The 55,549-nt window shown below is 68.4% G+C and carries 55 protein-coding genes and 3 pseudogenes (2 of these 58 cut by a window edge); 32 read left to right on the top strand and 26 right to left on the bottom strand.

Annotated elements, in window-relative coordinates:
* Together PV762_RS27030 and PV762_RS27025 are read right to left on the bottom strand one after the other, a co-directional pair.
* A protein-coding gene (locus PV762_RS27030) for a glycoside hydrolase family 19 protein (protein ID WP_421038092.1) crosses the window boundary here: on the bottom strand, positions 1-95 show its 5' end (the start). Its footprint begins 886 nt before the window's first position; only the first 95 of its 981 coding nucleotides appear in the window; it begins with the start codon at positions 93-95; the stop codon falls past the left edge of the window.
* A 538-nt stretch (positions 96-633) separates the two neighbouring features.
* Positions 634-999, bottom strand: a pseudogene (locus PV762_RS27025) (transposase); the annotation flags it as partial.
* A 451-nt stretch (positions 1,000-1,450) separates the two neighbouring features.
* On the opposite strand from PV762_RS27025, the gene PV762_RS27020 reads away from it, so the two are divergent.
* A complete protein-coding gene (locus PV762_RS27020; protein ID WP_421038091.1) occupies positions 1,451-2,131 on the top strand; it encodes a hypothetical protein in 681 nt (226 codons plus the stop codon).
* 154 nt (positions 2,132-2,285) lie between these two features.
* On the opposite strand, the pseudogene PV762_RS27015 reads toward PV762_RS27020, so the two are convergent.
* A pseudogene (locus tag PV762_RS27015) lies at positions 2,286-2,678 on the bottom strand (integrase core domain-containing protein); the annotation flags it as partial.
* Positions 2,679-2,860: 182 nt separating this feature from the next.
* Between PV762_RS27015 and PV762_RS27010 the strand changes: the two are divergent.
* Complete coding sequence (locus PV762_RS27010) at positions 2,861-4,216, top strand: TolB family protein (protein WP_421038090.1); 1,356 nt, start codon at positions 2,861-2,863, stop codon at positions 4,214-4,216.
* A gap of 346 nt (positions 4,217-4,562) precedes the next feature.
* On the opposite strand, the gene PV762_RS27005 is transcribed toward PV762_RS27010, so the two are convergent.
* A complete protein-coding gene (locus PV762_RS27005; RefSeq protein ID WP_421038089.1) occupies positions 4,563-4,790 on the bottom strand; it encodes a hypothetical protein in 228 nt (75 codons plus the stop codon).
* A 153-nt stretch (positions 4,791-4,943) separates the two neighbouring features.
* Positions 4,944-5,327: a hypothetical protein gene (locus tag PV762_RS27000; RefSeq protein ID WP_421038088.1), complete on the bottom strand. Its 384-nt coding sequence runs from the start codon at positions 5,325-5,327 to the stop codon at positions 4,944-4,946.
* Positions 5,328-5,708: 381 nt separating this feature from the next.
* On the opposite strand from PV762_RS27000, the gene PV762_RS26995 reads away from it, so the two are divergent.
* Positions 5,709-6,110 (top strand): ankyrin repeat domain-containing protein, encoded by a 402-nt coding sequence (locus PV762_RS26995; RefSeq protein WP_421038087.1) that lies wholly within the window; start codon positions 5,709-5,711, stop codon positions 6,108-6,110.
* A gap of 73 nt (positions 6,111-6,183) precedes the next feature.
* Here PV762_RS26995 and PV762_RS26990 read toward each other — a convergent pair whose 3' ends face one another.
* Together PV762_RS26990 and PV762_RS26985 are read right to left on the bottom strand one after the other, a co-directional pair.
* Positions 6,184-7,554 (bottom strand): MFS transporter, encoded by a 1,371-nt coding sequence (locus tag PV762_RS26990; protein WP_421038086.1) that lies wholly within the window; start codon positions 7,552-7,554, stop codon positions 6,184-6,186.
* Positions 7,555-7,784: 230 nt separating this feature from the next.
* Positions 7,785-8,390: a hypothetical protein gene (locus PV762_RS26985; protein WP_421038085.1), complete on the bottom strand. Its 606-nt coding sequence runs from the start codon at positions 8,388-8,390 to the stop codon at positions 7,785-7,787.
* A 362-nt stretch (positions 8,391-8,752) separates the two neighbouring features.
* Between PV762_RS26985 and PV762_RS26980 the strand changes: the two genes are divergently transcribed.
* From PV762_RS26980 to PV762_RS26960, 5 genes are all read left to right on the top strand, one after another.
* A complete protein-coding gene (locus tag PV762_RS26980; RefSeq protein WP_421038084.1) occupies positions 8,753-9,268 on the top strand; it encodes a hypothetical protein in 516 nt (171 codons plus the stop codon).
* The gene (locus tag PV762_RS26975; protein WP_421038083.1) at positions 9,207-10,061 is read left to right on the top strand and encodes a serine/threonine-protein kinase; all 855 of its coding nucleotides are present in this window, start codon (positions 9,207-9,209) and stop codon (positions 10,059-10,061) included. The genes PV762_RS26980 and PV762_RS26975 overlap by 62 nt, the downstream gene beginning before the upstream one ends.
* A gap of 8 nt (positions 10,062-10,069) precedes the next feature.
* Positions 10,070-11,215 carry a hypothetical protein gene (locus tag PV762_RS26970; RefSeq protein ID WP_421038082.1) on the top strand — a complete coding sequence of 382 codons (1,146 nt, stop codon included), beginning with the start codon at positions 10,070-10,072 and terminating at the stop codon, positions 11,213-11,215.
* A gap of 82 nt (positions 11,216-11,297) precedes the next feature.
* Complete coding sequence (locus PV762_RS26965) at positions 11,298-11,588, top strand: hypothetical protein (protein WP_421038081.1); 291 nt, start codon at positions 11,298-11,300, stop codon at positions 11,586-11,588.
* Positions 11,589-11,689: 101 nt separating this feature from the next.
* Positions 11,690-12,835 (top strand): hypothetical protein, encoded by a 1,146-nt coding sequence (locus tag PV762_RS26960; protein WP_421038080.1) that lies wholly within the window; start codon positions 11,690-11,692, stop codon positions 12,833-12,835.
* A gap of 492 nt (positions 12,836-13,327) precedes the next feature.
* Here PV762_RS26960 and PV762_RS26955 read toward each other — a convergent pair whose 3' ends face one another.
* The 6 genes from PV762_RS26955 to PV762_RS26930 all read right to left on the bottom strand — a co-directional run bounded on the left by PV762_RS26955 (position 13,328) and on the right by PV762_RS26930 (position 17,612).
* On the bottom strand, positions 13,328-14,119 hold the full coding sequence (locus tag PV762_RS26955) for a hypothetical protein (RefSeq protein ID WP_421038079.1): 792 nt from the start codon (positions 14,117-14,119) through the stop codon (positions 13,328-13,330).
* A 92-nt stretch (positions 14,120-14,211) separates the two neighbouring features.
* Entirely contained in the window at positions 14,212-14,607 is a 396-nt protein-coding gene (locus PV762_RS26950) for a hypothetical protein (RefSeq protein WP_421038078.1), read from the bottom strand.
* A gap of 288 nt (positions 14,608-14,895) precedes the next feature.
* Positions 14,896-15,129 (bottom strand): hypothetical protein, encoded by a 234-nt coding sequence (locus tag PV762_RS26945; RefSeq protein WP_421038077.1) that lies wholly within the window; start codon positions 15,127-15,129, stop codon positions 14,896-14,898.
* On the bottom strand, positions 15,126-15,503 hold the full coding sequence (locus PV762_RS26940) for a hypothetical protein (RefSeq protein ID WP_088404002.1): 378 nt from the start codon (positions 15,501-15,503) through the stop codon (positions 15,126-15,128). The genes PV762_RS26945 and PV762_RS26940 overlap by 4 nt, the downstream gene beginning before the upstream one ends.
* A gap of 72 nt (positions 15,504-15,575) precedes the next feature.
* Positions 15,576-17,123: a methyl-accepting chemotaxis protein gene (locus PV762_RS26935; protein ID WP_421038076.1), complete on the bottom strand. Its 1,548-nt coding sequence runs from the start codon at positions 17,121-17,123 to the stop codon at positions 15,576-15,578.
* Between the two features lie 312 nt (positions 17,124-17,435).
* On the bottom strand, positions 17,436-17,612 hold the full coding sequence (locus PV762_RS26930; protein WP_421038075.1) for a hypothetical protein: 177 nt from the start codon (positions 17,610-17,612) through the stop codon (positions 17,436-17,438).
* A 160-nt stretch (positions 17,613-17,772) separates the two neighbouring features.
* On the opposite strand from PV762_RS26930, the gene PV762_RS26925 reads away from it, so the two are divergent.
* From PV762_RS26925 to PV762_RS26900, 6 genes are all read left to right on the top strand, one after another.
* On the top strand, positions 17,773-18,693 hold the full coding sequence (locus PV762_RS26925) for a DUF2272 domain-containing protein (RefSeq protein WP_421038074.1): 921 nt from the start codon (positions 17,773-17,775) through the stop codon (positions 18,691-18,693).
* Positions 18,690-19,271, top strand: coding sequence for a hypothetical protein (locus PV762_RS26920; protein ID WP_421038073.1), 582 nt, complete (start codon positions 18,690-18,692; stop codon positions 19,269-19,271). The genes PV762_RS26925 and PV762_RS26920 overlap by 4 nt, the downstream gene beginning before the upstream one ends.
* A 193-nt stretch (positions 19,272-19,464) precedes the next feature.
* A complete protein-coding gene (locus PV762_RS26915; protein WP_421038072.1) occupies positions 19,465-20,307 on the top strand; it encodes a sensor histidine kinase in 843 nt (280 codons plus the stop codon).
* Between the two features lie 62 nt (positions 20,308-20,369).
* A complete protein-coding gene (locus PV762_RS26910) occupies positions 20,370-21,044 on the top strand; it encodes a response regulator (protein WP_421038071.1) in 675 nt (224 codons plus the stop codon).
* The gene (locus PV762_RS26905) at positions 21,035-21,841 is read left to right on the top strand and encodes a hypothetical protein (protein ID WP_421038070.1); all 807 of its coding nucleotides are present in this window, start codon (positions 21,035-21,037) and stop codon (positions 21,839-21,841) included. The genes PV762_RS26910 and PV762_RS26905 overlap by 10 nt, the downstream gene beginning before the upstream one ends.
* Positions 21,842-21,893: 52 nt before the next feature.
* A complete protein-coding gene (locus PV762_RS26900; RefSeq protein ID WP_421038069.1) occupies positions 21,894-22,262 on the top strand; it encodes a glyoxalase superfamily protein in 369 nt (122 codons plus the stop codon).
* Between the two features lie 42 nt (positions 22,263-22,304).
* On the opposite strand, the gene PV762_RS26895 is transcribed toward PV762_RS26900, so the two are convergent.
* Positions 22,305-22,967: an N-methyl-D-aspartate receptor NMDAR2C subunit gene (locus PV762_RS26895; RefSeq protein WP_421038068.1), complete on the bottom strand. Its 663-nt coding sequence runs from the start codon at positions 22,965-22,967 to the stop codon at positions 22,305-22,307.
* A gap of 48 nt (positions 22,968-23,015) precedes the next feature.
* On the opposite strand from PV762_RS26895, the gene PV762_RS26890 reads away from it, so the two are divergent.
* On the top strand, positions 23,016-23,933 hold the full coding sequence (locus PV762_RS26890; RefSeq protein WP_421038067.1) for a pyridoxal-phosphate dependent enzyme: 918 nt from the start codon (positions 23,016-23,018) through the stop codon (positions 23,931-23,933).
* A 354-nt stretch (positions 23,934-24,287) separates the two neighbouring features.
* Here PV762_RS26890 and PV762_RS26885 read toward each other — a convergent pair whose 3' ends face one another.
* The 7 genes from PV762_RS26885 to PV762_RS26855 form a co-directional block, all read right to left on the bottom strand.
* Positions 24,288-24,509, bottom strand: a complete 222-nt coding sequence (locus PV762_RS26885) for an AbrB/MazE/SpoVT family DNA-binding domain-containing protein (RefSeq protein ID WP_421038066.1) — start codon at positions 24,507-24,509, stop codon at positions 24,288-24,290.
* Positions 24,502-24,711, bottom strand: coding sequence for an AbrB/MazE/SpoVT family DNA-binding domain-containing protein (locus tag PV762_RS26880; RefSeq protein ID WP_421038065.1), 210 nt, complete (start codon positions 24,709-24,711; stop codon positions 24,502-24,504). Before PV762_RS26880 ends, PV762_RS26885 begins: the two co-directional genes overlap by 8 nt.
* 109 nt (positions 24,712-24,820) lie before the next feature.
* Positions 24,821-27,958 (bottom strand): efflux RND transporter permease subunit, encoded by a 3,138-nt coding sequence (locus PV762_RS26875; protein ID WP_421038064.1) that lies wholly within the window; start codon positions 27,956-27,958, stop codon positions 24,821-24,823.
* 10 nt (positions 27,959-27,968) lie between these two features.
* Positions 27,969-29,417 carry an efflux RND transporter periplasmic adaptor subunit gene (locus PV762_RS26870; protein ID WP_421038063.1) on the bottom strand — a complete coding sequence of 483 codons (1,449 nt, stop codon included), beginning with the start codon at positions 29,415-29,417 and terminating at the stop codon, positions 27,969-27,971.
* 8 nt (positions 29,418-29,425) lie between these two features.
* A complete protein-coding gene (locus PV762_RS26865) occupies positions 29,426-30,721 on the bottom strand; it encodes a TolC family protein (RefSeq protein WP_421038062.1) in 1,296 nt (431 codons plus the stop codon).
* 126 nt (positions 30,722-30,847) lie between these two features.
* On the bottom strand, positions 30,848-31,291 hold the full coding sequence (locus PV762_RS26860; RefSeq protein ID WP_421038061.1) for a hypothetical protein: 444 nt from the start codon (positions 31,289-31,291) through the stop codon (positions 30,848-30,850).
* A gap of 78 nt (positions 31,292-31,369) precedes the next feature.
* Positions 31,370-32,479, bottom strand: coding sequence for a beta family protein (locus PV762_RS26855; protein WP_421038060.1), 1,110 nt, complete (start codon positions 32,477-32,479; stop codon positions 31,370-31,372).
* Positions 32,480-32,785: 306 nt separating this feature from the next.
* Between PV762_RS26855 and PV762_RS26850 the strand changes: the two genes are divergently transcribed.
* Complete coding sequence (locus PV762_RS26850; protein WP_421038059.1) at positions 32,786-33,853, top strand: alpha/beta fold hydrolase; 1,068 nt, start codon at positions 32,786-32,788, stop codon at positions 33,851-33,853.
* A 231-nt stretch (positions 33,854-34,084) separates the two neighbouring features.
* Here PV762_RS26850 and PV762_RS26845 read toward each other — a convergent pair whose 3' ends face one another.
* Positions 34,085-34,588, bottom strand: a complete 504-nt coding sequence (locus PV762_RS26845) for a DUF4148 domain-containing protein (protein WP_421038058.1) — start codon at positions 34,586-34,588, stop codon at positions 34,085-34,087.
* A gap of 111 nt (positions 34,589-34,699) precedes the next feature.
* Here PV762_RS26845 and PV762_RS26840 point away from each other — a divergent pair, with 111 nt between their 5' ends.
* Both PV762_RS26840 and PV762_RS26835 read left to right on the top strand, forming a co-directional pair.
* Positions 34,700-35,563: an ATP-binding protein gene (locus tag PV762_RS26840; protein ID WP_421038057.1), complete on the top strand. Its 864-nt coding sequence runs from the start codon at positions 34,700-34,702 to the stop codon at positions 35,561-35,563.
* Positions 35,560-36,882 (top strand): 3-oxoacyl-ACP reductase, encoded by a 1,323-nt coding sequence (locus PV762_RS26835; RefSeq protein WP_421038056.1) that lies wholly within the window; start codon positions 35,560-35,562, stop codon positions 36,880-36,882. The genes PV762_RS26840 and PV762_RS26835 overlap by 4 nt, the downstream gene beginning before the upstream one ends.
* 90 nt (positions 36,883-36,972) lie before the next feature.
* Here PV762_RS26835 and PV762_RS26830 read toward each other — a convergent pair whose 3' ends face one another.
* Positions 36,973-37,128 carry a DUF3309 family protein gene (locus PV762_RS26830; RefSeq protein ID WP_421038055.1) on the bottom strand — a complete coding sequence of 52 codons (156 nt, stop codon included), beginning with the start codon at positions 37,126-37,128 and terminating at the stop codon, positions 36,973-36,975.
* 185 nt (positions 37,129-37,313) lie between these two features.
* Here PV762_RS26830 and PV762_RS26825 point away from each other — a divergent pair, with 185 nt between their 5' ends.
* Positions 37,314-39,083: a RecQ family ATP-dependent DNA helicase gene (locus PV762_RS26825; protein ID WP_421038054.1), complete on the top strand. Its 1,770-nt coding sequence runs from the start codon at positions 37,314-37,316 to the stop codon at positions 39,081-39,083.
* Between the two features lie 243 nt (positions 39,084-39,326).
* On the opposite strand, the gene PV762_RS26820 is transcribed toward PV762_RS26825, so the two are convergent.
* Positions 39,327-40,214: a LysR family transcriptional regulator gene (locus tag PV762_RS26820; RefSeq protein WP_421038053.1), complete on the bottom strand. Its 888-nt coding sequence runs from the start codon at positions 40,212-40,214 to the stop codon at positions 39,327-39,329.
* Positions 40,215-40,354: 140 nt separating this feature from the next.
* Here PV762_RS26820 and PV762_RS26815 point away from each other — a divergent pair, with 140 nt between their 5' ends.
* From PV762_RS26815 to PV762_RS26780, 8 genes are all read left to right on the top strand, one after another.
* Entirely contained in the window at positions 40,355-41,050 is a 696-nt protein-coding gene (locus PV762_RS26815) for a substrate-binding domain-containing protein (protein ID WP_421038052.1), read from the top strand.
* Between the two features lie 111 nt (positions 41,051-41,161).
* Positions 41,162-41,845, top strand: a complete 684-nt coding sequence (gene ligK / locus PV762_RS26810; RefSeq protein WP_421038051.1) for a 4-carboxy-4-hydroxy-2-oxoadipate aldolase/oxaloacetate decarboxylase — start codon at positions 41,162-41,164, stop codon at positions 41,843-41,845.
* Positions 41,846-41,966: 121 nt separating this feature from the next.
* Positions 41,967-43,004: a Bug family tripartite tricarboxylate transporter substrate binding protein gene (locus PV762_RS26805; RefSeq protein WP_421038050.1), complete on the top strand. Its 1,038-nt coding sequence runs from the start codon at positions 41,967-41,969 to the stop codon at positions 43,002-43,004.
* 2 nt (positions 43,005-43,006) lie between these two features.
* On the top strand, positions 43,007-43,960 hold the full coding sequence (locus PV762_RS26800) for a DUF1932 domain-containing protein (RefSeq protein WP_421038049.1): 954 nt from the start codon (positions 43,007-43,009) through the stop codon (positions 43,958-43,960).
* A 19-nt stretch (positions 43,961-43,979) separates the two neighbouring features.
* Positions 43,980-44,915: an amidohydrolase family protein gene (locus PV762_RS26795; RefSeq protein WP_421038048.1), complete on the top strand. Its 936-nt coding sequence runs from the start codon at positions 43,980-43,982 to the stop codon at positions 44,913-44,915.
* A gap of 22 nt (positions 44,916-44,937) precedes the next feature.
* Positions 44,938-45,435, top strand: a complete 498-nt coding sequence (gene ligA, locus PV762_RS26790; RefSeq protein WP_421038047.1) for a protocatechuate 4,5-dioxygenase subunit alpha — start codon at positions 44,938-44,940, stop codon at positions 45,433-45,435.
* Positions 45,432-46,343 (top strand): class III extradiol dioxygenase subunit beta, encoded by a 912-nt coding sequence (locus PV762_RS26785; RefSeq protein ID WP_421038046.1) that lies wholly within the window; start codon positions 45,432-45,434, stop codon positions 46,341-46,343. Before ligA ends, PV762_RS26785 begins: the two co-directional genes overlap by 4 nt.
* A gap of 16 nt (positions 46,344-46,359) precedes the next feature.
* Positions 46,360-47,319 carry a Gfo/Idh/MocA family oxidoreductase gene (locus PV762_RS26780; RefSeq protein WP_421038045.1) on the top strand — a complete coding sequence of 320 codons (960 nt, stop codon included), beginning with the start codon at positions 46,360-46,362 and terminating at the stop codon, positions 47,317-47,319.
* 5 nt (positions 47,320-47,324) lie between these two features.
* Here the strand turns inward: PV762_RS26780 and PV762_RS26775 are convergent, their stop codons facing one another.
* Entirely contained in the window at positions 47,325-47,855 is a 531-nt protein-coding gene (locus PV762_RS26775) for a hypothetical protein (RefSeq protein WP_421038044.1), read from the bottom strand.
* Between the two features lie 188 nt (positions 47,856-48,043).
* Here PV762_RS26775 and PV762_RS26770 point away from each other — a divergent pair, with 188 nt between their 5' ends.
* From PV762_RS26770 to PV762_RS26750, 5 genes and pseudogenes are all read left to right on the top strand, one after another.
* Positions 48,044-50,218 (top strand): diguanylate cyclase domain-containing protein, encoded by a 2,175-nt coding sequence (locus PV762_RS26770; RefSeq protein WP_421038043.1) that lies wholly within the window; start codon positions 48,044-48,046, stop codon positions 50,216-50,218.
* A 77-nt stretch (positions 50,219-50,295) separates the two neighbouring features.
* Positions 50,296-50,478: a DUF3606 domain-containing protein gene (locus tag PV762_RS26765; RefSeq protein WP_088404346.1), complete on the top strand. Its 183-nt coding sequence runs from the start codon at positions 50,296-50,298 to the stop codon at positions 50,476-50,478.
* Between the two features lie 69 nt (positions 50,479-50,547).
* Complete coding sequence (paoA, locus tag PV762_RS26760) at positions 50,548-51,297, top strand: aldehyde dehydrogenase iron-sulfur subunit PaoA (RefSeq protein ID WP_421038042.1); 750 nt, start codon at positions 50,548-50,550, stop codon at positions 51,295-51,297.
* Positions 51,294-52,259 carry an FAD binding domain-containing protein gene (locus PV762_RS26755; protein WP_421038041.1) on the top strand — a complete coding sequence of 322 codons (966 nt, stop codon included), beginning with the start codon at positions 51,294-51,296 and terminating at the stop codon, positions 52,257-52,259. Before paoA ends, PV762_RS26755 begins: the two co-directional genes overlap by 4 nt.
* Positions 52,256-54,407, top strand: a pseudogene (locus PV762_RS26750) (molybdopterin cofactor-binding domain-containing protein). The gene PV762_RS26755 and the pseudogene PV762_RS26750 overlap by 4 nt, the downstream one beginning before the upstream one ends.
* A 72-nt stretch (positions 54,408-54,479) precedes the next feature.
* On the opposite strand, the gene PV762_RS26745 reads toward PV762_RS26750, so the two are convergent.
* Positions 54,480-55,549, bottom strand: partial view of an ATP-binding protein gene (locus PV762_RS26745; protein WP_421038040.1) — the final stretch only. It continues 1,213 nt past the right edge of the window; the window shows 1,070 of its 2,283 coding nt (coding positions 1,214-2,283); the start codon falls outside the window, past its right edge — the gene reads right to left on this strand; its stop codon occupies positions 54,480-54,482.

Here is a 55,549-nt window from a genome sequence, read left to right as displayed (position 1 = left end):
AGGCCAAGCGGACCAGGCGTGGCGGCCGCGGGCCACTGATCTGCGGAACATAGGGGGCCAGGCGGCCGGGAAGTTGCCATGGTGCTGCCGGACAAGGGACTATGGCGATGGTAAGCGCCCAGTTGGCCGTACGCGCCGTGACCTTGGTCAACGCCATGCGGGGAGCATGTCGTCGGACCTCGAAGCGCTGCAAGGCGCTGTGGACCGAGATCTCGCAGGGCAAGATGCCCAGCACCGTGTACGATGCCTAGCAGGAGAAGCGGCCGCTGCTGATGCGGCTACGATCGCGGCGATCCTTCTCTACGGCCCTTCGCGGCGTCCTCTAGGGACGGTCTGCAAAACACCGCCCTTCGCGCAGTCTGCGCCCAAGCGTTTGGCCTGGTCTCATGAGCGGCTCGGGCGCGGTTGGTCGTGTGGAGTTTCAGTCCGGTTTTGATGCGGCTTTTACCGCCGCGGCGCCCGTCTGACGCGTTGCAGACGCACTCATCCCTGCGCTTCCAACAACCGTCGGCGCGCCATCCACAGATTGCCCAGCGCGCACAGCATCGTCAGTCGCGCCGTGTTCTTGGCCAAGCCCAGATAGCGCACCTAGGCATAGCCAAACTGCTGCTTGATCAATCGGAACGGATGGAAGGCCAGCACCTGCGGCGCCAGCTGGTGCTTCTCCAAGAGGTGCCGAAAGCGCAGGATCGTCGTCTCGTCGGGCATGCGCGCCGCGCCGTCCAGACCGGCAAAGCGTCGATAAGGCGGACGCTCATGAAGCTCTTCTTCCATGGCCGGATCGCTGAGGTTCCACCAGAGCTGCAGGCAATGGATACGCAGCATCGTCTCGATGGGAAACGGTGGACGTCCGCCCAAGGCCTGATGCGCACCGCGGGCGTACGGCTGGATCAGCGCGACCAACTCGGCCCACGGCACGACGCTGTTCATCTCGTCCAGGAAGACCTCCTTACGGGTCTTCTTGGGCAGCGGGTCAAAACCAAGCGAGCTTTGATTCATGCCCTCATCGTCGCTGACCGACGATCAAATCGCCAGTCAGGGTGACGAGGGGTTTTGCAGACTGTCCCTAGCAAGACTCAAGGCGCCGCTTGACTCAGAGTGGGCACCCCGCCTTGCCCATACGCTTACTTCAAAGGTGATTGTCCATCGCGAACACCAACTCCGATGTTCACCTAGAAGCTAGATCTCGCTGCGACTTTTTGGTCCCGCGTCCTGCGGCGATGTGGTATCGCGCGTAATTGAGCGCTTCGCGCGGCCGGCTGGCTATTCGCTGATCCCATCAGGCGCTGTCGTGTGGCGCCTTACGCTGAGCGCTATGTCCGGAATCGAACGCGGTAGCACCCCAGCTGTCCGAGGCGTCTGCCTCCCCTCAAACTCCTCGGCGACTGAGCCCTCCCGGTGCCGTGGCGCCCCGGCGCAGCCTACGGCGCCACGTTCTTCTCAGGGACCCTTGGCGAACTTGGTCGCGCGAAGTCAGGCGGCACCAATTATTTCTTCGAGTGCCGCTGCAGCGGCAATCCCTGGCAGCATCCGGCGCGCGGACTTGGGACACGCGCGCCAGAGCCTTGAGATCAATTCCATCGCTTTGGCGTTCGATGCGGCGAAAACCGACGAGACAGCCAAGGAAGCAGCCTTTCGCGCCATAGCGTTCTACACGAAGAATTCGACTCGAATCAATGCGCCGCTGCGCGCCGGCGATAACGGGAGATTGCTCGACGCCTTTCGCCGGGCCGTCGACTATGGACTCAAGCAGTTGCCTGATTTCGGCCAGACACGCGAGCCGCTCGATCGGCGTGTGCATTTCTCGCGCGAGATGTTAGACACGATCATCCGCGAAGGCACACTCCGCGACCCCGCCTTCATCAGCACGTCAGCGTGCGTTCTCGATTCGTCGGCGCTGTCCTTGCGCAACACGCTGATGCATATCGAGGCAAAGTACGCAGCGGACGTCTCAGGCATATCTCCCGACCCCCACGCCCGTGAAAATCTGCTGTGCTCGAACAGCACTTTGGAGCTCGTAGACGCCAAGCTCACTCGAGTCGACGATGAGGACGATCCACTGTTTCAGCCCGGGAACGAGTCCGTGCGCGCGGAGCTATGGATGCGCCAGCAGACGCCCGAACCGAGGTAAAGGGCGCCCCACAATGCCTGAAAGCTACCGGCAGCCTCTTGATGAGGCACAGCCCACATTTCCGGTTGTAGATCGGTTGAAGCGTTTGGTAGCGTGCGGGCCCGTCGAGTACTGTGCCACCGGTTGTTGAAGCCTCCTTGATTTCCTGTACCAGTCAGAAGTAGAGGTCGGGGAATCGTTTTATACGGTACTCGACTGGCGGCACGCGACCCAGCGCTTCATGTGGACGATGGTGGTTGTAGCGCTGAAGCCAGTCGGCGGTCATGGCCCGCACCGCGGCCAACGAGTCGAAGACGTAGCAGTCCAGCACCTCGGTGCGGTAGGTCTTGTTGAAGCGCTCGACATAGGCGTTCTGGGTTGGCTGACCAGGTTGGATGTGACGTAGCTCGATGCCCTTGGCGGCGGCCCAGTCGCATAGCGCCTGGGCGATGAATTCCGGCCCGTTGTCCAGCCGGATCGACAACGGCGCGCCGCGCACCTCGACCAGTTCGCCTAAGGCCCGGATCACGCGCGCTGCCGGCAGACTCGTGTCGACCTCGTTCCAGCAGAACGCGCGTCCCGATGCTGGCCAAGCTCATCCGCCGCCGGCCGGCTTGATGGCGGGTTTGGCCGGCTTCGTCGCATGAGCGGGGTCAGGTCTTCACAGCGCTCCTAGCATTCGCGCGGTCCGAACTTCCAACTCGAACCGCCATGCCTCCACGCGTAACGATTACCTCGTTTCTGCTTCTCGTGGCTGCCCTTAACGGCCTGCCGATCGCAGCGGCCGCGGCACCGCCGGTTGTCGGGAGCGACCTGATCGTCGAACGGGTCGATCTTCCCGGCGAGGATCCTCAGCGGCAGGCCTACAACCTGCAGGAATCCGCCTCCCTGCGCGTCTTTGCGCGTTCCGCGGCCGGATTCAAGCAATCGCAGATCCTCTGGCAGCGGCGGGATCCGAACGGCGGATGGCGGGCCGCCGAGCCGCTGCCGTTCTCCGATCCGCGCTGGCGCGACTCGGATCCGCACCTGTCGGGAGACGGCAAGACCTTGACCTTCGTGTCCAACCGTCCGGACGCGGAGAGCGCCTCCGCGCGCGACGATCTGGATCTGTTCGAAGCCGTGCTGTCGGATCTCGACACCGGCCAATGGACGGCACCCCGGCGACTGCCCGATGCGCTGCAGAGCCCGGGTCAGGAGCTGGGACCCGAGCGCTACGGCAAACGCCTCTACTTCGCCTCCACGCGCGTCGGCGGGCCGGGCAAGCTCTCCGTCTACCGTGTCGACGACGATGAGACGCTGCCACCCCGCCTCCTCCCCGCCCCGATCAACGAGGGGTCGGCGAACAGTGACTTCACGCTGAGCCCGGACGGGCGCTTCGTCGTCTGGTGGAGCAACCGCACCGGGAGCGAGGGTGGCGCGGACCTCTACCTGGCCGAGCGCGTGGGCGAGCAATTCGGCCTCGCGCTGCGCCTGCCGGCGCCGATCAACGGCGCCGGTTTCGAATTCACGCCGTCCATCACCGCGGACGGACGTTGGTTGCTGTTTGCATCGACGCGTCCGGCGCCGGGTACGGCGGCGGGGCTCTCGCAGGTCTATCGCGTGAGCTGGCCGGCGCTGCTGGAGACGCTGGGCACGGACGCGCATGCCTTCAGCCGCGCGGCGCTGGAGGGGCAGGTCGCCGCTTTATGGAAGTCCTTCGACCATGCGGCAGGACAGCCCGGAGACGCGGCGCGCATGAACGCGCTGATGCATCCGGAAGCGCGCGTGTGGGGTCAGCAGCTCAATGCGCAGCTCAGCGAGGTGCAGTTGCGCAGCTGGTCGGCGCAAGCGTTCGTGGCGGCCGTGGGCAAGCCGAGCCCGCGGGCGCTGCATGAATGCGAGATCCACCGGGAGGTGCGCCGGTACGCCAGCCAGGCGGAGGTCTTCAGCGTGGTCGAATCGCGCCGCGATCCGGCACAGGCGGCGCCGGACTACGTGGGGGTGAACAGCACGCAGTGGCAGTTGGGACCGCAGGGGTGGCAGATGCTGTCGCTGCACTATGCGGTGGAGTTGCCGGGAGCGCCGTTGCCCCGGTATGGCGGGCAGAGTGGCAGGTGCGTGGGCTAGGACCCGCCCTCCTCCATGATTCTCCAACCTTCACGGCAGAATCCGCCTCCATGTCGCATGCCCGCCCCCTCGTTCAGCAAGACCTCGCTCACTGGTTCGTTCGACGTGGCCGGCGCTGCCTGGCCCGAGTGGTTGGAGACGTCGAAGGACATGGTGCGTTCGTACCTTCGCGACGGAAGGAACGCGGCCCGCTTGCGGGACTCGCAAGGCGTGGGCATCGGGTTCTGCGATGGCGACATGTACGTCTTGTGGCCTGAGGCGAAGGCGTAGTCTCGTTTCAACCTCTTCAACAGCACGCCACTCACGCGATGGAACCTTGCCCGATCTGCGGCTCAGTCATCGATCCTCAGAAGAGTCGATATCGACTGACGCTCGACGAGCTTTCCAGCAACTTCTTTGGCTCCGTCTTCGCCATATCCTGCAGCGCGCGCTTGGCGACTTCAAAGCAGTCGTCGACGTGCGAGTTGCCGAGCAACTTCATGGCGAGCAACAGCGACACATCCGCCCTGATATCCAGACCGGGCACGGGGACCACGGCGGCCGTGGCCGAGAGGGTGGCCCGCGTCGTGACCATGGACTTGCATTCGTCGCGAGTGCGTTCAAGTTGCCACTATCCACCCATTCGTTTGGAGACCCACCCGAAGGGTCATGGGGTCAGGACTTGTCATATGGCGCGAAAGTCAGGCGCGAGCCGATCGACGATCGTCTCGCACCTTGGTTCTCGCGCTCAAGAGACCACCTTGCTCCGATCGTCGTCCACGGCGCGCTCCACCACGCCGAGCATCCCGAGCGCTTCGCGCAGGGACTCCTTGACGGCGGTGGCCACGTGCTTGGCCGGATCGCACTCGGCGGTGTTGTCGGCGAGCATGGACAGCATCGACGCGCCGCTGACCAGCAGAGCGCGCAGATTGGCCAGCGCGGAGCCGGTCGTCAGATCCGCGCGCAGGCAGATCGCATCGGAGCCCAGCCGCGGCCCGAAGATCTGCGGCTCGGTCATGCCCCAGCCGTGCTGCAGGCTGATCAGCGTCTGCTGATCGCAGCCCGCCAGAGGATGCCGCGCGCGCAGCGGCTTGTCGGACTCGTCGATGCGTGCTTGTTGGAAGCTAGCCATGTCGTACCTCATTCCAGATTGGCAGCCACCGGCTCCGACGTTGAAGGCGACATGCCTTCGGATCGACCGGAGAGGTGGGCGAGATGTTCAACTCACGACGAACCCAACGTGAGGCCGTCCTCGCGGATAGGCCCATCTCGCCCATGACCAAATGATCAGGAGCTAGACACCAGTCTCAGGACCGGCGTCGGGATCGTGGCGGGTTGAATCACCGAGGTCCATGCTGCGGCCAATCGGGACCTCATTCTTTGATCCATATCAAAGACTTCCGGCCATTCCTCCCTTAGAGGGAGTGAGGGGGATGACATCCCCCAAGAGGGTCAGGGCTTGTCAGTCGGCTCCGGTCTCACCGTGTTGGAAGCTGCCTTATGCTCGGTGCCTATGTCCGACACTGACCCCGACTGGTATGAGCTTCGCAATGCTCTCTACGCCAAAGAGTACGAGCGAGCCGAAGCCCTCGTGGCAACCCGGCCTGAGTTGACTCATCTCATGAATGGCATCGGCGAGACGGTGCTTCATTTCCTCGCCGTGGAGAACGACCAGGCCGCCGTGGCATGGCTTCATGCACGCGGGTCAGACATCAACACAAAGGACTCGTTCAGCGAGCCCGTTCTGTTCCAGGTGGCGTCACTCGGCTACAAGGAACTGTTCAGCTGGCTGGTCGCAGCCGGCGCCGATCCGTTTGCCAACGGCCCTCACGACCAAGACCTGGTCGACTACCTGTTGGAGTTCGACAAGGAAGAAATGGCCGATTGGGTACGTGGCCAAATCGACGGTCTTTGATTCGCGTCTTTGGGAACGCCTCTGAGGCGGATGATGTCGGCGCCTGGTTGGAATGACGGTATGGGACTGCCGCTCAGCCGCGAACCTTTAGCCTCGCAAAACTCGCCACCGCCGCCAGCCCCGCGGTCACACCGCCCAGCGCCAGCGCGACGGTCGGGCCGTCACGCAGGCCGGCCAGATGGAAGCACAACGCGACCAGCGCCGCGCCGCTCGCCTGTCCGAGCAACCGCACCACCCCGATGACGCCGCTGGCGCCGCCACTTCGGTGCGGGGGCGCGCTGGACATCAGCGCCGTCAGGTTGGGTGCCTGGAAGAAGCCGAAGCCCGCGCCGCACAGCGCCATCCACAGCACCAGCATCGGCAGCGAGGGATCGTGGGACTGCAGCGCCAACCCGCACATGCCGACCGCTAACACCGCCAAGCCGATGCCGCCCAGCAGCCCCGGCGCATGCCGGTCCGACAGCCGGCCGGCCAGCGGCGCGGTGATCGCGACGACCACCGGCCACGACGTCATGAGGTAGCCGGCGTTGGCGGCGTCGCGGTGCAGGACCTGCTCGAAGTAGAACGGCAGCGAGACAAAGGCCAGGCCCTGGGTGGCGAAGGCGCAGACCGCAGTCACCGCCGACAGCGCGAACATGGGTCTGCGCAGCAGGTCCACCGGCAGCATGGGCGTGGCGTGGCCGTGCTGGCGATGCAGCAGGAGCGCGCCGGCGGCAATCGTCAGCATGACAGCGGGCAGCACCTGCGTCCAGGCGGACAACTGCGCCATGGAGCCCAGTGCAAAGATCAGCGCCGCAAAGCTGGTGGCGGTCAGGACGGCGGTGCCCACGTCGAAGCCGTGCGGGCGGGGTGGACTGCTCGGCAATGTCGGCCAGGCACAGGCGATCGCCAGCAGGCCCAGGGGGACGTTGATGCCGAACAGCCAGGGCCAACTGGCCGCGGACAGCAGCAGCGAGGCCACCGTCGGCCCGACCACGAAGCCGATGCTCCCCACCAGCGCATTGAGGCCCACGCCGCGGCCCAGCCGGGTCGGTGGGTAGATCTGGCGGATCAGCGCGATGTTCACGCTCATCATCGCGCCCGCGCCTATGCCCTGGAAGGCGCGCGCGGCGGCGAGCAGCTCGACGCTGGTCGCGGCCATGCACAGCCCCGACGCGACGGTGAACAGCACCAGCCCGCCGAGAAAGACTCGCCGCGGGCCGATGCCATCGCCGAGCGCGGCGAAGGGCAGCATCGTGGCGACAACCGCGAGCTGGTAGGCATTGATGACCCAGATGGCGTCGGCGGCATGCGATTGCAGGTCGGCGGCGATGGTCGGCAGCGCGACGTTGGCGATGGCCGTGTCCAGCGTGGAGAGCATGACGCCCAACAGGACCGCCAGCAGCGCGCTGCGTCCGCGAGGGTCAAGGCCTTGTTTTTCTCGTTGCTGATCGTCGGGCGACATCGAGGAGTGCTGCTCTGAAGGTGGAGAGGAGGCGACCCAACCAAGTCTCGGCCTACGCCGCACCGGATGGACCTCGCCCGATCATCGGGCAACACCTTCGCGCAAGATTACGGAGGACGCACGACGATGGGGTTGGCTCCGCGACGACACTCGAATAGAGGGCGCAGGACGCCGCAGAGCGCACAGCGCGGCGTGCGGGAGCAACACTGGACCGGGCTGACGCGCTTCCCTCAATCGTCAGGTTGGCACCTTCCGTAAGCCTTTCGGTACGGCTTGTCGAAGCACTCGGCCAGTCTCTCCAAGACCTTCAGATTCATCGCGTTCTCAGCGTCGGCCTCCGTCGCGCGTCGATGAGCCTCGTACTGCACGTCGAACGCGGCCCGGTCCTTGCGAAGGAAAGCCACCGTCGCCAACACGTAGGTGTTCCAGCTAAAACCCGGCGTGTCCGTGGCTTCTTCAGGATTGATCGACAATAGGGCCTGCTCCGCAGCTGCGGCATCGTCGCCCAACATCGCCAATGTCTGCGCGAGGTGCCAGCGCACTCCGCGCTGCTCGTACTCCTGGCGTCTGACATAGCGCTTGATCAACTGCGCCTGCTCCAGGTGGCAGTTGCCCAGCGCGCGCCAGCCCCTCTCGGTCTGGTCGAACTCCCAATACGGGAGCTTGATCGCGACCGGACCGACTTCGTTGTACACCTTCGGGCAGTCAATCAGGTCTTTGGCCATCGTCGGCTGGGTGGTCTGTTGAGCGCCCGACTGCGCAAAGGCGCAGGCGGCAGGTCCTGCGATGAGTAGGGATGCGATGCATCGGATCAGGTTTCTCATCTCGTGGCCCATGAGAGCGGAATGCAACGAGAGGCCATTCTCTGATCTATATCGAAGACTTTCAGCGATTCGCTCCTCAGCGGAACTGAAGGGTCAGCATTCCCTTTGAGGGTCAGGGCTTGCCAGCCAGCGCGGCACGCAAGGTAGAACGCCATGACGCTTCACACCTAGGCGCCTTGGATCAGGGTGAAAACTTCACCTGAGGGCCGACCTACTTGCCTATGATGTGTGGGGCCGTTCGGCCGACTGCTTGCCGCTACACGAGAGAACCTTGTGTCTTTGCTCTTGCGCCCCCTCAGGTCGGGGACGAAGGGCGCACGACCCACCATCACCTGTTGCTAGACTCGCAAGAAAAGCAGCCCAAGAAGCGCTCCATGACTCAAACCAAAAGCCGGACGGAAGGCCGTACCGAATTTGCTACCGAAGCCGACTTCGTCGACAGCTTCGTGGGCAAATTGTCGAAGGGCCGTACTTCATTCGGAAAGGTGCAGATCACCAAGGAGTGGGACCACACGTCTGGCCTCGTCGATGTCCTCGCGCGGCATCGCAAGAAGACGCTGGTGGCCTTCGAGGCGAAGCTAGATAACTGGAAACGAGCATTTCATCAGGCGTATCGCAGCACTGCGTACGCCAACAAGTCGTACGTCATCGTCCCCACACATGTGGCCGTAAGAGCCCTAAGGGACCGAGACGAATTCGAGTTGCGGGGGGTGGGACTATGTTCATTCGACGGAAAGTCCGTCCAGGTGCTCATCGAGGCATCCGAGCAGGATGCTCTCTTGGTGTGGCTCCGTGCGCAGGCGCACGAGTTCTTCGACACGCTCGACGATGAGCCGCCAGTTGAACCTGGACGCGGTCGCGGCGGAGCATTGCAGCCAGCGCGGCTTTGAGTTTCGCGGCCCACTGGGAAAGGGGGCGTTCAAGAGCGCCTACCTTGCTGCCCAGCAGCAGCAGACTTTCGCCCTGAAGCTTGCAGTCGCTGCCGGCGCAGCAGAGCGCCTGGTGCGAGAAGCGCGAGCCCTGCAAGATTGCACGCATGGCTCGATTGCTCGGCTGCTGGAAGCGTACCCGCACACCATTCCATCAGGTGTCCAGCTGTGGGTTGTATGCGAGGAGTACCTGGCAGGCGGAACACTGGAAGCTAGGTTAGCCCATGGCGTCCTGTCGCCTCAGGAAACTCGTGCCATTGGAGTCTTGCTCGCGGAGGTGCTGGGCCATCTCCATGAGAAGCGGCTTGTTCACAGGGATATCAAGCCAGCGAACATCATGTTCCGCGACTGCAGCAACTCCTACCCTGTGCTCACCGACTTCGGCATCGTGCGGATGCTTGACCAGCCTACCCTGACGCAGGCGTTCGCCCAGATGGGCCCTGGCACTCCTGCGTACGCTGCGCCGGAACAGCTCACGAACGAGAAAGCCCTCATCGACTGGCGTACTGACCAATTCGACTTGGCAATCGTGCTTGCCGAGTGCCTTCTCGGTCATCACCCGTTCCTGGTCGCCGGTAAGACCATCCCAGAAGCAATCATGAGCGTCGCCTCGCGACAGGAGTTGCCCACCGAGAACCGCTCACGCCTCGAAGCGCTTGGCTTCGGCGCTCTGGCCACCGCGTTGAAGCCGTGGCCTGTCGCTCGCTTCCGCAAGCCCGCCGATTTCGTGGGCGCCCTGAACGCTATTTCCTGAGGACAACCATGGCTTCTTATCTGCAGCTCGGTCACGAATCTTGGAATCTTCTCGAGGAGCCTGACATCGGCGACTATTCGGGCCTCGTCCTCAGCCCGGTGAACGATGGCCCGGACGACGTGGCAAACCGCCTGGAAAGGCTGGGAGAGCTCCGCGACGATCTTGAGGTGATCCTCGATCCGCAGATGTACAACCCGGCGTTCGAGAAGGGGAAGATGGACGAGTGGGCGTACTTCTCCGCAGACTTCGCCACAGCAGATCAGAGCGACGTCAACTGGTGGGTGCAGCGCGGTCACGAAATCGTCGAGCAGGGAGCACAGCTGGCTGTGGACGCGGTGTGCTCCCCGGCGTTCGTGCCACGGCTGTATTCGGACGCTTACTACTCGTTGATGGTCGACGTGGCGGACCAGACTAAAGACCACGCGGACGGTCGGGGTCTTGAGACTTTGCTCACAGCCATCGTGAGCCTACGCGACCTAAACAACCCAGCCCGCGCGCTGAGCATTGCGTCGATCCTGTCGCGCAGCTCGTGCGACCGGATTTACCTGACGTTCTTGAACGAGGACGTGCCCCCGCGTGAGCCTCTCTGGGATGAGGCAGGACTACCCACGGCGGTTCACCTAGTCCGACTGCTGTCCCAAAGCATGCGAGTCCACGTGGCCTTCGCCAGCCACGACTTGGTGATGTGGAAGTTCGCCGGTGCGACCGACATCTCCACCGGCAAGTACATGAACTTGCGCCGGTTCTCCCCGGGTCGCTGGAAGGAGGAGGAGCCAGGCGGCCGGCAGGTCGCCTATTGGAACGAAGGGCCCCTGCTGGCACGGCTTCGCGAAGCCGACGTTGCAAAGCTCAACCGCAAGGGTTGGTTCGACGAACGGAACTTTGATTCGAACCCTGCCGGCGGTCGGATTCTTGAAATCATCCGAAGCGGTGTGAAGGCCCCGTGGCTGAAGTTGTCCTGGATGCAGTACCTCCGGTGGGCGAGCAACATGGAAGCCCGCTGGCACGGGAATAGCGCAAGCGCCGAGCGGAGCTTGGTCCGCTCCGATGGGAACTGGGGGGAAATTGAAGACGTTCTTTTCCAGGACCGCTTCAACGACGGTTCTCACGTGCGCGAATGGCTAAACGCTGTTCGTGAAGGCAGCCGACGCTAGGAAAGCGAAGTACCGCAGCGCACCGGAGGTCGCCCCCACGTGCGTCTACGATCCGAGTTCAGGGCGGCTAAAAGGGACGTGTATGCGACACACCATCTCCTTGCAGTACATGAAGCCCGAGGACAGCAAGCCCAGCGCGGGCTACGAATTTACGGACTCGGAGTTGGAGCTCCCCGATGGTGGAACGGTTCCCCGCGTCGGTGAGTTCATTCAGCTCGTGACGGACAAATCGACGACCAGTTACGTGGTCCTCGCCGTGCATACGCGCATCTTCCTCGCAGACCCGAAGATCAAGCCAGGCTGGCACTCTTACGTCACGGTCGGCCCCGTGAAGAACGTGCCCGACCCTCGCCTGCTCGCCATCCGCGAGTAGAGCATCCTGCGTCGTGCCGAGCTGCGCGGGCGAACGCCTGACTCGCGCCGCTGGAGTTTGGCGCGCACCCACAAATCTAATCGGCAGTCGAGGGAGAGACGATGGCGCTCACGGACCAGCAGATCACCGAATGCTATGAGAGGTACCTGCGGGAGCAGGACCGCTACATGAAGATGGCCGAGGTCACCTACGAGAAATGCCTTGAAATCGTTCAGAAGAAGCTCACGGTCAGAGCGACTGTTCAACGCCGCGCGAAGAACCCGAAGAGCTTCTTTGAAAAGCTGAAGAAGGCCGAAAATCGAGCGAAGTACAACTCGGTTGACGAGGTGTTCCAGCGGATCAGCGACCTTGCAGCCGTACGCATCGCTACCTACCTAGAGTCGGATCGCGAGCCGGTGGTCGAAGAGTTGAAAAAGGAGTTCGTCGGACCTCCAGGTACAGGGAACGGCCCCGACATCCAGGTAAAGGACAAAGCCGGCGATGGACTGCACTACCGCGCAACCCACTGTCAGGTGTTCCTTCCCGAGGAGGACCTTGCGGGAGCCAATGAGAACCTCGCCGGAACCACTTGCGAGATTCAGGTGTGCAGCCTGCTAGCGCACGTGTTCAACGAGATTGAGCACGACCTCCAGTACAAGCCGCTCGCCGGAGAACTTTCAATCGTGGAGCGCGAGCTGATCGACCAACTCGGCCTACTGACGAAGTCGGGTGACATCACCATCAAGCGACTGCTTCACGAGACCGATGACCGATTGAAGGAGCGAACTGGCGAGTTCGCCGACGTGCACGACTTCGTCGCACGCATGCGCGAAACAATGGACCTGAAGGACTTCGCTTCTAACGCCGGGCAGCTTTTCGATGAGTTGAACGTGCTGAGGCTGATGACGCCCGACGCTCTGAACCAGGCAATCTGCGGCACCGGCCAACAAAGCATTGCCGAGATTTCGAAGCACGAGTACGAACAACTTAAGCAGTTCCTAGCCGCGCAGCAGACCGAGTTGCTCGACGATGGAAGCTCGGATGTCCTCCTCGTGGGCTTGCTCAAGAACCGCTACGAGGAAATCTTGGCGCACCACCCCATGGGCCGCGGTCGGGGCCGTCCGAATCGCCTGGCTCAAATTGGTGTGGCTTACCGAAAGATGCTCCAGGCACGCGTGCAGAACGCTGGAACGGCGGATCAGATTCTGACTGGAGCGACCCAGGATGCGGGGACGGCTCCAGTTGCTGCAGCTGCCCGGGGCGGCTAATTCTCAATTGGCAGCCTCCGCGCAGCGCCTAGCGACCTTCGAGTTCCGCCATCTGCACCGCTGAGGCAGCGCGCAGCGCCGCGTTCTTCAAGTGGATGGCGCGCAAACAGCTATTGGAGATGCGGGGATGAGTCCGTCTGAAGTGGCCGGAACGGCCGCTTCAGACGCCGGAAACGGCGGCTAAGCAGTTCAGTCGAACGCGCTCAAGATCTGACCCCAGCGCAGATCGACGCGTACGACGCGAAAGCGAAGTCTTCATGCGTCGCAGATCATGCTCTGCAGACCATCCTTAAGAGGCACGGTGCTCTTACTTCAAGCCGGATTCCTTGCTCCGCTTATGGAGCCGAACGCACCCCAGCGAGCCTGAACTCGAAGAAGGCGGCTACGTTTTTGTATTCACTCGCACACAGGCCATAGCCGGGGAAAGCCGTTCGGGGCAGACCAGGCCATCTTGCGAACTTCAACGTCTGCCGGTCATGGGAGAACGATGTTCTATGGGCTTGGTGCCCCAGACGAAGCACTCAGCGACACACCTACTGCTGCACAAAGCTTTGGCTGGCTACTAAGGAGGGCCTCTCGTTCCGCTGCTTGCAGCCGAAGGCGCTCATCAATAAGACCGAGTTCGGCGCGTGCAGCGGAGATTTCCGCTTCATTTCTAGTAAGCAGCAACGCTAGCCTCGCTGCAAGTTGGGGGCCCGCAGCAGGATGGTCAGCGCCAAGCTCCCTTCTGAGCTTCGAGAAGAATGTGGCCCCACGTTGATTTGCCATGCGCTGCCATTCGAGCAGTCGCCGCTTGAACTCGCGCGCATCGTGCGCACTCCCGAGCGCGGAGCGCGTAGGCATACTTCTTCCGACGCCACTTTCCGAGACCATATGCGCGGCATCCAAAGGGTCGTCAAGATCAAAACCTGCCGCGACTAGTCCTAGCTCCCAATTCTTCGTCGTCTCTGCCAACGTAGTCGCAGGCTTGTCCCCGAGGGCAAGCGCATTCGTAGTACGCTTGATTGCCTCACGCGCAATTTTCATATTCTCCACGTCTTGGACGTATGCCTCGTTCTCTCTTACGAGCGCTTGAATCAGTCGCTGCCCCTCAATTCTCTTGGGAAGCCCGGATGTCAAGCCAGCGCGAGCGATCACATCACTATTTGCTTTGTTTTCCAGAGTGGTAAACGCTAGCTCAAAGGTGTCGCAGCGCTGCTTCTGGAAGATCCACACCGCAACCACAAGGCTGGCTACCGCTATCGCTCCCCCAAAGAAAGCCTTCCACCGCACTCTCTTGAGCATGTTCAGAGTCCAAAGAGATATGTCGCCGGGACTTCAAATCCGCGCAAACCCAGTCTTTGCGGGCCGCAACTGATGAGAATGCTGCTCCACACTCAAGTGGGCGTGAACTTGAATGTTCGAATGTGAGGAATCGGGCCGCCATCGCGGCGAAGCTGCAGGGTGTGGACACCTGCGGCGACACCAATGGATCCCTGCCGCTCCCACTTCTGAGCATCCCAGCCGCCCGTCAGACCGGAGCAGTTCCCCGCAACTAGTTCCATATCCAATCGGAACTCTGTGGGTCGCGACTCCAAAGCGGCGTATTCGACGAAGAAGTCATAGTTCCCAGTGGCGGGGAACGCGATCTGGTACTTCGCTATGGTTTCAAGCGACGGCTCTCCCGAAGATCGAGGTTGCGTATAGATCACTCCTTCGCCAGCGGGCCCTCCAACAAGGATATGCGCCGACATATTGAAGTCCGAAGCCTTACGAATAATGCTCGTGTCCATGCTCATCCTTCAGTTTGACTTCGAGGAAGATGAACCAAAGCAGGAGGCAGCGCATCCCCAACCTTGGGGACACGGACGAAAGGCGGGGCGGTCTAAAGCCTTGAAGGAGGCGTTCTTGAAGAGGCTGAAGGAGCTCAAAGCATTACGCTCCACGCGCGCTTCCAGCGCTTGCACCTCAGACGTTTGGTGCGGAGAGCGCCGACGGATCGTCGGCGGATGCGCTTCGCGCTTCGTCCTGAAGATTTGCAATAGCGCCGAAGCGGCCTGCGCTAGTTTCGCCTTCTCCGCTCAGAGTGGTGTCCGATCAAAGTTCGCAACACCAGGGCCGAATGCAGCAATCGCCTGCTCTTTCACCGACTTCAGCGTCAGTCGAAGTTCGATCAGCTCGTTACCGTAGTCGGCGACCTCGTCCTCGTCTTCCGAGGTCTGACAGATGTTCGCCCACTTGGCATCCAACTCCGTCAGCGCCTCGAGAATGCAATGCGCTTCCCAGCGCGTCAGATCCAACGTCAGCGATTTCATGCTTGCTTGCCTTGCCTGAAGAACACACGGAACGCCTTCATTCCCAGCTCCTCCAGCAGTCCCTTGTACTTGTCCAGCGGCATGTTAACCGTGGGCGCGATGGTGTAGTGACCGGGACGGTCGTGAACCAGCTTCAGCCCTTGCGGCATCGGCGTCGTTGCGTTGAACTGCCACACCCAGCCGCTCATGTCTCTTTCTGCCAGTCCCTGTTCGTTGAACACGCTGACACCAGCATTGTTCGCAACGACCACGACGATGTCGTTGACCTTCGTCAGATCGACATCGTGCGGTCGGATGTTGCTGAGCTTGGGGGTGCTTGCGTTGCCGAGCCGGAAGACGTCTTCCGGGCAGAGATAGAACGATTTGGGGAACATTGGCCTCTCCTGTTGAGAGGCCAGTGGACCGTCCCGTCGCGGCGACGGCTAGTGACGTAAGCCACCTCCCCCTTAAGCCACCCTGAACGACGCCACCGACTCCGCCAACCGCTGCGCCTGCGCTTCGAGGCTGTTAGCGGCCGCGGCGCTTTCCTCGACCAGTGCAGCGTTCTGCTGCGTCACCTGATCCATCTGCGTGATGGCCTGGTTGATCTGCTCGATCCCACGGCTTTGTTCCCCGGCGGCGCCGGAGATTTCGTTGACCAGCTCGCTCACGCGTCTAATCTGCTCCACGATCTCCCGCATCGTTTCGCCGGCCGCTGCGACCTCCCGGCCGCCCGACGCCACCGACACGCCAGACGTGCCGATCAGCGTCTTGATCTCGCGTGCCGCGCTCGCACTGCGCTGCGCCAGAGCACGCACCTCGCCAGCGACGACGGCGAATCCACGTCCATGCTCCCCCGCCCTCGCCGCTTCCACCGCGGCGTTCAGCGCGAGGATGTTCGTCTGGAACGCAATCCCATCGATCACGCCGATGATGTCTTCAATCCTGCGGCTGCTGTCCGTGATCGCATCCATCGTCGCGACCACCCGCCCGATCACCTCCCCGCCCCGCTTCGCCGTCCCCGACGCCTCCTGCGCCAGCGCCGTCGCCTGACGCGCGCTGTCCGCCGCCTGGTGCACGGTCCCGGTGATCTCCTCCATCGAGCTCGCCGTCTGCTGCAGGCTGCTCGCCTGTTCCTCGGTCCGGCTCGACAGGTCCAGGTTCCCCGCCGCGATCTGGCTCGACGCCGTCGTCACGGAGTCCACCCCGCTGCGCACCTCGCGCACCAGCCCGCGCAGGCCGTCCACCATGCGCGCCAGACTCTGCTGCAGATCCCCCAGCTCGTCCTTGCGCGTCACCCGCACGTCCGTCGTCAGATCGCCCCCGGCCACCGCCTCCATCGCGCGCCGCACCTCCGCCAGCGGCCGCGTCACCGACCGCGTCGCCGCCACCCCGAAGGCAACACCTGCCACCACGCCCACGATCACCGCGATCCACAGCACCAGCGTCGTCTCCCGCACCGCCTCCTTGGCCAGCGCGCCGGACTCCGCCATCAACTCCTCCTGGCGCCCCACCAGCTTCTCCAATGCGGCCACGTACGCCAGCTGCGCCGGACGCAGCTTCTGCATCAGCACCAGCTTCGCGCCGTCCATGTCCTCCGTCTTGACCTGCGCGAAGAAGGCGTCCAGCGCCTCGCCGTAGGCCTTGCGCAGCGCCAGCGAATCCTTGAGGAACCCCTTGGCCTTCGCGTCGTGGATCGTCGGCACCAGCTCGTCATAGACCTTCGCCGCACGCTCCCGCGATTCGCGGATCGAGGTCAGCTCCCCCTCGCGCTCCTGCGCCGTGTCCAGCAGCAGCACGTTGCGCGCGTTGCGGGACTGCAGGTTCAGCTCGTCGAAAACCTTGCCGACCGAGCGCACCTTCACATACCGGTCGCCGATTACCTGCCCCAGCCGACCGTCCACCGACGTCAGCCCGCCTTGCGACGCGCCCGCCATCAGCAGCATGAGCAGGACGATCAGACCGAACGCCACGGCCAGTCGCCCGCCGATCCTGAGATTGAAAACTGAAGACATCGACACTCCCTTGTTGTGATTCCTACAGGATCGGCACCAACCTGGGGTTCCATGAGGGCTCCTCGCACCGCTTGGGCGGGAAGCGCCCAAGTCGGGCGGTTTTCATTGATTTAGGTCAAACAGGACTCGGCGGCTACCTGTTTCGAGATCGATGCCAAGCGCGCAACGGTCGGGCGCACCCGGTACGCATCCTTGACCAGACAGAGGGAAATCTCAGGCCACGCCCGGCCCGCCGCGTCCAGCGCGGCCATCGCCGTCTGCCGGAACAGGCACGGCGCATCCGACACCAGCAGCGGCACCGGCGCCGAAGGGTCAGGACTGAACCCCGGCGCCGCGTACCAGCGCATCGGCAAGGTCGCGATCGCGGAAGGCGTCCACTGCCGGCAGGGAGACGGTCTCGACGCTCGCGCCGAAGCCGCTGCCGCGCTTGATCCGCAGCGTCGCCGGCTGGTTGCCGGGCGTGCTGTTCGGGTAGCTGGTCTCGATCACGCCGCCCTCGCAGGCGACCACCGCGTACCGATGCGCCGCCGCGCCAACCCTCCGGTCCAGAGAAATCGCACCCGCAAGCTCAGTCTTCCGCCGATGCCCCCGCCGTCCCGCCGCGCCGACGATGAGCCTTCCGCGCCCCTTCCCCGGCGCAGGAGGCCCCATGTCACCGCGTCCTCGCCGGCGCCTGTTCCACCGGCATCCCTTGCCTCGCGACCTCTCGCACGCCATGCTGTTGGCGATGCTCGCGCTCGTCGCGCTCTGGCTCCAGGGATGCGCGCAGACGAAGCCGCTCGCCCCACCGCCGCCGCCGTGGCCGCTCGAAGACGCCGCGCCCGTCTATGAAGTCGAGCCGCCGCTCCCGCCGACCGCCGCGGGCGCCGGCTTGACTGCCGGCCTGGGCGGAAAGCTCGCCCCGCCGGCGCCCTCCACCGAACGGCTGCTCGCGCTCGCGCTGCAGGAATGGGAGCTCTGGGGTCGCGGCCGCTGGGACGCGGCCGCCCAGTTCACCGAGCGCCGCGTCGACACCCCGCGCCGGCAGGAAGTCGAGCCCTACCTCCACGCCCGCGTGCTGCTGTACTGGATCGGCGTGAAGGGCCCCGACTACCCGCTGCAGCGCACCCGTTTCGACGACGGCTCGCTGAAGCCCTGGAGCGCGATCTTCATCTCCTGGCTGATGCGCAACGCCGGTTTCGGCGATCGCCAGTTCGAGGCCAGCGAGCTCCATTGGCATTACATCCGCGCCGCGCTGGAGGGCAACCGCCCGGGCCTGGAAGCCCGCGACGCCGCCGTCACGCCGCCTCGACCCGGCGACCTCATCTGCGCGCCGCGCGACGCCCAGCCCGACGCCCCCACCGGCTTCGCCCAGTGGAGCGCCCTGCCCCGCGCCTTGCGCGGGCGCATCTGGACCTGGCACTGCGACCTGGTCGTGCAGGTCGACGGCGCCGAGCTCGGCGCGATCGGCGGCAATGTCAGCGAAAGCGTCAGCTGGACCCGCGCCCCGCTGGACGCCGGCGGACTCCTGATCCCGACGCCCGACCGCGCCTGGACCGTCCTGCTCCGGCAGAAGGGAGTGCCGCCTTGAGCCGCCGCGAAGCCGCGCTCGGCTACTGGCAGGCGGCCGTCGGACTGGCGACCGGCCTCAGCGTCATCGTCGGGGTGCTGATCTCGGTGACCCAGCTGGTCGAATGGGTGGACGACAGCAAGCGCGCCAACCTGACCGAGCGCCTGCAATCGCTGCAGCACGTCGCCCACCTGCTGGAGCGCGACGAGCGCATCCGCCTGCGCGCCCGCGCCTTCCTGCGCGAGCTGCTGCCCGAGATCGGCCCCCACGCCCAGGATCTGATCCGCCGGGCGGGCTCGGGCGAGGACCTCTATCTCAGCCAGGACATGGAGGACTTCGCCGCGGTCCACTTCCACTACGAGCAGCTCGGCGCGCTGGTGAAGCTGGAGTACATCGAGTTCCCGCTGGTCTACGAGGTCATCCCCTTCCCGGACGACTACATGGCGGCCGTGGCGCCCTTGCGCGCCGCGCTGGCGGAACACTGGAAAGGCATCGGACGACCGCTGCCGGACCTGGGCGCCAACATCGATTTCCTGAAATCCTGCTACGACCTCAGCCGCGCCACCCCTCGCGAGCGGCCGCACTGCCCCCGCGCATGAAGCCCGTCGCCGGGTCTTCGGGATTTCCCCCAAAGCCGCTGCAAGCGCCTGTTTCCGGGGCTTCCCGGACCGTCGTCCCCCTCCGGAAGGTTTCCGGAAGGTCGCGGAAGACGTCCCCGCCTACCGTCAGCGACACCGATCCCCCGAGGTCGGCCCGACACGACGACGCCGTCCAGGCGCACAGGGAGCTCGCATGAACCTCACCCCGCACCGTCCTTCATCCCCGCCCGCGGCGCGACCGCGCCTGACCGGGCCGACGTCCCGGCTCACCCGGGAGCACCGGCTGGAGCGGCTGACCCGACTGCAGATGACGCTGGCCGAAGCGCACGCCGATGCAGAACAGCGCGAGCGCGAACGCGTCGCGCAGCTGCTGCACGACCAGGTCGGCAGCCTGATCGTGCGGCTGCGGCTGGCGTTCGGGGAATGGAGCCACGGCCAGTCCGGGCCGGTCGCCGCCGACCCCGCGCTTGCGCAGGTCACCGCGCTGCTGGGCGAGCTGTCGCGGACGGTCCGCACCCTGACCTTCGCGCTGGCCCCGCCGGACTGGCACGGCGACCTGCAGGCGGCTCTGGAGGCGCTGGCGGCGGAGCTGGGCCTGACCGGCCCGCTGGCCGTGCACGTGGATGCCAGCGCGATGGCGGTGCCGGGCACGGCCGAGATTCCCGCCGTGCAGCGGGCGGTGGCTTGCCGCGTGGTGCGGGAGCTCTGCCTGAACGTGCAGAAGCACGCCTCCGCCACCCGCGTCGACATCGTGCCCAAGGTCGAGGCCGGCTGGCTGAGCGTGCGCGTGCGCGACGACGGCCGCGGCTTGCCGACCGGCCCGGTGGAGGTCGACGCGCGCGGACTGGGCCTGGGCGGCGCGCGGGCGCAGCTGCAGGCGCTCGGCGGTGCGCTGGTGCTGCGTTCCGAGCCGGGCCGCGGCACCTGCGCGACCTTGCTGATTCCGCTGGATCCCGACGCCCGCCCCGCAGAGGGCACGTCGGGCTTGTCGGGCGCCTCGGGCGCCTCGGGCGCCTCGGGCGCCTCGGGCGCCTGACGCGTCCGATCCGGCAATCGACATCCGGCTTCAACACCACATTCACTCTCAGGGAGATTCCCATGACCCTCCGCATCGTCCTGGCGGACGACCACCAACTCGTGCGCGAAGGCCTGCGCGCGCTGCTGTCCCGGGACGCGGGGCTGGACGTCGTCGGGCTGGCCGAGGACGGCGCCGCCGCCGTCAAGCTCGTGCGCCACCTCCAGCCCGACCTGCTGATCACGGACATCGCGATGCCCGGCCTCAACGGCATCGAGGCGACACGGCGCGTGCGCGCGCAGCATCCGTCGGTGCAGGCGATCTGCCTGTCGATGCACGGCGACCAGCGCAGCGTGGTCACGGCGCTGCAGGCGGGGGCGTCGGGCTACGTGCTCAAGGACGCGTCCAGCGAGGAGCTGCTGCGCGCCGTGCGGGACGTGGCCGGCGGGCGCATCTACTTGAGTCCGGGGCTGATGGGCGGGCTGGTCGACGAGATCCGGACGCGGCACCGGCTGCCGGAGGCGGGGACGCCGATTCCGGCAGGCCCGGCGCTGACGGCGCGGGAGCGCGAGATCGTGCAGCTCTTCGCCGAGGACCTGAGCACGCAGGAGATCGCGGACCGGCTCAAGCTGAGCGCGAAGACGGTGGCGACGCACCGGGAGAACGTGACGCGCAAGCTGGGGGTGCGGGGCGTGGCGGGGATGACGCGGTACGCCCTGAGCGAAGGCTTGAGCGAGGGGAGCGCGCCATGCCGCTGATCGTGTACGACCTGCCGAACTGGGTGCTGGGGCTGGCGCTGGTGCTGGGGTGGGTGGTGCTCGGGCTGGGAGCGCAGGCGGTGTTCCCGCGGCGCTGGCGGGAGCGTGCGACGGAGTCGGACCGGAACGTGGCGCTCGCGTCGCTGGGCGTGATCGCGACGATCAACTCGCTGCTGCTGGCGTTCTCGGCGGTGTCGGTGTGGGACTCGTTCGGCGCGGCGGAACAGGCGGTGAGCAGGGAGGCGACGGCGATCGCGCAGCTGGCAAGGACGCTGGCGGTGTACGGGTCGCCGGAGACGAGGCTGGCGAGGGAACGGCTGCGCGGCTACGGCCGCAGCGTGATTGGCAAGGAGTGGCCGGCGATGCAGCGGGAGCAGCCGAATCAGCCGACGCTGGATGCCTTCGACGACGTGTACCGGACGCTCGGGGAGCTGCGGCCGGCGAGCGCGGCGGAGACGGTGCTGGTCCAGCAGATGTGGTCGGAAGCGAACGACCTGCTGACGCAGCGCCGCGCGAGGCTGGCGGCGAGCGACGGCAAGGTGCCGACGACGCTGTGGGTGGTGGTGCTGGTGAGCTCGCTGCTGACGCTCGCGCCGGTGGCGGTGTTGCCGGTCACGGCGTGCAGCCGCAGCGCGATCGTGGTGCTCGCGCTCGCCCTGGGGCTGGTCTTCCACTTCGTCGCCGCGATGGACCGGCCCTTCCTCGGCGCCGAACGTGTCACCTCCGAACCCATCGAGAGCGCGCTCGACAACATGCAGCGGTGGGATGCGAGGAGTGTGGCGGGGGTGGGGCGATAGTCCCCCTTCCGCGTGATACCCAATCCGCGGCCCTCCGCAGATCATCGCCTCCATGCAATTCACTCAGATCACCCCCATCCTGCGGATCTTCGACGAAGCCAAGGCGCTGGAGTTCTACGTGCAGTTCCTCGGCTTCCAGGTCGATTGGGAGCATCGTTTTGAAGACGGGCTTCCGCTCTATCTGCAGGTCTCCCGCGAAGGTTGCGTCCTCCACCTCACGGAGCATCACGGCGATGCCTGTCCGGGAGCGGCGGTCCGCATCCAGACGGACGACATCGAAGGCTTCCGCGCGGAGCTGATCGGCCGCCAATACGGCTACGCCCGTCCCGGGCTGGAGGAAACGCCTTGGGGTTCCAGGGACGTCTCGGTCACGGATCCGTTCGGCAACCGGTTGACGTTCACGAACGCCGTCAGCACTTGAGCAACTGGGCCGCGCCTGAAACGCCGAGGCGCCGCGCGCCGATCAGCCGATCGCGCGCCTCAGGTTCTCCCGCGCCCGGGCATCCAGGCGCTCGCGCAGCGCGGGCGTGCTGTAGAGCACCTGTCGATCCAGGAAGGTCTTGAGAATCTGCTTGCGCTTGCGGCGGAACAGGAAACCGGGCACGTACGAATACTCGTCGCGGATCTGACGCTCGTACTCGTCGAAGCGCGGGCGCTCCGCCCCGAGGATCGCCAGATCGATGTCGACGAGCACCTGTTCATCGACGCTGCCCGGCACGCCGTCGTGTTTCTTCACCATCACCAGTTGCCGGACACGATCGGCGACGTCGCGAGTCACGCCGGCGGCGAGCAGCGCCTCATGCGCCCAGTCGGCGCTGCGCTCCTCGTTGCCCGAACCCTTCACGTCGTAGATCGCGTCGTGGAACCACAGCGCCATCTCGACCTCGGCGGGATGGGCGGCGAGATCGCCGACCTCGTCGAACAGCGCGAGGCATTCCCCAAGATGCTGACCCGTGTGGTACTTGCGCTGCGGCTCGGCGTAGCGCGCGAGCAGCTCGTCGCGCAGCGCGTTGCCGTCGCGCTCGGCGGAGGTCTCGCCCGGTGGCGACCCTCGTTGCGCGCCAGGACTTGCGCCGACGAGCGCGGACCACGCGCGGTGCCAGGATCGTTCGAAGAGAGCGTTCATGTGCGCAGGATGGTAGCGGCTGCCGGCGCCCCGGCTACGATCCCGGACATGGCCATCCACATCACCACCCCGACCGTCGAGTCCGACGCTTTCAGCACCCCGGACCAGCGCGTCTGGTTGAAGCTCGAGGCGCTCCAACCCTGCGGGTCGTTCAAGCTGCGCGGCATCGGCCACGCCTGCGAAGTCCATGCGTCGCGCGGCGCGACGCGCCTGCTGTCGTCATCGGGTGGCAACGCCGGGATCGCGGTCGCGTATGCCGGTCGCCGGCTCGGGCTGCCGGTCGTCGTGGTCGTGCCGGAGACCACCCGCGAATGGCCCAAGACGTTGATCCGCCGCCAGGGCGCGGAGGTCATCGTCCACGGCAAGAGCTGGATGGAGGCCAACGAGCATCTGATGTCGCTGCGCCAGCCGACGGATGCCTTCATCCACCCGTTCGACGATGCGCTGCTGTGGGAAGGCCACGCGTCCATGATCGCGGAAGCCGCGACGCAGGCGACCAAGCCGGATGCGGTCGTGCTGTCGGTCGGCGGCGGCGGGCTCATGAGCGGCGTGTTGCAGGGCATGCACGCGGTCGGCTGGCAGGACGTGCCGCTGGTGGCGGCGGAAACCGTCGGCGCCGATTCGCTGAATGCGGCCATCGCCGCGGGCGAGCTGGTGACGCTGGACGCGATCACCAGCCTGGCGACCTCGTTGGGCGCTCGACGCGTCAGCGAGCAGGCCTTTGCCTGGACGAAGCGGCATCCGGTCGTCGCCACGACGGTGACCGATGCGGAAGCGGTGCAAGCCTGCCTGGACGTCGCCAAGGAACACCGCGTGATCGTGGAACCCGCGTGCGGTGCCGCGGTCGCAGCGACGCTGCAGCGCGCGGTGCCGGTGCTGCGCGACGCCAGGAACGTGCTGGTGATCCTCTGCGGCGGCGCGTGCGCGACCTATGAGGACCTGATCGACTGGCGCGCCGCAAGCTGATGCTGGGCGGTGATAACAGGCCGATCACCTGCTGACCACCTGCTGATCACATCTTCTCGCCGGGGATCGCACTCGCCGCTTTCACCCAGGCGACGAAGACCTCCTCGTCGAGGGGCTCTTTCTCGCTGACATGCAGGTAGCGCGCGTGAGCGGGTTGCCGCCGGAGAGCAGGACCACGTCACGGTCACCTGCAGGCGCCGGGGCGGTCGGTCTCGAGGGCTTGCGAGTCATCGGCAGCCGTGAAGCGCAACGGTCGAATGTGTGAAGCGGCCCCTGCTTTTCCCACGTCGAGATTCGGGCGTGCATGCAGTCGGCAAGATCCGCAGATCAGAACGTTGGTATCGACGGCGCCAGTCACCGGAACGGACTCATCTCTTCGACGGTTACCGTCTTGCCGTTACGCGGCTTCAACATTCCCGCCAGTTCCGACAACGACGTCGTCTTGGCACGAACAAAGAGGGTGCCGTCGCCGCGGATAAACCAGCGGAACGGGGTGCCAGGCTTTGCCCCCAACTCCTTCAGGATTTCCGCCGGCACCTGCAAGGTGCCTTGCTCGCTCAGCAACGTTTCATGCATTGCCTTCTCCATTCAGGGAGTCACCGGAATCCGGCTGCGGCGGCTCATCCGCAACCGGCCTCTTCGACTTCGCAACGACGTGGATGCTGCCGTCCTCCGTCAATTTCCAGATGAAGCAGGTGCCGAGCCTGGCGCCGACGGCCTTCCGGATGTCCTTGGGGACGACGATCCGACCGTTCATTTCCATCTTCGACATCGACACGCCACTCTCCTTGCGAAGCGATGCAGCCACTCTAAGGAGACGTCGACCCGAGCGCCATGACTCGCACTTGTGGACATCGCGCCGCTGCCACTTTCACGAGGCATCGCACTCATGCGGATGAGTAGATGTCGCGCCGGTACGCCCACCGGTACAGCACCGGCAGCACCAGCAAGGTCAGCGCGGTCGAGGACAGGATCCCGCCGATCACCACCGTCGCGAGCGGTCGCTGCACCTCGGCGCCCGTGCCGGTCGCCAGCGCCATCGGCACGAAACCGAGCGACGCGACCAACGCCGTCATCAGCACCGGCCGCAACCGCGTCAACGCGCCTTCATGGATCGCCTCCTCCAAGGGACGGCCCTGCTCCCTCAACTGGCGGATGAAGGAGATCATCACCAACCCGTTGAGCACCGCCACGCCGCTGAGCGCGATGAAGCCCACCGCCGCCGAGATCGACAGCGGGATCCCCCGCATCCACAGCGCCAGCACGCCGCCGGTCAACGCGAACGGGATGCCGGAGAACACCAGCAAGCCGTCGCGCGCATTGCCGAACATCGCGAACAGCAGGACGAAGACCAGTCCCAGCGCCACCGGCACCACGACGCGCAGGCGCTCGCTGGCCGATTGCAGGTTCTCGAACTGGCCGCCCCAGCCCAGCCAGTAGCCGGACGGCAGCACGACCTGCGACGCCACCGCCTGCTGCGCCTGGGCGACGAACGAGCCCAGGTCCCGGCCGCGCACGTTGGCGCTGACGACGACGCGCCGCTTGCCGTCCTCCCGGCTGACCTGGTTAGGCCCGGGCGCCAGCGCGAGCGTCGCGACTTCCGACAAGGGGATGAAGCGCGTCGCACCGTCGGCGCCTCGCGGCAGCGGCACCGGCAGGCGTTCGATCGCCGCCAGGTCCGTGCGCAGCGCCTCGGGCAGCCGCACGACGATGGAGAACCGCCGGTCGCCCTCGAACAGCGTGCCCGCGTGCGCGCCGCCCGTCGCCGTCGCGACCAGCTGCTGCACGTCCTGCAGGTTCAGGCCGTGCCGTCCCGCCTTCTCGCGATCGATGTCGACGGTGAGCATCGGCAGTCCGGTCGTCTGCTCGACGTTCACCTCCGCCGCGCCCTCCAGCCCGCCCAGCACCGCGGCGATCTTCGCCGCCGCTGCGTTCAGCTGGTCCCTGTCGTCGCCGAAGACCTTCACCGCCACGTCCGACCGCACGCCCGAGATCAGCTCGTTGAAGCGCAGCTGGATCGGTTGCGAGAACTCGTAGTTCTGCCCCGGCAGCGTCGCGAGTTCCTCCTGCACCGCCGTGATCAGCGCGTCGCGCGTGCGGCGCGGCTCGGGCCACGCGTCCTGCGGCTTGAGCATCACGTAGGCGTCGGAGATGTTGGGCGGCATCGGGTCCGCCGCGATCTCCGCCGTGCCGGTGCGCGAGAACACGCGCTCGATCTCGGGGAACTTCTGCGTCAGCCGCGCCTCCAGCTGCTGCTGCATCGCCACCGACTGCGACAGGCTGGTGCCCGGCAGCCGCAGCGCCTGCACCGCGAAGTCGCCTTCGTTGAGGCTGGGCACGAACTCGCTGCCCAGCCGCGTCGCGAGCAAGGTCGACAGCACGACCGCGACAACCGCGCCGGTGATGACCACCGGCCGCGCGGCCATCGCCTTGACGAGCAGCGGCTCATACGCGCGGTGCGCCCAGGCCATCAGGCGACTTTCCTTCTCCTGCACCTTGTCGCCGATGAACAGCGCGACCGCCGCCGGCACGAAGGTGATGGACAGGATCATCGCGCCCAGCAGCGCCATCACCACCGTCACCGCCATCGGATGGAACATCCGCCCCTCCACGCCGGTCAGCGCGAAGATCGGCAGGTAGACCACCATGATGATCAGCTGCCCGAACAGCAGCGGCCGGCGCGCCTCCTGCGCCGCCGCGAACACCTCGTGGAAGCGCTCGGCGCGCGTGAGCGGCCGGCCCAGCCGCGACTGCGCATGCGCCAGGCGCCGCACGCAGTTCTCGACGATCACGACCGCGCCGTCCACGATGATCCCGAAGTCCAGCGCGCCCAGGCTCATCAGGTTGGCGCTGACCTTCTGGCCGACCATGCCGGTGAAGGTGAACAGCATGGACAGCGGGATCACCAGCGCCGTCAGCACCGCCGCCCGCAGGTTGCCCAGGAACAGGAACAGCACCGCGATCACCAGCACCGCGCCCTCGATGAGGTTGCGCTTGACCGTCGCGATCGCCTTGTCCACCAGCACCGTGCGGTCGTAGACGGTGACCACGTGAACGCCCTGGGGCAGGGTCGTCGCGACCTCCTTCATCTTGCGGTCCACCGCCTGGGCCACGCTGCGGCTGTTCTCACCGATCAGCATGAACACGGTGCCCAGCACGACCTCGCGGCCGTTGTCGGTGGCCGCGCCGCTGCGCAATTCCTTGCCGATGCCGACCTGCGCCACGTCGCGCACCCGCACCGGCACGCCGCCGTCGGTGCGCAGCACGACGTTGCCGATGTCGGCGAGGTCGCGCAACTGGCCCGGCGCGCGGATCAGGTACTGCTCGCCGCGGCGCTCGATGTAGCCGGCGCCGACGTTGGCGTTGTTGCGCTCCAGCGCCTGGACCACCTCCGCCAGCGTCAGCCCGTGCGAGGACAGCCGCCCGGGATCGGGCGCCACCTCGAACTCCCGGGCGAAACCGCCGATGGTGTTCACCTCGGTCACGCCCGGCACGTTGCGCAGCTGCGGCTTGACGACCCAGTCCTGGATCTCGCGCAGGTCGATCGGCGAATAGGGCGACCCGTCGGGCTTGCGCGCGCCCTCCTCGGCCTCGATCGTCCACTGGTAGATCTCGCCCAGGCCCGTGGACACCGGCCCCATCGCCGGCGTGAGCCCGTCGGGCAGATGTTCGCGCGCGGCCTGCAGCCGCTCGTTGACGAGCTGCCGCGCGAAGTGGATGTCGGTGCCGTCGGCGAAAATCACCGTCACCTGCGACAGCCCGTAGCGCGACAGCGAGCGCGTCTGCTTCAGGCCCGGCAGCCCCGCCATCGCGGTCTCCACCGGGAAGGTCACGCGCTGCTCCGCCTCCAGCGGCGAGTAGCCCGGCGCGCCGGTGTTGATCTGGACCTGCACGTTGGTGATGTCGGGCACGGCGTCGATGGGCAGCTTCTGATAGCTGAAGACGCCCAGCGCCGCCATGGCCAGCACGGCCAGGAGCACCAGCCATCGGTGCTCGATGGCGAATCGGAGGATGCGTTCGAACATGCGTCCCCCGTCAGTGCGAATGCGTCGCCGAGCCCTTGCCGGCCTCGGACTTGATGACGTAGGCGTTGACCGCCGCAACCTTCGCGCCGGCCTTCAGGCCGTCGACGATCTCGATGCGGCGTCCGTCGCCGCGGCCGGTCTTCACCGGCTGCGCGGCGAAGCCCGCCGCGGTGCGGACGAAGACCACCTGCCGCTCCTCGAAGACCTGCACCGCGTCGGCGGCCACGGTCACCGGCGCGGGCGCCTCGCCGGTCACGACGTCGATGTTCACGAACAGGCCGGGCCGCCAGGCGCGGTCGGGATTGGTCAGCGAGATCCGTGCCTGCGCGGTGCGGCTCTGGCCGCCGATCAGCGCGCCCACGTAGGCGACCGTTCCCTCGGCCGACTGCTCGAAGGCGGCGGAGCGCACGACCGCGCGCTCGCCGACCCGCACCTTGGCCAGGTCGCCGGCGGGCACGTCCAGCCGCGCCCACACGGTGCGCAGGTCCGACAGCACGAAGACGCTGGCGTCCTCCTTCACCTGTTCACCCAGCGTCAGGTGCTTCTCGACGACGACGCCGTCGAACGGCGCGCGCAGCTCGAAGCGCGTGAGCGCACCGCCGAGAGGTCCTCCCGCTGTCGTTCCGGCCTTGGCCCCGGTCGCCGCGGCCGGCGTGGCGCCGATCGCGATCAGCTTCTGGCGCGCGTTCGCGACGGCGATCTCGGCCTCGCGCAGCGCCTGCTCGGCGATGTCGACGTCCTGTCTCGGGGAGATCTTCTCCTCCCAGAGCTTGCGTTCGCGGTCGAAGGTCGTGCGCGCCAGCTGCTCGCGCCTTTGCGCGGCGAGCAGCTCGCTGCGCTGGTCCGACACCTGCGCGCTCGCGATCACCGCCAGCAGATCGCCCTTGCGCACGGACTGGCCCAGCGTCGCCGGCACCGATTCGACGACGCCGGCCACCCGCGGCACGACGTGCGCGGTGCGGTCCTCGTTGAAGCCGATCTCGCCGGGCAGGCGCGTCGTCGTCCGGATCGTCGCCGGGCCGGCGGTCTCCAGCACGATCGCGGCGGACTTGATCTGCGCCTCGGACATCGCGATGGCCTCCGGCTCGTCGGCGGCATGGCCGTGGTCATCGGCCTTCGCACCGGCCCTCCCCTCGTTCGGCTTGGCTTCACCGGCGTGGTCGTCCTTGTGGTCGTCCTTGTGGTCGTCCTTGTGGTCGCCCGCGCCCTTCTTCTCACCGTGCCCGTGGTCGCCATGGCCCGCTTCGGCATGTTCGCCGTGTCCGCCCGCGGCGGATCCCGCCGGCCCCGAGGCCAGGATGGCCGCGCCGCCGGCGACCCCGATCGCCACCAGCACCCCGATCGCGATCAGTTGCCGCTTCGGCAGTCCGCGTCCCGGGGACGTCTTGCCGTCCTGCCCGCCGTCCTGCCCGCCGTGCTGCCCCTCGTGCTGCGCGTCATCTTGCTTGTTGAAGTTCATCGTCGTTCTCACTTTTGCTGGGCGGGCGCGCCGAGGCGGCGCTCAAGGTCGGCGTTGGCGCGGTGCGCCCGCGCGAGCGCGTCCAGCCATTGCATGCGCGCCTGCAGCCAGGTGCGCTGCGCGTCGAGCACGTCCAGGAAGCCGAATCTCCCGAGTTCGAAGCCGCGGGTCGCGGCGGTGTAAGCCTCGCGCGCGCCGGGCAGCACGGTGCGCTGCAGCGCGTCGACCTCGTCGGCGCGGGCCTCCAGCTCGTCCGCGGCGCTCAGCACGTCGGCGCGCAGGCGCATCGATTCGGCCTCGGCGAGCTGCTCGGCGGCCTGGCGGCGTTTGAGCGCCTCGCGCTGCGCGCCCTGGTTGCGATCGAACAGCGGGATCGGCATCGAGACGCCGATCACCGCCTGGTTGCGGCCGATCTCCTGTGCGCGCTTGGCCCCGACGGTCACCGTGAGGTCGGGGATGCGGCGCGCGCGTTCGAGCTCGTACGCGGCCTGGGCGCGCTCGACTTCGAGCCGGGCGCGGCGCAGCACCGGCGCGTCGGCCATCCGCCGGGCGACGTCCGCTTCGGCGGGCAAGGCCGGCAGCGACGCGGCGCTGCCGTCGAGCGCGCCGATGAGCGCCTCGTCGATCCCGACCGACGCCGCCAGCGCGTGCCGCGCCGCGAGCCGATCCGCCTGGGCCTGGCGCAGCTCGATGCGCGCGGTGGCCTCGGCGACGCGCGCGCGGGTCTCGTCGACGGGCGACAGCTTGCCGGCGGCGACCCGCCGCGCCGTCGCGTCCGCGCCGCCGCCGGCGATGCGCAGCGACTCGTCGGCGGCGCTGACGCGCTCCTGCGCGACCAGGGCGGCGAAGTAGGCCTGGACCACATCGGCCCGCAGCTCGGCGCGCAGCGCGTCGAGCTCGGCCTGCGACAGATCACGGCCGCGTCGCGCCAGCGCCGTCCGCGCGGCGCGCTGGCCGCCGATCTCCAGCGGCTGGCTCAGCAGCACGGTGAGCGTGCGCGTCTCGCGTCGGGTGTCCTCCTGCTCGACCCCGAGCGAGGGATTGGGCGGCAGCGCGGCCTGCTGGACCGCGCCGTCGGCGGCCTCGACCTCGAAGGTCGCGGCGCGCAGGCGGGGATGGCTGCTCAGCGCGCGCTCGATGGCGGCGTTCAGGGACAGCGAAGGCGGCGACGCTGGCGGCGTCGACGAGGTTGTCGGCGTCGATGACGGCGGTGAGGCGGGCTGGGCTTGCGGCACGGCGCGAGCGGCCACAGGCAGCAGGGAAAGCAGTGCCGCGCTGTAAAGCGGCACCAGGAACTTGGGCATCGGAGACTCCGGCGTTGTGCCCGCCGCCGCGTGGGCGGCCGGGCAGGAAGGGATCAACGGGGAATCGGCGAGCGCCGCGCGCCTCGGCGCGGGCCGAGGCGGTCTGAGGTCAGGAGCGTCCGCCGATCAGGCGGCGTGCCAGTTCGGCCGCTCCCGGCGGTCAGGGCCGCGTGTGGACCACACCTCGGACATGGCGGCCGAAGTCACCGGACCAGCCAGGGCCGGCAGCACGATGGGCGTGCTCGCGACCGGCTGGCTGTGGCCCAGATGGCAGAAGCCGCAGTCGTCGTCGACGCAGGTCAACGCCTTGTCGGCGGCCTTCTCCGGGGCCTTCTCCGGGGCCTTCTCCGAAGTCTGATCCGCGGCCTTCCCGAGCTTCGCGACCTCCGGGGCCAGGTCTGAACCGGCACCGGCACCGGCGGCGTCGCCCGACGCCTCATGCCGATGCTCGTGATGCCCGACATGGCTCACCGCCGGGTCGGCTTCATGCGCGCAATAGGTCGCCGCCACCGCCCAGCTCAGCTGGAGCGGCAGCAGGAACAGCAGGAAGACGGTGAGCCAGCGGCGCATGGGGCGCGAGTATAGAGAGCCTCGCAAGCCCTTCCGCGCCGACCGGCTTCGCCGCCACCTGTCGCCGGCCGGCGGTTTTCACGAAGTCGAGGTGGCGGCCGAGTTCGACTTCGCCGGTCGACCGCCCGCCGCTTCCACCGTCATCTCGTCGACCTGCGTCGCCAGATGCAGATTGACCCGGATGGCGGTCCACGCCTCGCGGGTGCGCGTGAAGACCCGGCCCTGGGCCGCTTCGCGGATCTCATGCTCGCCCCACAACTTGCGTTCGCCGAAACACGGCGCCTCCGCGACGACCGCCTCGGCGGCCTCGCGGCTGGCGTCGTCCGGGCTGGCGCGCCGTCGACGCTCGAAGTGCCATTCGCCCTGCCAGGGATAATCGATGCGGACATGCCCGCTGGGCAGTTCGGGGCCTGGTTCGCTCGGCGCATGCACGGCGCCGTGGTCCCCGTACCCGACGACCGTCAACCCACCGAGCCGCCGATGCAGCTCCCGCTCCAGGATCGCGAGACGTCCCGAGCGCGGGCTGTCCTCCGGCGACGACGTGCCCAACCATTGCGCGGCGGCGGGAAAGCTGTTGCCCATCACCACGACCCGCAGTCCCGGCCACCGCGCCCGCCAGCGCAGGAGCAGGTCGCGCCCGATGCCGGCGCAGCCGAGCAGCCACTCGCGCTCGGTGCCGAAGTCCAGCACCACCAGCGCACGCCGTGGGTCCTCCAGCGCCTGCAACGCACGTTCGACGACCATCGTGGACGGCGCCGCGCCGCGCAGCCGGAGCACCACCAGTCCGCACTCGCGCTCGAGCGCGGCCGCCTGCAGCGCGACGGCCCGTTCGCTGGCGCCTTCGGGCATCAGCACCACCGGCACCGCGTTGCGATGCGCCTGCGCGAACTCGCGCCAGGTCCGGAACCCCTGGGACGGGTCGGCCAGGCGGCGCCAGGCCAGCGCATGGTCCAGCGGCACACGACCCAGGTCGATGCAATGCGGGAGCTCCTGCATCGCCTCGCCCGCCTGCTGCGCGGCGCGGCGGAAGTCCACCACGTCCGGGATCCGTTGCAACGGGGACAGCGTGATCAACGGCAGCATCCTGCGCTTGCGCACCCGATCGAGTTCGCGCAGCGCGCGCAACTCGGCCGGCATCGTCTGCAGCGACGGAAAGTAGACGACCTCATCCGACAAGACCCCGTTCATCAACACCTCCTCTGCGGGCTCGCGCCCCGAATCCGGACGCCCTGCGCGCCCGGTCCGGGCAGGCTAGGAAGGAAGCGGCCGGAAAGATAGGGCTTGGCTTGATCGATATCAGAAATCGGCGTTGTCATCGGCTCATTCATTGGCTTTGCCGTCCGCCTGGCCGTCGGTCGTGTGCCGGCTTTGTATGCCTGTGTATAGGAACGCCCTGGAACGACACCGGCATGCGAACGCGCTGCGATGCTGACAAGGCCGGGATACATCGCGGACGTCCACTGCGGTGGTCGCCACCACACACAGGAGTTCCCGATGACCGACCGCCACGACCAGACCGATCCGATCCGCCGCCAGTTCCTGCAGTTCGGCGCCTCGCTGGGCGCTGCCAGCGCTGCCGCGGCACTGCCGCTGGGCGCCTTGCTGCCGGGAGCCGTGCAGGCTGCCCCGGCCACCTCCGGCGCGGCGGGCATCGCCATCGCACCGGCCTTCGGCACGCTGAAGCACATCGACGCCGGCGACCTGCGCGTCGGTTACGTCGACGCCGGCCCGGCGGACGGACCGCCGGTCCTGCTGCTGCACGGCTGGCCCTACGACGTCCATACCTACGAGGCGGTGACGCCGCTGCTCGCGGCGGCCGGCTACCGCGTCGTCGTCCCGTACGCCCGCGGCTACGGCACGACGCGTTTTCTCTCCGCCGACACACCGCGCAACGGCCAGCAGGGCGCACTGGCCCGCGATGCGATCGCGCTGCTGGACGCGCTGCGCATCCCCCAGGCCATCGTCGGCGGGTGCGACTGGGGCGCGCGCACGGCGGGCATCCTCGCCGCGTTGTGGCCCGAGCGCTGCCGGGCGCTGGTGTCCGTCAGCGGGTACCTGCTGGTCAGCCGCCAGGTCAACGAGCAGCCGCTGCCGCCGGCCGCCGAGCTGCAGTGGTGGTACCAGTACTACTTCGCGACGGAACGCGGCCGCCTGGGCTACGAAAAGTACCGGGCCGAGTTCTCGAAGCTGATCTGGCAGTTGGCGTCGCCGCAATGGCGCTTCGACGATGCCACCTTCGCGCGCAGCGCCGCCGCGTTCGACAACCCGGACCACGTCGCGATCGTGGTGCACAACTACCGCTGGCGCCTGGGCCTGGCCGAGGGCGAGTCGCGCTTCGACGCGGTGGAGGCCCGCATCGGCGCCGCGCCGTCGATCACGATCCCGTCGATCACGCTGGAAGGCGACGCCAACGGCGCGCCGCATCCGCCGTCGACCGGCTACCGCCGCAAGTTCGCCGGCAAGTATGAGCACCGTGACCTGACGGGCGGCATCGGCCACAACCTGCCGCAGGAGGCGCCGAAGGCCTTCGCGCAGGCGATCCTCGACGTCGCCCGCCTGTGAGGCGCCCCTGAAACGACGACCCCGAGACGAGGTCCCTGAACCGACGTCCCGGAAACGACGTCCCGGAAACGAAAGCGGGGCTCCCTCATGGGAGCCCCGTTGCTCGAAGTCGGATGGCCGTCAATGCATGGTCAGGTCATCCCGCGTATATCGTCCGGTCCGTCAGGTCGGCACTGTCTCGCTCCGATCCGGGGGCGGATCGTCGCGGCCCGTGCCGGGCATCGGGAGCGATCAACGACGATACGAATGCGCCGCCTCGAACTCCGGCGCATATCCCTGCTCGCTCCACATACGGTCCAGCGACCCATCGGCGCGAGCCTGTTCCAACTCATCCATGATCTGGGCACGTGTCTTGCCGCCTGCCGCTGGAGAGGCGAACTGCACCTGCGTGCTCGTGTCCCCGGACATGCCCACTGTCACGTCGGCATCGGCCTGGTGATTCGAGTACTGCACGTCCATGCCCTTGGCCTCGTCGAAGTCGGGGGCGTAGCTCTGTTCGCCCTGCAACTTGTCGAGGCTGCCGTCCATGCGTGCGGCTTCGATTTCCGCCATCACCTGGTCGCGGGACTTGGGACCGGACACGATCTCTTCCTCGACCTGCGCGAACGCCGGCACGCTCAGCGCGACCGCCAGCGCGGCGACGCCCATCGGAATGGAAAGCTTCTTGAAGTTGGTCATGGTCAAACTCCTTGGATTGAAAGTGATCCTGCACACGACATCGATCGCTTTTTCCATCGTTTCGTCGTCGAGCGATGGGCGGCGATCGGTGCCGCTGCGTCGGCGCGCGTTTCAAACGCCTTGGAAACAACTCTATGCCTCTGGTGCTGACATGAGGCGGACATGCGGATGACCGTTTTGTCATCGTTGCGCAGCGCCGGCGGATTGCTGCGCGCGCTGCGACAGCGCGTCGACCAGTTGACCGCGATGCTGGAACGGCAGCGTCGGACGCAGGCGCAGGTGGAGGCGTTCAGCGCGAACGTCGCGCATGAGTTGCGCACGCCGCTCGCCACGCTGATCACCGGCACCGAAGTCACGCTGCGCGAACTCGATCTCCCGCCCGAGGCCAGGGACCGCCTCGGCGCCAACCTCGAGGAGCTGCGTCGGATGCAGGGCATCGTCGGCGACATGCTGTTCCTGTCGCGGGCCTACGGCGGACAGCGCGCGCGGCGGCAGCGGGTCGACAGCCTCGCGGCCCTGGCCGCGGAAGTGGCCGAGTACCACGACGCGGCCGTCGAGGAGGCGGGCCTGTCGCTGCGCGTCGACGGGGAGGCGGCGGGCGATTTCGATGCCGCGCTGCTCAAGCGCGCGTTGTCCAACCTGATCGCGAACGCGACCCGCTACGGGTCGGCCGGCAGCGTGCTGCGCGTCGGCATCGACGGCCATCGCTCGGGCCGGGTCCGCCTGTGGGTTGCGAACACGGGACCCGTCATTCCGGCGCAGCGGCTGCCGCGCCTGTTCGACCGCTTCATGAGCAGCGAGGCGGCGGGCGGGGACGAGCCGGCCGCTCCCTTGGGTCACTACGGCGTCGGTCTGTCGATCGTCGACGCGGTCGCTCGGATGCACGGCGGCGCCCCGTTCGCGCACTCGGACGAACGGGAGACACGCATCGGGTTCACATTGAGCGGCGGCATGTCCGGCCGCGCCTACACTGCGCGCCGTTCCCAGCCCTCGGCGGCGACCCTGCCTGCGCCGCCTACCCTGCCTCCATGACCGACCGCCTGCTCACCTTCGTCCGGCACCCGCTCGGCCGCCGCATCGCGCGCCTGTTCAATCTGCCGCAACCGGTGCCGCTCCCTCGTCGGCAGGACGCCTGGGTCGAGGAGGAACTCGCCGGACGGCCGGTCCTCGCGATCGCCCCGGGCAGCGCGGCGCCGCTGCCCTCGCTGCTCGCGGCGATCGTGGGCCAAGGCGGCATGCCCAGCGGCGACGGGCCCGTGAGGACGCTGGTGATCGACGCGACGGGATGCCGCGACCTGGCGGCCCTGCGCGCGCTGTTCGAGCAGGCCCAACTGGCGATGGTCCGGCTCGCGCCGGGCGCACGCGTGCTCGCGCTGACCTCCGCCGGCGTCATGAGCGCGGCGGAAGCGGCGTGCCTGGCCGCGGTCCAGGGCTTCGTCCGCGCGCTGGCCAAGGAGGTCGGCCGGCGCGGCGCGACGGCCAACGCACTGGTGCTGCAGGAAGGCGCGGCCTCGATGGAGTCGCTCGCCGGCGCCCTGCGATTCTTCGGCACGGATCGCTCCGCCTACGTGTCGGGGCAGGTGCTGTCCTGGCGCAAGGACGTCGATCCGCCGCTCGATCCGCAGCGCGCGCCGGTGGCGCTCGTCACGGGCGCGGCGGGCGGCATCGGCGCGGCCACGGCGCGGCGCCTGGCGCTCGACGGCCTGCGCGTGCTGTGCGTCGACGTGCCCGCCGCGCGCCAGCCGCTGGAGGCGCTGGCGCGCGAGATCGGCGGATCGCTGCTGGCCGCGGACCTGACCGCGCCGGGCGCCGTCGACGAACTGCTCGACGCGGTGCGTCGCCTGCACGGCGTGGACGTGCTCGTGCACAACGCGGGAATCACGCGCGACCGGACGCTGGCGCGCATGTCGCCGTCGGAATGGGACGCCGTGATGGCGGTGAACGTCGCGGCGATCCTCGCGATCGATGCGCGGCTGGACGACGCCGGACTGCTCAACCCCGGCGCGAGGGAGATCTGCCTGTCGTCGATCAGCGGCATCGCGGGCAACGCCGGACAGACCAACTACAGCGCGTCGAAGGCGGCCTTGATCGGGTACGTGGGGGCGCGCGCCGCGACGCTCGACGCACGCGGCGGCACGGTCAACGCGGTCGCGCCGGGTTTCATCGAGACCGCGATGACGCGCCGGATGCCGCTGATGGTGCGGGAGGCCGGACGCCGCCTGAACTCGCTCAAGCAGGGCGGCACGCCGGCGGACGTGGCGGAGGCGATCGCCTTCCTGGCGTCGCCGGGGGCACACCCGCTCACCGGTCAGGTGCTGCGGGTGTGCGGGCAGTCGCTGCTGGGCGCGTGAGCCCCCGGCAGGGGACCGCCCTCCGTGCCCGCGGCGCGCGCCCTCAACGGACGCGTCTGAGCGGGCTGGTGTGGGACATCGACGGCGTCGTCAGATGTATCCCAGCAGCAGCAGGACGATGAGGATCAGGACGACGAGGCCCAGGCCGCCGCTGGGCCCGTAGCCCCAGCTGCGGCTGTGAGGCCAGGAGGGCAAGGCGCCGATGAGCAGCAGGATGAGGATGACGAGCAGGATGGTGCTGATCATGAGGTTCTCCGAATGTTGTGACGTGGGTCGGGCCCCGACGCGTGGCGCACTGCGACGCGATGCGTCTCACGCGGGGCGGCATGGCTTCACTTGGCAACCTCTGTGCCCGGCTTGCGAACAGGGGACAGGCTTCGGGTGCGCGGCTTGCTGAGGGTGGGACACCACCCTGCCCCCTCCAGCGACCTATGCCCACGCGCCGTCCGGTTCCTTCAGAACGCCTTGTCCTTCAGCAACTCCGCCGCTTCGGGCTGCGCGTCTGGCGACCGGGCCAGAAGGACGTCGTCGATCGCGTGCTGCGCGGCTTGAACACGCTGGCGGTGATGCCGACCGGTGCCGGCAAGTCGCTGTGCTATCAGCTGCCCGCGGCGTTGCTGCCGGGTCGCACGCTGGTCGTCTCCCCGCTGATCGCGTTGATGAAAGATCAGTGCGAGCGGCTGGGCGCGCTCGGCATCCGCTGCGCGCAGGTGCACAGCGGATTGGACGCGGCATCGCTGGAGGCGCAGGAAGCGGCGGCGCTCGACGGCAGCGCGCGGGTCGTCCTGCTGACGCCGGAACGGCTGGCCGACGCTGACTGGGTCGAGCGGCTCGCGCAGCGGCCGACCGATCTGCTGGTCGTCGACGAGGCGCATTGCATCTCCGAATGGGGGCACGACTTCCGGCCGGCGTTCCTGCGCATCGGCGAGGCGCGCGAGCGCCTCGGTCGGCCGACCGTGCTGGCGCTCACGGCGACCGCGTCGGCGGAAGTCGTCGAGGACGTCGCGCGCCAGCTCGACATTCCCGCCGCGGGCTGCCTGATCGCCGGGACCTACCGTCCCAACCTGCACTATCGCGTGGAGCCGCTGGCGGACGAGGAGGACAAGCTGCGGCGGCTGCTGGCCCTGGTCGCCGGCTCGGATCCGGATCCGGATCCGGCGTCGGCGTCGGCTCCGCACTCGAACGCGGAGGCGGACCGACGGCCCTCGACCATCATCTACACCGCCACGGTGAAGGCCGCCGAGGCCGTGCACGAAGCGCTGGCGGGCGCGGGCGTGTCCTCGGCGCTGTACCACGGCCGCCTGCGCGCCGCGCAGCGCCACGAGGCGCAGGACCGCTTCATGCGCGGCGAGGCGCGCGTGATGGTGGCGACCAACGCATTCGGCCTGGGCATCGACAAGCCGGACATCCGATGCGTCATCCATTACCAGGTCCCCGCCGGGCTGGACGTCTACTACCAGGAGTCGGGCCGCGCGGGCCGCGACGGCGGGCGCGCGGACTGCACGCTGCTGTTCGTCCCGGGCGACCGCGCGGTGCAGCAGTTTTTCCTCAACGGCCGGTATCCGGCGCCGGCCGATGCGCAAGCAGTGATGGAAGCCCTGCGCACGGACGCTCCCGACGAGACCGGCTGGACGCTCGACGCGCTGCGGGAACGTCTGACCCGGCCGCGCAACAAGCTCGAGGTCTTGACGGGCCTGCTGGTCCGCGAAGGCTGGCTGACAGAAGACGGCGACGCGTTCGCGCTGGCCGATCCGGCGCCGGGCGACGTGGCGTCGCTGATGGCGGCGCTGGCCCGTTATGAAGCGAAAGCCGGTCAGGACCGACGCCGGCTCGAACAGATGGTGTTCTACGCGCAGAGCGGCCTGTGCCGCTGGCGCGTGATGCTGGAGGCCTTCGACGAGGCGGCGGATTTCGACCGCTGCCACGGCTGCGACAACTGCGAGCGCTTCGATGCGCACGAGCGCGAACGCGGGATCGATGCCTCGTCGGGCGCGGCGCGGGCAACACCTGACACCCCGCCGGTCGTCGCGGCCGCGATCGTCTTCCAGCCGGGCGAAGCGGTCCGGGTCAAGCGCTACGGCGGCGGCGTCGTCGTGGAGGCGACGTCGGACAGCGTGACGGTCGCTTTTGGCCAGGAGAAGCGGAGTTTCCTGCCGCAGTACGTGAAGCGCGCGAAACCGCCGGCGAAGAAGGCGGCTTGAGCGGCACGCGCATCGCTCTCCCTGTCGCCCTTCCCGCCGTCCCCCACGCGTCCCCGTCTCCCCCCGAGTTCCGCCAATCTCCCGAATTGGTCTTCCCTCCTCATGGCCCCACTCGGGGCGATGCGCGGCGTCGCGGCTTCGTGGAGCATGACGTTGTCGCGCAGAGATTTTTTTGAGGCACGTCAACGGAACGCCGGATTTCTGTCGCGACACCCGCCGGCTGGCTTGCCGGCTGACGGCAGATCAACGCGGATCCCCCACCATCTTCATGATCACCCCCGCCGTCCGCTGCAACAACGGCGTCGCCCGCTTGCTGGTCGGCGTGACCAGGCACAGCGTGCTCTGGATGTCCGCCTTCGCGAACGGCGTCGTGACCAGACGCTCCGGCTTCTCGTAGATCTGCAGCGCGTCCTCGCCCAGCGCCGCATGGCCGATGCCGGCCGCGACGCAGTCCAGGATCGCCGGCACGCTCGCCACTTCCCAGCGCACGTCGAGCTGCACCCCCGCCATCGCCGCCGCCTGCTCCATCAGTGCACGGAAGATGTGGCCGCGCTGCGGCATCACCAGCGGATACCGCGACAGCTGCGACAGGGTCGGCGGCCGCGCCGGCGCCTGGTCCTTGGGGCTGACCAGGCACAGCCGCTCGCGACGCAGCGGCAGGATCTCCAGCGCCGGCACCGGCTCGGGGTTGTAGACCAGCGCCAGGTCCGTCCGCCCGGTCAGCAGCCACTCGGTCAGGTGCACCGAGAACCCCTCCATGATCGTCAGCCGCGCCTGGGGCATCTCCGCCTGGAAGGCCCGGATCAGCGCCAGCGTGTGCAGCCGCGCCAGCGTCGGCGGCATCGCGATCGTGATCTGTCCCACCGGTTCGCTGCGCCGCGCGCGCAGGTCGTCCTTCGCATGGCTGACCAGGTTCAGGATGTCCTGCCCGTGCTGCAGCAGCCGGCGCCCCGCCTCGGTCAGTTCCACGCCGCGGCCGTTGCGCAGCAGCAGGGTCTCGTGCAGTTCCGTCTCCAGCGCGCGCACCTGCCGGCTCAGCGCCGGCTGCGCCACGCCCAGCACCATCGCCGCCTTGCTGAAACTGCCGTGCTCGGCCACATGGACGAAAGTCTCCAATTGCGTCAGGTTCATGCCCGCATGCTCTCACGAACCGGCATGGCCCCACATCCGCGTCATGCCGGAACGGAATAGCAGCTAGTGGAACCCAGAACTGGATGGCCCGGGCCGACAGGACCAGAATCCGCCCACTCGACCGCTTCCGGACCGCCCCCGTGATCGCTCCCCTCGCCGGCCTCTCCTCCATGGCCACCCGTGCCCTGCTGGCGGATCTGTCCGCCGCTTACACCGCCGCGCATGGCCTGGAAGTCCGGTTCGAATCGATGGGCGGCGTCGATGCCGCCCGGCGCGTCGAAGCGGGCGAAGCACTGGACCTGGTGGTGCTCGCCGCCGAGGCGATGGAACGCCTGCTGGGCGCCGGGCATCTGCGCGCCGGCTCGCTGCGGCCCATCGCCGACTCGCCCATGTTCATCGCGTCGCCGGAAGGCCATGCCCGCCCCGCCGTCGACACCGCCGACGCGCTGCGTCAGGCCTTGCTCGGCGCCCGGGCCATCGGGTATTCGACCGGACCCAGCGGCCAGGCGCTGCTGAAGCTGCTAGAGGACTGGGGCTTGCGCCACGCCCTCGCCGACCGTCTGCGTCAATCGCCCGCCGGCGTGCCCGTGGCGAAGAGCGTGGCGCAGGGCGATGTCGACCTCGGCTTCCAGCAGTTGAGCGAGCTCCTGGGACACGACGGCCTGACGATCCTCGGCCCGATGCCGCCCGGACTGGAGATCGTCACCCGCTTCACCGCCGCCGTCGCCGCCAGCAGCGCCGAACCCGCCACCGCGCAGCGCGTGGCCGACGATTTCGCCTCCCCCCGCCACGACGCGCTGCGCCGGCGGCTGGGCCTCGCCTCACCGGCGGTCTGAACGCGCGCAGCAAGCGCCCGCGCCACCGCCCGCTCCCCAGATCCCCGAGATCCCACAGATCCCACAGATCCCCCAGATTCCCGATCAGAACCTCCGAAGAAGGAACCCGCCATGTACGAGCTCGGTGTCGTCTACCGCAACATCACCCGCGCCGATCGCGCCGCCGCCGACGCGATCGGCTCCTTCGGCGCCGCGACCGTCCATGAGGCGCTGGGCCGCGTCGGCCTGCTCAAGCCCTACATGCGACCGATCCAGACCGGCGTCGCGGTCTCCGGCACGGCCGTCACCGTGCTGCTGCAACCCGGCGACAACTGGATGCTGCATGTCGCCGCCGAGCAGATCCGCGAGGGCGACATCGTCGTCGCAGGCGTCACCTCCGAATGCGGCGACGGCTATTTCGGCGACCTGCTCGCGACCTCCTTCAAGGCCCGCGGTTCCCGCGCGCTCATCATCGACGGCGGCGTGCGCGACGTGCGCACGCTCAACGAGATGAACTTCCCCGTGTGGAGCAGGTGCATCTCCGCCAAGGGCACCATCAAGGCGACGCCGGGATCGGTGAACATCCCGGTGGTGTGCGCCGGCGCGCTTGTCCACCCCGGGGACGTGATCGTCGCCGACGACGACGGCATCGTCTGCGTGCCCGCCGCGCTGGCCCGCCAGACCCTGGACGCCGCCGCCGCCCGCGAGGCCAACGAGGGCGCCAAGCGCGAGCAGTTCGCCGCCGGCGTGCTGGGCCTGGACATGTACAGGATGCGCGAGCCGCTGGCCAAGGCCGGCCTGCGCTACATCGACTGAGATCACCTTCCGCAGGACCCGCAGGACCCGCAGGACCCGCAGGACCCAGCAGTCCCCATCCACCCGAGCGCCCCGCCCGCCAGAGGGCGCCGACGACAAGAGATCGACGGAGACAACGACGATGACTGCCCTGACGAATCGCCGCGTGACCCTTGCCCGCCTCGGGCAAGGCCTGACCCTCGCGACCCTGCTGCTGGGCTCGGCGATGCCGCGGCTGGCCGCCGCCCAGGCCAGCGCGCCAGGCGCTCCTGCGGCGGACTGGCCCACCAAGCCCGTGCGCATCCTCACGCCCTTCCCCGCCGGCGCCGGACCGGAGACGGTCGCCCGCGTGGTCGCGGAGAAGCTCTCCAAGAAGTGGGGCAGGCCGGTGATCGTCGAGAACAAGCCCGGCGCGAACGGCTTCATCGCCATCGACGCCTTCAAGCGCGGCGCCACCGACGGCCACGACCTGATCCAGCTGGACAACGTCCACCTCGTCGTCTATCCGCACCTGTTCAAGAAGCTGCCCTACGACCCGGTGAAGGACTTCGATCCGATCGCGCCGCTGTTCAAGACCTACTTCTTCGTCGGCGTGCCGGCCACCAGCAAGTACAAGACCGTCGGCGACATCGTGGCCGACGCCAAGGCCCATCCCAACGCGCTGAACTACGGCTCCTGGTCGGTCGGCAACCCGGTGCACCTGGGCGCGGCGCAGCTGGAGTCGATGACGAAGACGCAGATGACGCACGTGGTCTACAAGGAGACCACGATGCTCTACACCGCCGTGGCCAACGGCGAACTGAACTTCGCGCTCGGCTCGATGGCCACCGCCGGCCCGCTGCAGCGCGCCGGCAAGATCCGCTTCATCGCGGTGACGGGGCCCAGGCGTCATCCGGCCTTCCCCGACCTGCCCACCGTCAGCGAATCCGGCGGCCCCGCCGGTTACGAGGTCACCGGCTGGACGACGATCGCCGCGCCGCGCGGCCTGCCGAAAGCGGTGCAGGAGAAGATCCAGCGCGACATCGAGGCCGCGCTGGCCGAACCCGACATCCGCGAACGCTACGCCACCTTCGGCTACGACGTCTTCCCGACGACGAAGGAGCAGTACCAGGCCTTCATCGCCGGCGAGTCCGCCAAGTACGCCGACCTGATCAAGCGACTCAACATCTCGTTGGACTGACCATGAACGCTGCAGTTCCCCAAGCTCAGAACCCGCCCCGGCCCCTTCGCGTCGGCCTGATCGGCTACGGCGAGGTCGGCCGGATCCTGGCCGAGGATCTGCACGCCGCCGGCGTCGCGGTCAGCGCCTACGACCTGAAGCTGGAATCCCCGTCCAGCGACGCGGACACGATGCGCGAGCACGCGGTCGAGTTCGGCGTCGAACTGGGCGCCTCCGCGACCATGGTGGCGACGCCGGCCGACCTCGTGATCAGCGCCGTCACCGCCAGCCAGACGCTGGATGCCGCGCGCGCGGCCGCCGCCGGGCTGCGGCCGGACACCCTCGTGCTGGACTTCAATTCCGCGTCGCCCAAGGTCAAGCGCGCGGCGGCCGACGCGGTGCACGCGACCGGCGGCCGCTACGTCGAAGGCGCCGTCATGACCAGCGTGCCGCCTTACCGCATCCGCGTGCCGCTGCTGCTCGGCGGACCGCATGCGTCCGCGGCCGAGCCGCTGCTGCGGCAGCTGGGCTTCGCGCCCACGGTCGGCAGTGCGGAGATCGGCGTCGTCAGCGCGACCAAGATGTGCCGCAGTGTGATGATCAAGGGGCTGGAGGCGATGGTCATCGAGAGCCTCACTTCCGCGCGTCACTACGGCGTCGAGGACGCGGTGCTCGCCTCGCTGAAGGAAACCTTCCCGGGCATCGACTGGGAGACGCAGGCCGCCTACTTCTTCCAGCGCGTGATCCAGCACGGGCGCCGCCGCAGCGAGGAGGTCCGCGAAGTGGCCGAGACGGTGCGCGACGCCGGCCTCACGCCGTGGAGCGCCGAAGGCACCGCCGAGCGCCAGGCCTGGATGGCCGATCTGGCCGAGGACGGCGTCTTCGGCCGACGCGGTGAGGCGGATTTCGGCCGCAGCCCGGACTGGCGCACGGAAGCCGACCGGCTCCTGGCACAGATCGCCCGACCCAAGCTGTGATTTCGAAGAAGGACAAGCGATGACGCTCCCGACCTCCGGCGGCTTCGACAAGACCCCGGGCTGGCTCGACTGGTACCAGGATCCGTCGACGCCGCGCTTGCGGCTGCCCGACGGGGCCGTCGACGCGCACTGCCATGTCTTCGGCCCGGGCGCCGAGTTCCCCTACGCGCCCGAGCGCAAGTACACGCCGTGCGACGCAGGCAAGGCGCAGCTCTTCGCGTTGCGCGACCGGCTCGGATTCAGCCGCAACGTGATCGTGCAGGCCACCTGCCACGGCGATGACAACCGCGCGATGGTCGACGCGTGCCGGGCGTCCGGCGGCCGCGCGCGCGGGGTGGCGACGGTGCGCCGCGGCATCACCGACGAACAGCTGAAGGACCTGCACGACGCCGGCGTGCGCGGCGTGCGCTTCAACTTCGTCAAGCGGCTGGTGGACTTCACCCCGCGCGACGAGCTGATGGAGATCGCGCAGCGCGTGAAGGCGCTGGGCTGGCACGTGGTCATCTATTTCGAGGCGCCGGACCTGCCCGAGCTGTGGGACTTCTTCAGCGCGCTGCCGACGACGGTCGTCGTCGACCACATGGGTCGCCCCGACGTCACGAAGCCGGTGGACGGGCCCGAGTTCGCGCTCTTCCTGCGCTTCCTGCGCGAGCACCCTTTCGTCTGGAGCAAGGTCACCTGCCCCGAGCGACTGTCCGTGGCCGGACCGCCCGCCTTGAACGGCGAACCCGAGCCCTACCGAGACGTCATCCCCTTCGCGCGGCGCGTCGTCGAGGCGTTCCCCGACCGCGTGCTGTGGGGCACGGACTGGCCCCATCCCAACCTCAAGGACCACATGCCCGACGACGGGTTGCTGGTCGACGTGATCCCGCGCATCGCGCCCACCGCCGAGCTGCGCCAGAAGCTGCTGGTCGACAACCCGATGCGCTTGTACTGGCCGGAGCACATGCGTTGACACTGCGCTGATGGAGACCTTCATGCCCATAGCCAAGCCTTACCAGGACATCCCCGGCACGACCATCTTCGACGCCGACCAGGCGCGCAAGGGCTACTGGCTCAACCAGTTCTGCATGTCGCTGATGAAGGCCGAGAACCGCGCGCGCTTCAAGGCCGACGAACGCGCCTACCTCGACGAGTGGGCGATGACGGCCGCGCAGAAGGAGGCGGTGCTGGCGCGCGACCTGAACCAGTGCATCCGGCTGGGCGGCAACATCTACTTCCTGGCCAAGATCGGCGCGACCGACGGCCGCAGCTACCAGCAGATGGCCGCCGGCATGACCGGCATGAGCGAGACCGACTACCGCGACATGATGCTGGCCGGCGGACGTCGGCCCGACGGCACGCCGCGCCACGCGGCGGTCGCCCCGGAGGTGGCCGCCGACGCGAGCGCCGCGACGAGGGGCGACACCCGGCAAGACACCCGGCAAGACACCCGGCAAGAGAGCCGGCAGGACACGAAGGGAACGCCCCGATGAGCCAGCATGCGCGTATCACCGCGTCCGTCTACACCTCCCACGTGCCGGCGATCGGCGTCGCGATGGACCAGGGGCGCACGCGGGACCCGTACTGGCAGCCGCTCTTCGCGGGCTACGGGCCCTCGCGCCGCTGGATGGACGCCCACCGCCCCGATGCGATCGTGCTGGTCTACAACGACCACGCCAACGCCTTCAGCCTGGACATGATCCCGACCTTCGCGCTGGGCACCGCCGACCGCTACGAACCCGCCGACGAAGGCTGGGGCCCGCGCGCCGTGCCGACGGTCCACGGCCACGGGGAACTCGCCGCCCACCTCGCGCAGAGCGTGATCCAGCAGGACTTCGACCTGACGCTGATCAACCGCATGACGGTCGACCACGGCCTGACCGTGCCCCTGTCGCTGATGTTCGGGGAACAGCCGGCCGGCGCGACCGGCTGGCCGGTGCCGGTGATCCCGCTGGCGGTGAACGTCGTGCAGTATCCGGTGCCGTCGGGCCGGCGCTGCCTGCAGCTCGGGCAGGCGATCCGCCGCGCGGTGGAGAGCTTCGACACGCCGCTCCGGGTGCAGGTCTGGGGCACGGGCGGCATGAGCCATCAGCTGCAGGGACCGCGCGCCGGCCTGATCAACCGCGAGTGGGACAACGCCTGGATGGACCGCCTGATCGCGGACCCGCGCGGCCTGGCGGAGATGCCGCACCTGGACTACGTCCGCGAGGCGGGCTCCGAGGGCATCGAGCTCGTGATGTGGCTGATCGCCCGCGGCGCGATGGCCGATCTCGCGGAGTCCGCGGACCCGGCGGGCCCGGCGGGCTCGGCAGACGCCTCCGCGCCGCGCGTCGCGCACCGCTTCTATCACGTGCCCGCCTCCAACACCGCCGTGGGTCACCTGATCCTCGAGAACCCCTGAACCTCCGAAAGACCCCATGACCGCACCGATCCGCATTGCCCTGGCCGGCGCCGGCGCCTTCGGCCAGAAGCACCTCGACGCGCTGAAGCAGATCCACGGCGTGGAGGTCGTGTCGCTGATCAGCCGCGACCTCGACAAGACGCGTGAGACCGCCGCAAAGTACGGCATCGGCCACGCGACGACCGAACTCGACGAGGCGCTCGCGCGCGACGACGTCGACGCCGTCATCCTGTGCACGCCGACGCAGCTGCACGCGAAACAGGCGCTGGCCTGCCTGGACGCGGGCAAGCATGTGCAGGTCGAGATCCCGCTGTGCGACGTGCTGGCCGAGGGCGAGGCCGTCGTGCGACGCCAGCGCGAGACCGGCCTGGTCGCGATGTGCGGGCATACGCGGCGCTTCAACCCGAGCCACCAGTGGGTGCGCCGCCGCATCGAGGCCGGCGGATTCAACATCCAGCAGATGGATGTCCAGACCTATTTCTTCCGCCGCACCAACACCAACGCGCTGGGCCAGGCGCGCAGCTGGACGGACCATCTGTTGTGGCATCACGCCGCGCACACCGTGGACCTCTTCGCCTGGCAGTGCGGCAGCCCCGTGGTGCGCGCCAACGCGCTGCAGGGGCCCATCCACCCGACGCTGGGCATCGCGATGGACATGAGCCTTCAGCTGCAGGCCGCCAACGGGGCGATCTGCACGCTGTCGCTGTCCTTCAACAACGAAGGGCCGCTGGGCACCTTCTTCCGCTACATCGGCGACACGGGCACCTACATCGCCCGCTACGACGACCTCGTCACCGGCCGCGACGAGACGGTGGACGTCAGCCGGGTGGCGGTCTCGATGAACGGCATCGAGCTGCAGGACCGCGAGTTCATCGCGGCCATCCGGGAGGGCCGGGAGCCCGAGGCTGGCGTCGCGCAGGTGCTGCCCTGCTACCAGGTGCTCGACGGCCTGGAGCGACAGCTCCGCGGCGGATAACGCGCTCAGATCACCGCAGGTTGTGGCTGAAGCGGAGGCAGCAGAGGCGTATCGGACGGGATTGGAATGCCCTGGGAAAGGATGTCGCACCGCCCTTGCGTTTGTGAAGAGTCTCCTGGAGACGCACCGGACGAATCACCGGTGATGTAGGTCAGATGGCCTTCGTCGAAGGTCCGAGTGTCGATATCCATCGGCTCGCAGCGGTCGTCGAAGTTGACGCGAACCGTGTCGATGCTGTCGCTACTGGGGCCATACCGTCTGATGGCCCTGTTGTCCGGAGAGACCACTTCCACCAGCATCGTGTCGCCGAAGTTGCGCGAGCGCACCTGGGTGCCTTCGTCCAGAAGGCCAAGGTCGAGAATCCGGGAATCGCCGGAGCTGCCAGACCACCACGCAGCCGTCATCTGATTCCACGACTCCCACGCTTGTGTGACGCCTCCCGTCAGCCACGGCCACCAGCCCGTCGCGTCGGTCGCGGCGTCCACCGGTCCGGGAGCCGTCACCCTGACATCTGAAACTTCTGTCGGTGCATTCATCTCGATTCCTTTCAACCACCGGTCGATCCGGTTTCCAAGAGGCGGGAGGAGGACGCGAGGGCCCTCGCGTCGGCGTTGCGCGGCGACCCGAAAGCGTGCGCCGCGACGACCTTGGTGAGCGTCGGGCGACCGGTCGCTCGACCACCCCCGACGCGGTTAGGATGACCGCTTCGCCCGCAACGCCTCCGATGGACCGCCCGCCCCTTTACGCTCCCCGCTCACTGACGCGACTGGCCTGGTGGCTCGCGGCGGGCAACCTCGTCATCGCCGCGGCGATCGTGACCGCCACCTGGCTGGCCTTGCAGGCCGGCCGCGACTCCGACCTCACCCGGGCCCGCGAGACCACCGAGAACCTGGCCGCCAGCCTCAGCATCGAGATCGGCGCCGAACTCAAGCAGGTCGACAACGCGCTGTCGACGCTGGCGCTGCAGTTCCGGCGCACGAGCGGCGACCCGGACCAGGTCCGGCGCGGGATCGAGCGCGCCCTGTCCGACCAGCGCAGCCTGCTGCCGCAGGTCGACGCGATCCGCATCACCGACGCGCGCGGCCAGGTCGTGTACGGACTGGCGGGCGAGGAAGGCATGCTCAACGTCGGCGACCGCGACTACTTCCAGCGCGCCCGCGACGGCCGCAGCGACGATGTCGTCGTCTCCGAGCCGCTCTTCGGCCGCGTGCTGCACAAGTGGGGCATCGCCGTGTCCCGCCGGCTCGAGAACGAGGACGGCAGCTTCGCCGGCGTGGTCTACACCACCCTGTCGACCGAACACTTCATCGAGAGCTTCAAGGGCCTGACGATAGGCGCGGAAGGCGCCATCTCGCTGCGCACGCGCAGCCAGCGGCTGATCGCGCGTTATTCCGCCACGGAGCCGCATTCGATCCGCGGCATCGGCGACGTGATCGTGTCCGAGGACCTGATGCGCAAGATCGCCGCCAACCCGCGGCAGGGCTGGTACATGACGCGGACCAGGCTCGACAACATCGAGCGCATCACCTGCTACCGCCAGGTGCGAGGCTATCCGCTGACCATCTTCACCGGCGCCAGCACGGCCGAATTCCTGGCCGCCTGGCGCGGCGAGGTGGTGCAGCAGGCGGCGCTGGCCGGCGTGGTGATCCTGACGGTGCTGGGCTGCTCCGTGCTGGTCTTCCTGCAGCAGCGCCGCGACCGTCGCGCGGCGATCGGGCTGCAGCAGCTCGCGCTGGAGCAGGCGCTGATGCTGGACAACGACATGGTCGGCATGATGCGGCTGCGCGATCGCACCGTCGTCTGGAAGAACCGCGCGCTGGCGTCGCTGTTCGGCTACGCGCCGGGGGAGCTGCACGGCCAGACGACCCGGCCGCTCTACCTGGACGACGAGAGCTTCCGCGAGGTCGGCGACGCCGCCTATCCGGCGATCGAGGCAGGCCGGCGCTACCGCCGGCAGCTGAGGATGCGGCGCAAGGACGGCACGCCGGTGTGGATCGACCTCAGCGGCGCGCGGGTGGCCGAGCGCGAATCGCTCTGGATGATGATCGACATCTCCGCGTTCAAGGAAAGCGAAGCCACCGCGCAGCATCTGGCCGTGCACGACGCGCTCACCGGCCTGCCCAACCGCGTGCGCTTCACCGAGCGGCTGGCCGGCGCGATGACGCTGCTGGGCGAGCGCGTCGGGCTGGTCGCGGTGTGCTGGGTGGACCTGGACGGCTTCAAGGACCTGAACGACCAGTTCGGCCACGAGGCCGGCGACGTCGTGCTGCGCGTGGTGGCGCAGCGGCTGCTGGCCGCCGTGCGCGGGCACGATCTGGTGGCGCGCATGGGCAGCGACGAGTTCGCACTGCTGCTCACCGCGCTGCGTGCGGAGCACGAGGCGGAGCCGGTGCTGCGGCGCATGCTGGCCTCCATCGCGGAGCCGATCCGGCTGCCCGACGGCGATCACGCGTCGATCACGGCCAGCGTCGGCATCGCGTTTGCCCCTCACCACGGCCGCCAGGCGGAGTCGCTGATGCGGCTCGCCGAAACGGCGATGACGACCGCCAAGCGCGCTGGCAAGCGACGCTTCGTGTCGGCCAGCAGCCTGCCGGGGAATGCCATGAACGCCACGAATTCGCCGTCGACCTCGGTCGGCCCTGACGCTCCCACGCCCGTGGACGCGATCGACACGCCTTCGGGACCCGCGCCGGAGCCGGGGACGGAGAACGCCGGGGAGCACCGGAAGGACGGCGCCAAGGAGGGCGCCACGCCGGCCGGACCGCGTCCGCACGACCCCGGCCCGCCGGCGGTGCCGGATCATTCATTCGACGAATCGGTCGCCGGGGAGGAAGATCCCGGGGCCACGCTCGACGGCGAGGACAGCAGCCGCGTGCCGCCGTCGCGCAAGCCGCGCTGACGCGCTGACGCGCCACTGAGCCTTTCACGCCCAGGCCTTCCCGCCTTGTTCGCCCTTGTCCTCCGGGAGCGATCGTCATGTCCGAAGAAACTTCCAGCCCTCACAACAGCGAACGCCATCGCGTCAACGTGCAGGACGACTACGAACTGCGTTATTGGGGCGAGCGCTTCGGCGTGTCGCCGGAGTTGCTGCGACATGCGGTCGACGCGGTCGGTACCAGCGCAAAAACCGTCGAGGAATGGCTGCAGGCCCATCGCTGAGGATGTCCTACTGGCACGACGATTGCCGATGCCTGGGTTGCCGATCCCGGCCAGCCAGGAGTCCCCAGCATGGATCTCGACACGGATCGAACGGACGTCGCGTCCCCGCCCTCCCCGACCGACGCCGCCCCGCGCGACGGTGAGCCCGGCGCCATCTCGCGTCGCGGCGTCCTGATCGCCGGCGCGGGGGCCTCCGCAGCGGTCGCCGCCGGCACGCCGCTGGAGGCCGCCGCGCAGACGACTTCGCCGGCTGGTCCCAAGCCTCAGGAGAACCTCGTGGCCACCTCCCGCGTGACCCTCAGCGTCAACGGCCAGCCGCACACGCTGGTCGTCGACAACCGCACCTCGCTGCTGGACCTGCTGCGCGAACACCTGCAGCTCACGGGCACCAAGAAGGGCTGCGACCACGGCCAGTGCGGCGCCTGCACCATCCATCTCGACGGCCGGCGCGTCAACGCCTGCCTGACGCTGGCGGTGATGCACGAAGGCGCCCAGGTCGTGACCATCGAAGGTCTCGGCACCCCCGAGAAGATGCATGCGATGCAGACCGCGTTCGTGCGCCACGACGGCTACCAGTGCGGCTACTGCACGCCCGGGCAGATCTGCTCGGCCGTGGCGGTGCTCGACGAGATCAAGGCCGGGGTCCCCAGCCATGTCACGGCCGACCTCAACGTCCGGCCGCTGCTGTCCATCGACGAGTTGCGCGAGCGCATGAGCGGCAACCTCTGCCGCTGCGGGGCCTACTCCAACATCATCGACGCGATGGCCGAAGTGGCCGGCGTCCCTGTGCCGGGCGCCGGCGACCGGAGGTCCGCATGAAGCCCTTCACCTTCGAACGCGCCAGCTCCCCGGCCGCCGCCGTGGCGGCCGCCGCGAAGCAGCCCGGCGCGCGCTTCATCGCCGGCGGGACCAACCTGCTCGACCTGATGAAGCTGCAGGTCGAGACACCCACCCACCTCATCGACGTGAACGGCCTCGGCCTGGACCGCATCGAACCGACCACCGAGGGCGGCCTGCGCATCGGCGCGATGGTGCGCAACACCGACCTCGCGGCAGACGCGCGCGTGCGCCGCGATTACGGCGTGCTGTCGCGTGCGCTGCTCGCCGGCGCGTCGGGCCAGCTGCGGAACCGCGCGACCACCGCCGGCAACCTGCTGCAGCGCACCCGCTGCCCCTACTTCTACGACACCGACCAGCCCTGCAACAAGCGCCAGCCCGGCAGCGGCTGCTCGGCGATCGGCGGCATGAGCCGGCCGCTCGCGGTCATCGGCGTCAGCGAGGCCTGCATCGCCTCACACCCCAGCGACATGGCCGTCGCCATGCGCGTGCTGGACGCGACCGTCGAGACCATGCGCGCCGACGGCCAGGCGCGCCGCATCCCGATCGCGGATTTCCACCGCCTGCCCGGCAACACGCCGCATCTCGAGACCACGCTCGACGCCGGCGAGCTGATCACGGCGGTGACGCTGCCCAGGCCGGTGGTCGGCACGCACCTGTATCACAAGGTCCGCGACCGGGCGTCCTATGCCTTTGCGCTGGTCTCGGTGGGCGCGATCGTCCAGCGCGACGGCGGCGGACGGTTCGCCGTCGGCGGGGTCGCGCCCAAGCCCTGGCGTTCAGAAGCCGCCGAGCGCGACCTGCGCCGCGGCGCCGCCGCGGCCGCCCAGACCCTGCTGGCCGGCGCGACGCCGACCGCCGAAAACGCCTTCAAGTTGCCGCTGGTGGAGCGCACGCTCGCCGCGGTGCTCGCGCAAGCCAAGGCCACCGGGAGGCCCGCATGAAGTTCGACACCCCCGCCACCACGAATCCGATCGACCAGCTGCGCATCGTCGGCAAGCCGACCGACCGCATCGACGGGCCCCGCAAGACCACCGGCACCGCGCCCTATGCGTACGAGCGCCATGACGTCGCCAAGAACGTCGCCTACGGCGTCGTCGTCGGCGCCGGGATCGCCAAGGGCCGGATCGCCACGCTGGACGTCCAGGCCGCCGAGGCCTCGCCCGGCGTGCTCGCCATCGTCACGGCCTACAACGCCGGCAAGCTCGGCCAGGGCAAGATGAACACGGCCAAGCTGCTCGGCGGGCCCGAGATCGACCACTACCACCAGGCGATCGCCGTGGTCGTCGCCGAAAGCTTCGAGCAGGCGCGCGCGGGCGCGGCGCTGATCCGCGTCCAGTACACGCCCGGGAACGGCGCCTTCAGCCTGGCGAAGGCCAAGGACAAGGCCCAGCCCCCGAAGGAAGCGGACGGTCCCGGCGGCACGCCCCCCGAGACGAAGGTGGGAGACTTCGAGGGTGCCTTCGCGCAGGCCGCGGTGAAGATCGACCAGACCTACACCACGCCCGACCAGTCGCACGCGATGATGGAGCCCCACGCGACGCTGGCCGTCTGGGAAGGCGACAAGCTCACGGTCTGGACGGCCAACCAGATGATCGACTGGGGCCGCGGCGACCTGGCGAAGACGCTGGGCCTGGCGCGGGACAAGGTGCGCCTGATCTCGCCCTTCGTCGGCGGCGGTTTCGGCGGCAAGTTGTTCCTGCGCGCGGACGTGCTGATGGCCGCGCTCGGCGCGAGGGCCTGCGGCCGGCCGGTGAAGGTCGCGCTGCAGCGGCCGCTGATGATCAACAACACCACCCATCGGCCCGCGACCATCCAGCGTCTGCGCATCGCCGCCGGACGCGACGGGAAGATCACGGCGATCGGGCACGAGAGCTGGTCGGGCGATCTGCCCGGCGGCGGGCCGGAAACGGCGGTCGCGCAGACCCGGCTGCTGTACGCGGGCGAGAACCGCATGACGGCGATGAAGCTCGCGGTGCTGAACCTGCCCGAGGGCAACGCGATGCGGGCGCCGGGCGAGGCGCCGGGGCTGATGGCGCTCGAGATCGCCATCGACGAGATCGCCGAGCAGGTCGGCATGGACCCGGTGCAGTTCCGCATCGTCAACGACACGCAGGTCGATCCGGAGAAGCCGGCGCGGCGCCCCGGGGCAGCGTCGCGAGGGTCCCGGCGGGCGCTGGCTGATCGGCCTCGGCGTCGCGGCGGCCTTCCGCAACAACATCGTGATGAAGTCCGGCGCGCGCGTGCGGCTGGACCGCCGCGGCATCGTCACCGTCGAGACCGACATGACCGACATCGGCACCGGCACCTACACCATCCTCGCGCAGACTGCGGCGGAGATGATGGGCGTCGGGCTCGAGCAGGTGGTCGTGCGGCTGGGCGATTCCGCGCTGCCGGTATCGGCGGGCTCGGGCGGTCAATGGGGCGCGAACAGCTCGGCATCGGGCGTCTACGCGGCCTGCGTCGCCCTGCGAGAGATGGTGGCGAAAAAGGCCGGCATCGATGCGAAGGACGCCGTCTTCGCCGACGGTCAGGTGCGAGGCAGCGGTGGCAGCGTATCGCTGGGCGACGTCGCCGGCCCCGAGGGCCTGGCCGCGGAGGACAAGATCGAATTCGGCGATCTCGACAAGAAGTACCAGCAGTCGACCTTCGGCGGCCACTTCGTCGAGGTCGCCGTCGACGCCTTCACCGGCGAGGTCCGCGTGCGGCGCATGCTGGCCGTGTGCGCGGCGGGTCGCATCCTCAATCCCAAGGCGGCGCGCAGCCAGGTCATCGGCGCGATGACGATGGGTGTCGGCGCGGCGTTGATGGAGGCCCTGCATGTCGACGAGCGGCGCGGCTTCTTCGTCAACCACGACCTCGCCGGCTACGAGGTGCCGGCGCATGCCGACATCCCGCACCAGGAGGTCGTGTTCCTCGACGAGACCGATCCGATGTCCTCGCCGCTGAAGGCCAAGGGCGTCGGCGAACTCGGCATCTGCGGCGTGGCCGCGGCGGTGGCGAACGCGATCTACAACGCCACCGGCGTGCGCGTCCGGGACTATCCGGTCACGCTGGACAAGCTGCTGAAGGATCTGCCGAAGGTGGCGTGAGCGGCGGCGCCGGCCCGGTTCCTGCGCACGGCTCGGGCCGCGCGTCGAACGACGGCACGCCGCCGCGGCACCTCAGCGCGCGTTCGTCGTCTGCGCCGCCTGCGTCGGATTCATCGCCGCCGCGAGCACCGACGCCAGCACGTCCACGTCGTACGGCTTGGGCACCAGCGGCACGTTCGGCGCCTCCTCGATGCGCACCGGATGGCCGCTGGCCAGGACCACCGGCAGCGTCGGCTTCAGCACCTTCAGCGTCCGCACCAGATCGACGCCGCTGCGCGTGCCCGGCATCACGATGTCGGTCAGCACGACGTCCGCCGCCAGCCCGCCGCGCAGCACGTCCAGCGCGTGATCGGCCGTCGGCGCGGTCTTCACGGTGAAGCCTCGTTCCTCCAGCGCCTGCGCGGTCAGTTCCCGCACCGCGGGCTCGTCCTCCACCAGCAACACCGTGCCGGTGAAGCGCCGCGGCGCGTCCGTCGACGGGGCGGGCATGTCCTGACCCTCCGCCTCCGTCTTCCCGTGCGAGCGCGGCAGCCACAGCGTGACCTCCGTTCCCAGACCGATCTTGCTGACGATGCCGGCCGTGCCGCCCGCCGAACGCGCCAGCGCGTAGACCTGCGCCAGGCCGAGGCCCGTGCCCTGCCCCACGGCCTTGGTGGTGAAGAACGGTTCGAACGCGCGCTCCATCTGCTCCTGGGTCATGCCGTCGCCGGTGTCGCGCACCGCGATCGCGACGTAGTCGCCGGGCTGCAGTTCCGGCGCCAGTCCGACCGGGTCCGCTTCCGCCAGCACCCGCTTGCGGGCCGAGACGGTCAGCCGCCCCCGCCCGTGCATCGCGTCGCGCGCGTTCAGCGCGAGGTTCAGCACCGCCAGTTCCAGCTGGACCGGGTCGGTGCGCACGGGCCACAGGTCCTCGTCGATGCTCAGCTCGACCTCGACGGCCGCCCCCACCGCGCCGGCGGCCAGCGCGATCAGCTCCGGCAACTGACGTCGCAGGTCGATCACGGCCTCGTGACCCACCTGGGGCCGCCCGAACGCCAGCAGCTGCCGCGTCAGCTGGGTGGCCTTCGCGGTCGCGCGCTGGCAGGCCTCGAGCGCCGTGTCCGCGCGCGGATCGCTGCTGAGCCGGCGCGCCAGCTGCAGTC

The organism is Mitsuaria sp. CC2 (genome assembly GCF_048957715.1).
GTDB lineage: Bacteria > Pseudomonadota > Gammaproteobacteria > Burkholderiales > Burkholderiaceae_C > Roseateles.
Note: the sequence above shows the minus strand (reverse complement) of the source record. Positions and strands in the feature narration are given on the sequence as shown.

Excerpts from the sequence above, each read along its gene's own strand:
- ligA (WP_421038047.1), top strand. The coding sequence starts at position 44,938 with ATGCCCATAGCCAAGCCTTACCAGGACATCCCCGGCACGACCATCTTC.
- PV762_RS26805 (WP_421038050.1), top strand. The coding sequence starts at position 41,967 with ATGACTGCCCTGACGAATCGCCGCGTGACCCTTGCCCGCCTCGGGCAA.
- PV762_RS26825 (WP_421038054.1), top strand. The coding sequence starts at position 37,314 with ATGCCCACGCGCCGTCCGGTTCCTTCAGAACGCCTTGTCCTTCAGCAA.
- PV762_RS26755 (WP_421038041.1), top strand. The coding sequence starts at position 51,294 with ATGAAGCCCTTCACCTTCGAACGCGCCAGCTCCCCGGCCGCCGCCGTG.
- PV762_RS26775 (WP_421038044.1), bottom strand. The coding sequence starts at position 47,855 with ATGAATGCACCGACAGAAGTTTCAGATGTCAGGGTGACGGCTCCCGGA.
- paoA (WP_421038042.1), top strand. The coding sequence starts at position 50,548 with ATGGATCTCGACACGGATCGAACGGACGTCGCGTCCCCGCCCTCCCCG.
- PV762_RS26990 (WP_421038086.1), bottom strand. The coding sequence starts at position 7,554 with ATGTCGCCCGACGATCAGCAACGAGAAAAACAAGGCCTTGACCCTCGC.
- PV762_RS26830 (WP_421038055.1), bottom strand. The coding sequence starts at position 37,128 with ATGATCAGCACCATCCTGCTCGTCATCCTCATCCTGCTGCTCATCGGC.
- PV762_RS26915 (WP_421038072.1), top strand. The coding sequence starts at position 19,465 with ATGAACCTCACCCCGCACCGTCCTTCATCCCCGCCCGCGGCGCGACCG.
- PV762_RS26870 (WP_421038063.1), bottom strand. The coding sequence starts at position 29,417 with ATGAACTTCAACAAGCAAGATGACGCGCAGCACGAGGGGCAGCACGGC.
- PV762_RS26905 (WP_421038070.1), top strand. The coding sequence starts at position 21,035 with ATGCCGCTGATCGTGTACGACCTGCCGAACTGGGTGCTGGGGCTGGCG.
- PV762_RS26985 (WP_421038085.1), bottom strand. The coding sequence starts at position 8,390 with ATGGGCCACGAGATGAGAAACCTGATCCGATGCATCGCATCCCTACTC.
- PV762_RS26900 (WP_421038069.1), top strand. The coding sequence starts at position 21,894 with ATGCAATTCACTCAGATCACCCCCATCCTGCGGATCTTCGACGAAGCC.
- PV762_RS27000 (WP_421038088.1), bottom strand. The coding sequence starts at position 5,327 with ATGGCTAGCTTCCAACAAGCACGCATCGACGAGTCCGACAAGCCGCTG.
- PV762_RS27005 (WP_421038089.1), bottom strand. The coding sequence starts at position 4,790 with ATGGTCACGACGCGGGCCACCCTCTCGGCCACGGCCGCCGTGGTCCCC.
- PV762_RS26780 (WP_421038045.1), top strand. The coding sequence starts at position 46,360 with ATGACCGCACCGATCCGCATTGCCCTGGCCGGCGCCGGCGCCTTCGGC.
- PV762_RS26835 (WP_421038056.1), top strand. The coding sequence starts at position 35,560 with ATGACCGACCGCCTGCTCACCTTCGTCCGGCACCCGCTCGGCCGCCGC.
- PV762_RS26850 (WP_421038059.1), top strand. The coding sequence starts at position 32,786 with ATGACCGACCGCCACGACCAGACCGATCCGATCCGCCGCCAGTTCCTG.
- PV762_RS26875 (WP_421038064.1), bottom strand. The coding sequence starts at position 27,958 with ATGTTCGAACGCATCCTCCGATTCGCCATCGAGCACCGATGGCTGGTG.
- PV762_RS26855 (WP_421038060.1), bottom strand. The coding sequence starts at position 32,479 with ATGAACGGGGTCTTGTCGGATGAGGTCGTCTACTTTCCGTCGCTGCAG.
- PV762_RS26955 (WP_421038079.1), bottom strand. The coding sequence starts at position 14,119 with ATGCTCAAGAGAGTGCGGTGGAAGGCTTTCTTTGGGGGAGCGATAGCG.
- PV762_RS26820 (WP_421038053.1), bottom strand. The coding sequence starts at position 40,214 with ATGAACCTGACGCAATTGGAGACTTTCGTCCATGTGGCCGAGCACGGC.
- PV762_RS26925 (WP_421038074.1), top strand. The coding sequence starts at position 17,773 with ATGTCACCGCGTCCTCGCCGGCGCCTGTTCCACCGGCATCCCTTGCCT.
- PV762_RS26770 (WP_421038043.1), top strand. The coding sequence starts at position 48,044 with ATGGACCGCCCGCCCCTTTACGCTCCCCGCTCACTGACGCGACTGGCC.
- PV762_RS26965 (WP_421038081.1), top strand. The coding sequence starts at position 11,298 with ATGCGACACACCATCTCCTTGCAGTACATGAAGCCCGAGGACAGCAAG.
- PV762_RS26840 (WP_421038057.1), top strand. The coding sequence starts at position 34,700 with ATGACCGTTTTGTCATCGTTGCGCAGCGCCGGCGGATTGCTGCGCGCG.
- PV762_RS26865 (WP_421038062.1), bottom strand. The coding sequence starts at position 30,721 with ATGCCCAAGTTCCTGGTGCCGCTTTACAGCGCGGCACTGCTTTCCCTG.
- PV762_RS26860 (WP_421038061.1), bottom strand. The coding sequence starts at position 31,291 with ATGCGCCGCTGGCTCACCGTCTTCCTGCTGTTCCTGCTGCCGCTCCAG.
- PV762_RS26975 (WP_421038083.1), top strand. The coding sequence starts at position 9,207 with ATGAGCCGCCAGTTGAACCTGGACGCGGTCGCGGCGGAGCATTGCAGC.
- PV762_RS26895 (WP_421038068.1), bottom strand. The coding sequence starts at position 22,967 with ATGAACGCTCTCTTCGAACGATCCTGGCACCGCGCGTGGTCCGCGCTC.
- PV762_RS26960 (WP_421038080.1), top strand. The coding sequence starts at position 11,690 with ATGGCGCTCACGGACCAGCAGATCACCGAATGCTATGAGAGGTACCTG.
- ligK (WP_421038051.1), top strand. The coding sequence starts at position 41,162 with ATGTACGAGCTCGGTGTCGTCTACCGCAACATCACCCGCGCCGATCGC.
- PV762_RS26765 (WP_088404346.1), top strand. The coding sequence starts at position 50,296 with ATGTCCGAAGAAACTTCCAGCCCTCACAACAGCGAACGCCATCGCGTC.
- PV762_RS26800 (WP_421038049.1), top strand. The coding sequence starts at position 43,007 with ATGAACGCTGCAGTTCCCCAAGCTCAGAACCCGCCCCGGCCCCTTCGC.
- PV762_RS26935 (WP_421038076.1), bottom strand. The coding sequence starts at position 17,123 with ATGTCTTCAGTTTTCAATCTCAGGATCGGCGGGCGACTGGCCGTGGCG.
- PV762_RS26890 (WP_421038067.1), top strand. The coding sequence starts at position 23,016 with ATGGCCATCCACATCACCACCCCGACCGTCGAGTCCGACGCTTTCAGC.
- PV762_RS26795 (WP_421038048.1), top strand. The coding sequence starts at position 43,980 with ATGACGCTCCCGACCTCCGGCGGCTTCGACAAGACCCCGGGCTGGCTC.
- PV762_RS26885 (WP_421038066.1), bottom strand. The coding sequence starts at position 24,509 with ATGCATGAAACGTTGCTGAGCGAGCAAGGCACCTTGCAGGTGCCGGCG.
- PV762_RS26950 (WP_421038078.1), bottom strand. The coding sequence starts at position 14,607 with ATGGACACGAGCATTATTCGTAAGGCTTCGGACTTCAATATGTCGGCG.
- PV762_RS26940 (WP_088404002.1), bottom strand. The coding sequence starts at position 15,503 with ATGTTCCCCAAATCGTTCTATCTCTGCCCGGAAGACGTCTTCCGGCTC.
- PV762_RS26785 (WP_421038046.1), top strand. The coding sequence starts at position 45,432 with ATGAGCCAGCATGCGCGTATCACCGCGTCCGTCTACACCTCCCACGTG.
- PV762_RS26945 (WP_421038077.1), bottom strand. The coding sequence starts at position 15,129 with ATGAAATCGCTGACGTTGGATCTGACGCGCTGGGAAGCGCATTGCATT.
- PV762_RS26970 (WP_421038082.1), top strand. The coding sequence starts at position 10,070 with ATGGCTTCTTATCTGCAGCTCGGTCACGAATCTTGGAATCTTCTCGAG.
- PV762_RS26995 (WP_421038087.1), top strand. The coding sequence starts at position 5,709 with ATGTCCGACACTGACCCCGACTGGTATGAGCTTCGCAATGCTCTCTAC.
- PV762_RS26845 (WP_421038058.1), bottom strand. The coding sequence starts at position 34,588 with ATGGAAAAAGCGATCGATGTCGTGTGCAGGATCACTTTCAATCCAAGG.
- PV762_RS26980 (WP_421038084.1), top strand. The coding sequence starts at position 8,753 with ATGACTCAAACCAAAAGCCGGACGGAAGGCCGTACCGAATTTGCTACC.
- PV762_RS26910 (WP_421038071.1), top strand. The coding sequence starts at position 20,370 with ATGACCCTCCGCATCGTCCTGGCGGACGACCACCAACTCGTGCGCGAA.